This window comes from Bacteroides fragilis (assembly GCF_019583405.1).
In the GTDB taxonomy this organism is placed as follows: Bacteria; Bacteroidota; Bacteroidia; order Bacteroidales; family Bacteroidaceae; genus Bacteroides; species Bacteroides fragilis_B.
Genome location: NZ_SZUU01000002.1, coordinates 634384 through 691802, shown reverse-complemented (window position 1 = coordinate 691802; position 57419 = coordinate 634384). Strand labels below are relative to the sequence as shown.

The following is a 57419-nucleotide window of genomic DNA, read 5'->3' as shown; positions in this document are numbered from 1 at the left end:
CCTCTTCCCATTCCGAACAGAGAAGTTAAGCCTGATCACGCCGATGGTACTGCGTAACAGTGGGAGAGTAGGTAGTCGCCGTTTTCAGAGAGTTCATCCCCTTGGGTCGAAAGACACGAGGGGATGACTTGTTTTTGGGAGATTCATTTATTTTATCTATATTTGCAAATGAGTATTTATATAAATGTTTAAAGCAAATATTTAAAGTATGAAGACAAAATTCTTTTTAGCTGCTGCAATGGTGGCATTCTCTTTTGCGATGATTTCTTGTGGTGGTAATAAAACAGCTAATTCGGAAGCTGCTACAGACTCTACGTCAGTTGCTGTAGAAGCAGTGGAATCTGCTGCAACTTGTTGCAAAGGTGACTCTGCTGTTTGTGACTCTACCAAGGCTTGTTGCAAAGATAAAGCTGCATGCGACCAGAAAACAGAATGCCCTCAGAATGCAAATTGTGAAAAGAAAGCTTGTGATAAGAAGTAATCAGCAGGTATTAAAGCTATAATTGAGTGGGAATAAGGTATCTAACAGTACTTTATTCCCATTTTTTGTAGGCAGATATATGAACTTTGATTGTGATATATTTGTTATTATATAGTAGTTCTTCTTATGAAATGATATTTTTATGAATAAAAAAGTAACGTTTTATTTGGAGGCTAAGAAATAATCTATACCTTTGCATCGTCAAACAATAAAAGAGACAATAAACATGAATCAATCATTTATACATATTCTACTGTGTGGTATTATTATTCTGCTGGCAAAGGTCGGGGGAAGTGAGTGTCGCGCGTAAATGTGTATAATGAAAATATACGAAAGCCTTTCTCACTTCCTTGTGTGAAAGGCTTTTTTGATGGTGTATAATCAGATTAAAAAAATAGAATATGAGCGACAGATTATTTATTTTCGATACCACCCTTCGCGATGGTGAACAAGTACCGGGATGCCAGTTGAATACAGTGGAAAAAATTCAGGTGGCAAAGGCATTGGAAGTTTTAGGTGTAGATGTAATTGAGGCAGGCTTTCCTATTTCCAGCCCGGGTGATTTTAACTCGGTGATTGAAATATCAAAGGCTGTGACCTGGCCGACGATTTGTGCATTGACGCGTGCGGTACAAAAAGATATCGATGTGGCAGTGGATGCCCTGAAGTTTGCTAAACATAAGCGTATTCATACGGGAATCGGTACTTCAGATTCACATATTAAATATAAATTCAATTCTAATCGGGAAGAGATTATCGAACGTGCTGTGGCGGCAGTGAAATATGCCCGTCGTTTTGTGGATGATGTAGAGTTTTATGCAGAGGATGCAGGACGTACGGATAATGAATATCTGGCTCGTGTGATTGAAGCGGTTATTAAGGCTGGTGCTACGGTAGTAAATATTCCGGATACAACAGGTTACTGCCTGCCTTCCGAGTATGGCGCGAAAATCAAATATCTGGTAGATCATGTAGCAGGTATTGAGAATGCAATCATTTCTACCCACTGTCATAATGATTTGGGAATGGCTACTGCCAACACGATGGCAGGTATTCTGAATGGTGCCCGCCAGGTAGAGGTTACCATCAACGGTATCGGTGAACGTGCGGGAAATACGGCCCTTGAAGAGATAGCAATGATTATTAAAAGCCATCACGAGATTGATATTGAGACGAATATCAATACTCAGAAGATTTATCCTACCAGCCGTATGGTATCGAGCCTGATGAATATGCCGGTACAGGCTAATAAGGCCATTGTTGGACGCAATGCATTTGCGCATTCTTCGGGTATCCACCAGGATGGCGTACTTAAGAATGTGCAGACTTATGAAATAATTGATCCGCACGATGTGGGTATCGACGATAACTCTATCGTATTGACAGCCCGTAGCGGACGTGCTGCCTTGAAAAATCGCCTTTCCATTCTGGGTGTGACACTGGATCAGGAAAAACTGGATAAAGTATATGAAGAATTCCTGAAACTTGCCGACCGCAAGAAAGATATTCATGATGATGATATTCTGGTATTGGCGGGTGCAGACAGAAGTGGTAACCATCGCATTAAATTGGAATATCTTCAGGTGACCAGTGGAGTAGGAGTCCGTTCTGTTGCCAGCCTCGGATTGAATATTGCCGGAGAGAAATTTGAAGCGGCTGCCAGTGGTAATGGTCCGGTGGATGCTGCTATCAAGGCTCTGAAGCGTATTATTGACCGTCATATGACTTTGAAGGAATTCACGATTCAAGCCATTAGCAAAGGAAGTGATGATGTGGGTAAGGTACACATGCAGGTTGAATATGATAACCAGATGTATTACGGATTTGGTGCAAATACAGATATTATAGCTGCATCGGTAGAAGCCTATATCGACTGTATCAACAAGTTTACTAAGTGATGTGACTCTAAACGTAATTTGTAAATCGTAAAATAATAAATAAAAAGATGAATACATTATTTGATAAAATATGGGATGCGCACGTAGTGACTACGGTGGAAGATGGCCCTACACAACTCTATATCGACAGATTATATTGTCACGAAGTGACCAGTCCTCAAGCTTTTGCCGGTTTACGCGCACGCGGTATTAAAGTACTCCGTCCGGAGAAGGTATATTGCATGCCGGACCATAATACACCGACTCACGATCAGGATAAGCCTATTGAAGATCCTATCTCAAAAACTCAGGTGGATACATTGACTAAGAATGCAGCCGATTTTGGGCTGACGCATTATGGGATGATGGATAAAAGAAATGGTATTATTCATGTGGTAGGTCCCGAACGGGGACTCACTTTACCCGGAATGACGATTGTCTGTGGCGATTCACATACTTCTACTCACGGTGCGATGGGAGCGGTTGCTTTTGGTATCGGTACAAGTGAGGTTGAAATGGTACTTGCTTCACAATGTATTTTGCAGTCACGTCCCAAGACTATGCGTATCACGGTAGATGGCGAATTGGGTAAGGGAGTTACAGCCAAGGACATTGCTCTTTATATGATGTCGAAAATGACGACCAGCGGTGCAACCGGTTATTTTGTAGAATACGCCGGTGAGGCAATTCGCAGTCTGACAATGGAAGGCCGGTTGACACTCTGTAATCTTTCTATTGAGATGGGAGCCCGTGGCGGTATGGTTGCTCCCGATGAAGTGACTTTTGAATACATCAAAGGGCGTGAAAATGCTCCTCAGGGCGAAGAGTGGGATAAAGCAATGGCGTATTGGAAAACTTTGAAGAGTGAAGAAGATGCGGTTTTTGATAAAGAAGTCCATTTTGATGCAGCTGATATCGAGCCGATGATCACTTATGGAACTAATCCGGGTATGGGTATGGGCATCACGCAGCATATTCCTACAACCGAGGGTATGAATGAAACAACGAAAACTTCATTCTTGAAATCTCTGGACTATATGGGATTTCAGCCGGGTGAATCATTGTTGGGTAAAAAGATTGATTATGTATTTCTGGGTGCTTGTACTAATGGGCGTATCGAAGACTTCCGCGCATTCGCTTCCATAGTGAAAGGGCGTCAGAAAGCCGAACATGTGATTGCATGGTTAGTGCCGGGTTCTTGGATGGTTGATGCCCAGATCCGTGAAGAAGGATTGGATGAGATTCTGGAAGATGCCGGTTTTGCTATTCGTCAGCCGGGATGTTCGGCTTGTCTGGCCATGAACGATGATAAGATTCCTGCCGGTAAATATTCAGTTTCCACCAGTAACCGTAATTTTGAAGGACGTCAGGGACCGGGAGCCCGTACGTTATTGGCCAGTCCGCTTGTGGCGGCCGCTGCTGCCGTGACGGGAGTGATTACCGATCCGAGAGAACTGATGTAATAGAGCTATAGGACGATCGGGGATTTACTGCTCGAGGAGTTTGTGAACGGAGATTGTCCGCCTGCACTGTAAATCGCAATTATTTAAATCGAAAATAAAAAGATGAAAGCAAAATTCAATATACTTACAAGTACTTGTGTACCCCTTCCATTAGAGAATGTGGATACAGACCAGATTATTCCCGCGCGTTTTCTGAAAGCTACAACCAAGGAGGGGTTTGGAGAGAACTTGTTCAGGGACTGGCGTTATGATAAACAAGGGAATAAAATAGAATCATTCGTGTTGAATGACCCTACATATGGAGGACAAATTTTGGTAGCCGGAAAAAATTTTGGTTCGGGATCCAGCCGTGAGCATGCTGCCTGGGCCATTGCCGATTATGGTTTCCGTGTAGTGGTGAGTAGTTTCTTTGCAGATATTCATAAAAACAATGAATTGAATAACTTCGTTCTTCCGGTTGTGGTAACCGAGGAATTTCTTGCAGAATTGTTCGATTCCATCTTTAAGAATCCGAAGATGGAAGTGGAAGTCAACCTGCCGGAACAAACCATCACTAACAAAGCTACCGGAAAGAGTGAACATTTTGAAATCAATGCCTACAAGAAGCACTGTCTGATGAATGGACTTGACGACATCGACTTTTTATTGACTAATAAAGATAAAATAGAACAATGGGAAAAGGCGTCAAAATAGAAATCATGGACACGACTCTCCGCGACGGTGAACAGACCAGTGGAGTATCGTTTGTGCCCCATGAAAAACTAATGATAGCCCGACTTCTGCTGGAAGAGTTGAAAGTAGATCGTGTGGAGGTAGCTTCGGCACGTGTGTCCGATGGAGAGTTTGATGCGGTGAAAATGATATGTGACTGGGCTGCCCGAAGGAATCTGCTGCAAAAAGTAGAGGTATTGGGGTTCGTCGACGGACATACTTCATTGGATTGGATTCATGCTACCGGATGTCGTGTCATCAATCTGCTGTGCAAAGGTTCGCTGAAACATTGTACCTGCCAGTTGAATAAAACGCCCGAAGAACATATCGAAGACATTCTTGCCGTAGTGGATTATGCCAATGAACTCGATATTGAGGTTAATGTATATCTGGAGGATTGGAGTAATGGTATGAAGGACTCTCCCGAATATGTGTTCCGGATTGTGGATGCATTGAAGGAGACGACTATCAAACGGTTTATGCTTCCCGACACATTGGGTATCCTGAACCCGCTTCAGGTGATTGAGTTTATGCGGAAGATGAAAAAGCGTTATCCTGACACACATTTCGACTTTCACGCACACAATGATTATGATCTGGCTGTAAGTAATGTGCTTGCTGCCGTGCTGAGTGGGGTAAAAGGGCTCCATACCACTATCAACGGTTTGGGTGAACGTGCCGGAAATGCTCCTTTGGCGAGTGTACAGGCCATCTTGAAAGACCATTTCAATGCCATAACCAATATCGATGAGAGTCGGCTGAATGATGTGAGTCGTGTGGTCGAATCGTATTCGGGCATTGTGATACCCGCCAACAAACCGATTGTAGGTGAGAATGTATTTACTCAGGTGGCCGGCGTACATGCCGATGGAGACAATAAAAGTAATCTTTATTGTAATGATCTGCTTCCCGAGCGTTTCGGGCGTATACGCGAGTATGCTTTGGGGAAAACTTCCGGTAAGGCCAATATCCGCAAGAATCTTGAAAGTCTGGGACTGGAACTGGATGAAGAGTCCATGAAGAAGGTTACGGAGCGAATTATTGAGTTGGGTGATAAGAAAGAGTTGGTTACTCAGGAAGACTTGCCCTATATTATTTCTGATGTGTTGAAGCACGATGGCATGAGCAATAAAGTAAAATTGAAAAGCTACTTTGTCACTTTAGCACACGGATTGAAGCCGATGGCAACACTGAGTATCGAAATCGACGGTCAGGTTTACGAAGAAAGTTCTTCTGGTGATGGACAGTACGATGCCTTCGTACGCGCTTTGCGTAAAGTATATAAGGTGACTTTGGGGCGTAAGTTCCCGATGCTGATCAATTATGCCGTAAGTATCCCTCCCGGAGGTCGTACCGATGCCTTCGTACAGACAGTCATCACCTGGAGTTTTGGTGAAAAGGTGTTCCGTACCCGTGGATTGGATGCCGACCAGACAGAGGCTGCCATCAAAGCTACTATTAAAATGCTGAATATGATAGAAGAATATTAATTATTGAACAATATGGATTTTAAAATTGCTGTATTAGCCGGTGACGGCATCGGACCGGAAATCTCTGTACAAGGTGTAGAGGTGATGAGTGCCGTCTGTGAGAAGTTTGGACATAAAGTAAACTATGAATATGCCATTTGTGGTGCGGATGCTATTGATAAAGTAGGTGATCCTTTCCCGGAAGAAACCTATCAGGTGTGTAAGAATGCCGATGCAGTTCTTTTTTCGGCTGTAGGTGATCCTAAGTTTGACAATGACCCGACTGCCAAGGTACGTCCGGAACAAGGGCTGCTGGCTATGCGTAAGAAACTCGGTTTGTTTGCCAATATCCGTCCGGTACAAACCTTTAAATGTTTGGTTCATAAGTCGCCTCTTCGTGCAGAGTTAGTAGAGGGAGCCGACTTCCTGTGTATCCGTGAGCTGACAGGTGGTATGTATTTCGGTGAGAAATATCAGGATAATGATAAAGCATATGACACGAATATGTATACACGCCCTGAGATTGAACGTATCCTGAAAGTCGGTTTTGAATACGCAATGAAGCGTCGCAAACACCTTACCGTAGTCGATAAAGCCAATGTACTTGCTTCCAGTCGTTTGTGGAGACAAATTGCACAAGAGATGGCACCGCAGTATCCGGAGGTGACTACTGATTATATGTTTGTGGATAATGCTGCAATGAAGATGATCCAGGAGCCTAAGTTCTTTGACGTAATGGTGACGGAGAATACCTTTGGTGACATTCTGACCGACGAAGGTTCTGTAATTAGCGGTTCTATGGGATTACTTCCGTCTGCTTCTACGGGCGAGAGTACTCCGGTGTTCGAGCCGATTCACGGTTCATGGCCGCAGGCAAAAGGTTTGAATATTGCTAATCCACTGGCACAAATCCTTTCGGTAGCAATGTTGTTCGAATACTTCGATTGCAAAGCCGAAGGCGCTTTGATCCGTAAGGCTGTCGATGCTTCTCTGGATGCAAATGTGCGTACTCCCGAAATTCAGGTAGAAGGTGGTGATAAGTTTGGCACGAAAGAAGTAGGAGCATGGATTGTTGATTACATCCGGAAAGCCTGATTTCGTTTTTATATTTATAAAACAACAGACAATGCCGGAGAGGAGTGACATTCTCTCCGGCATTCTTTTTTTGTTTTAAGTCTGTATGAATGTTATAATCCGGTTTTATTTTTTCTTTTTGTGCTATAAAAACATAAATTGGATTTGGTTTGTTGTTTCAATACCCCTGTTTTATTTCTTATTTTTTGTATTTTTGCGGGATATTTACAATGAGGCAATGAATAAAACGATCAATTATCAACTGACTATCGTTGTTCCGGTATACAACGAAGAAGACAATATCTACTCTTTGGAACAGAAATTGGGAGAATTTTTGCCCAACTCTATTTGTACGGCTTGTGTATTGTTCGTGAACGATGGTTCACGCGATAACAGTAAGCAACGTATCATGGAGGTATGCGCGCGCAATAAAGATTTCTTTTATATGGATCTGGCGAAAAATTCGGGATTGAGTGCCGCCATGAAAGCGGGTATCGATTACGCTGAGTCGATATATGTGGGATACATGGATGCCGATCTTCAGACTACTCCCGAGGATTTCAACCTGTTATTGAAGGATATTGCCGACTATCAGTTGGTGATGGGTATCCGTGCCAATCGTAAAGACTCCTTCTTTAAGAATCTCCAGTCTAAGATTGCCAATGGTTTCCGGCGGATGATGACCCATGATGGTGTTCAGGATACAGGTTGCCCTCTTAAAGTGTTGCATACGGCCTATGCCAAACGTATTCCGTTCTTTACGGGTATGCACCGTTTTCTTCCTGCGTTGATTTTATTGCAGGATGCTAAGATCAAACAGATTCCTGTCCGTCATTTCCCGCGTGTAGCAGGTACATCCAAGTATCATTTGTGGAACAGATTGGTTTCTCCTTTCCTCGATTGCTTTGCGTACCGTTGGATGAAGAAGAGATATATTAACTATCGTGTCGGCGACAATAACTTAATGGAGTAGTCTTGTGGGAGGTAACGGCTTTATTTATGTAATCGGTTTTTTGGCGCAGGCTTTTTTTTCTGCGCGCATCATATTCCAGTGGGTACTATCGGAAAAAGCAAAGAAGGTAGTGTCTCCTTCCATATTTTGGGTTCTGAGCATTGCCGGTTCTTACCTGTTGTGTATTTATGGGTGGTTACGTGATGATTTTTCTATTATCTTCGGACAGTTTATTTCTTATTATATCTATTTGTGGAATTTGAACGAGAAAGGTATTTGGAATAAATTGCACGGAGTACTGAAAACTCTGCTGGTAATTACCCCTGTTGTTGCAGCAGCCTTTATGCTGCACGATGCACAACACTTTATTGATAGTTTCTTCCGAAACGAGAAGGTGCCTCTCTGGCTTTTGGTCTTCGGTTCAATGGGACAAGTCATTTTCACTCTTCGTTTTGTATATCAATGGGCTTATTCATTCCATCATAAAGAGTCTTTACTGCCTGCCGGTTTCTGGATTATCAGTCTGGTCGGTTCATCGGTTATTGTGGCATACGGTGTATTCCGTCTCGATCCGGTTCTGATTTTGGGTCAGTCTGTCGGTTTCGTAGCCTATTTTCGCAATCTGATGATTGGGCGTAAAAGCTCCCAGCAATCAGTTGCCTATGAAAAGTAAATTTCTTCCGTTTTTATTATTGCTGGCAGTATTGCCGGTGCTGATTTTCCGGGATTATACTCCCTCCAATGAGTTACGCTATCTGAGTATTGTCGACGAGGCACTGCGCAATGGTGATATTTTTACGTTCACCAATCACGGTGTGCAATATGCCGATAAGCCTCCTTTGTATTTCTGGATTCTGATGCTGGGCAAATGGTTGCTGGGCAGTCATGCCATGTGGTTTGCGTCACTTTTCTCTTTCATTCCTGCTCTGGTGATTATGCTGGTAATGGATCGATGGGTAGAACGTGAAACATCTGCGGCCAATCGTCTTTCGGCACAGCTAATGTTGATGAGTTGCGGCTTGTTTTTAGGGTTGGCAGTTGTTTTGCGTATGGATATGCTGATGTGTATGTTCATCGTTCTTGCCCTCCGTACTTTCTACCGGATGTTGAAAGGACAGGGCAGCAAGAACCGGAATGCCTTTCTGTTTCCCTTCTATATTTTTATGGCTGTTTTCTCCAAAGGTCCGGTCGGTATATTGGTACCCTTGCTGTCTACTTTTGTTTTTCTGCTTATTACCGGGCGTGTGAAAACCTTCGGACGCTATTGGGGATGGAAGACATTTGCCGTGCTACTGTTAGGATGTTTCATCTGGTTTGGTGGTGTCTGTTGGGAAGAGGGAGGTTTGAACTATCTGCATGATCTGCTATTCCGCCAGACTGTAGGACGGGCTGTCAATGCTTTCGACCATAGTGCACCCTTTTATTATTATTTTATTTCCGTTTGGTATTCGTTGGCTCCTTGGGCGTTATTGCTGATAGGGGTGATTGTGGCCGGGGCATGTCGTCGGTTGATCCGTTCAGATCTGGAGCGTTTCTTTATGGTAATCATCCTCAGTACTTTGCTGATGTTGTCTTGTTTCAGTGGTAAACTTGCCGTCTATTTGGCGCCGACTTTCCCATTTTTCGTCTATCTGGCCGTACTTTTACTATCACATTTCCGATGGAATCAATGGCTGGCGTTGACGTTGGTTCTTCCTGCCGTTGTTTTTGTGGCAGGTCTGCCAGCTCTTATCGTGTTGGGACGAATGCCGGGTACCGAATTTCTGGGACAGAAGCTTTTTTACGTGGCCGGTGGAGTGTTGACAGTTAGTGGTTGTGCGGCTCTGTATTTCCTCTATCGGAAGAAATCGTTGAACAAGACTATCAATACGCTTGCCTTCGGATTGTTTTGTGCTATCTTTGTGGGCGGTTGGGATGTACCTGCCATTAACAGTGAGTTAGGGTATTCCGAATTATGCCGGAAAGCAGTGGAACTTTCCAAAGAGAAAGGCACTTCCGGTTATTGTGTCCTGAATGTACGTCGTCCTGAGAATATGGATGTCTATCTGCACGAAGGTGTGAAAGAAGTGACCGAAGAAGAAGTTTTGGATAATAAATATCAGAATACCATCCTGATGATTTCGAACAAGAAAATACGTTCGAACAAGGAACTGCAGAAATTTGTTGACGGTAAGGAACATTATGTTATAGGCCGTTTTTCCGTAATGGTACTCTAAATAAGATTGAATCATGAAAGTATTAGTGACAGGAGCTGCCGGTTTTATCGGCTCTTATACAGTAAAAGCATTGATAGCACAGGGTTGCGAAGTTGTAGGGTTGGATATAATCAATTCTTATTATGATGTGCAGTTGAAGTACGACCGCCTTGCTGATACTGGTATAGCAAAAGACTCAATAGAAGATGGTATATTGTTGCCAAGTACTAAATACCCTTCTTATCGTTTTATTAAGATCGATTTGACTGATCGTGACGGACTGAACCATTTGTTTGAATCCGAACATTTTGATGTTGTGGTTAATCTGGCAGCCCAGGCGGGTGTGCGCTATTCGATTGAAAATCCTTATGCGTACATCGAATCGAATGTTGTAGGCTTCCTGAATTTGCTGGAGTGTTGCCGTCATTACCCGGTGAACCATCTGGTATATGCCAGCTCAAGCAGCATTTATGGCCTGAATGACAAGGTGCCTTACGCTGAGACGGATAAGGCCGATACACCGGTGAGTTTATACGCAGCGACGAAAAAGTCGAATGAACTGATGGCCCATGCTTATAGCAAACTGTACGGTATACCGACTACCGGTGTGCGTTTCTTTACAGTGTACGGTCCGTGGGGACGTCCGGATATGGCTCCATGCCTGTTTATGAAAGCAATCCTGAACGGAGATCCCATTAAAGTATTCAATAATGGGCAGATGCGTCGTGACTTCACTTATATAGACGATATCATCGCAGGGTTGATGAAGATCATCGCCCATCCTTCTGCCGATCCTATTCCTTTCTATATTTATAATATCGGTAATTCCGCTCCTGTGGAACTGATGAATTTCATTTCTGTGATTGAGAAAACAGCGGGTAAGACGGCAGTTAAGCAGATGATGGGGATGCAGCCGGGAGACGTGGTATGTACTTATGCCGATACAAGCCGGTTGGAAAATGATTTTGGCTATAAGCCTTCTACTTCCATAGAAGAAGGAATCCGAAAATTCTATGACTGGTATATAAAGTACTTCAATAAGTAACTTTTTTGTTGAGTAAATAAGATTTCATTTCATCCGAAGTCCTAAAGCATAGAAAGAAAAACTACTTGAGAAGGTAAGCAAACTTCGTCTCTGCGGGCAAGATGTGTATCTTTGCGGCTAAGATATTCATCTTGCCTGCGGAGATGGATATCTTGCCTGCAAAGATGAGGAAAGTTAGACGAAGGAAGTAAGCACTCAGATAATAAATTGGATAATCTCGTATATGTGATTATTTTTATAATATATCTATTGGTTTCTCACTTTTTTAGTCAAAGATCGTGTGCCAATTTTTATCATAATATGCATCAAAACATAGTCTGACTTGATCTGCATTGTTCTTCTCCTCTGCCAGTGGAGGTAGTTCGTCTAATCCGAAATATTTACTTTTAACGGTTTCCGGATTGTCAGTGAACTCACCTCCCACGACTTTGCATAATACAAAAGCCTTGGTAACTCCATAGGCATATTCGGGCAGGTTGTGTAGTTTTCTATCTTGTACAGCAATTAGTTTTATTGGAATTACATCCAGTCCTGCTTCTTCTTTCACTTCTTTGACAGTGTTTGTTTTAATAGATTCGTATACATCGACCCATCCTCCGGGTAAAGACCACGTACCATTTTTTTCTTTGACAAGCAGAATTTTATCCTTTTGGAATATAGCGGCTCTTGTGTCCAGTTTAGGGGTTTGGAACCCTGTTTCATTGCAAAAGACAGATTTCACATGACTCAATGAATATCCGCTACCTAAACTGATCATTTCAGCTGAAATCTCCCGTATTCTTCCAAATCGTTCTATATCGAATGGATCTTTTGAGTAGCATAGCCCTCCCTGTGCTAAAAATTGCAGTTCTGTTGCCAATTTTACCCAGGGCATTCTGTCACGTTTATTCTTGTCGATGGATAAAAGATAAAGAATATCAGTGGGATGATTAAAGTAATAATCTGTGTGGATATGGTTTACACAGTGGCATCCCCACAATGCTAAACCGAAAGCTACGCCCGCACTTGACGCACATTGCATGTCGTAAAATGTGTCTCCAATATAAATGGTTTCCTCTTTCTTTGTTTTCGACTGTTCGAGATATTTCAGCATGGGGGCAGGAGAAGGCTTAGGCTTATCACTGTCTCCGGCACAAATTACGGTATCAAAATACCCGTCCAGGCCGAAGGGAGAAAAATCAGTTTTGTATTCTTCCCTGTTTTTGGATGTTATCACACCTAATTTGTAACCCCGGTTTCTGAGCTCTTTCAGAACATCTGCTACGCAGTCAAATAGTCTGATCGTATGAGAATAATTGGCAAGGCAGGTATTCCAGACGATATTACTATTTTGTGTATCTGATATTCCCAACTGCTTCAATGCTTCCTCCCCGGGTATCCCCAAAGCGAAAGTTAGGTCGGACAGCTCCACTTTTTCGTTTTTTAATTCCCATATTGTATCACGCAGAGAATTTAATACGGCATACTCCGTGTCGAGTAAGGTGCCGTCTATGTCAAATATTACCGATTTAATCATATTCCTATATGTTTTTGTTGTTGAAATAAAGACATTGTTGTTTGAGGCAAAAGTAGGAAGGATAAACCGGAAAAAATTTGTGATAGATTAAAATAGTGTGTTGCTAATACTCTGCCCGTATTTTACTTAGTGTGGGTAAGGTAATGCCGAGGTAAGAGGATATATAGCCTAAATTAACCCTGTTGTGTAAGTCGGGGAAATCTTTTAGCAACTTTTCATAACGTTCTTTGGCCGTAAGCGTAAGTCTTTCAATACGCAGATTTTGTAATAGTAGGAATGCTTCCTGATGGGCGATACGGGCCCAATTTGCTAATTCGGCATTTGTTTGGAATAAATTGTTAAGTGTATCTATCGGTATGGAATATGCCACCGTTTCTTCAAGAGTCTGCACATATTCAAAGCCTACCTTATTTTTTAGGAAATCCAACGAACCGTAAGTCCAGTCTCCTTCTTTCGAAAACCAGGTGGTGGTTTCCTTGCCATCAGTCAAAACATAGGATCTTGTAAGTCCCGATTCAATGAAAAACACATTCCTATCCGGCTTATTTGCGCTTATTATATGAGTTTTGGTGGGGAATAGGTGTTTCTTGAATCCGGAAGTCAATAGTTCTATTGAATCGTTCGATACAGGATATTTTTTCTTTATGGATTCTATGATCTTATTCATATGTCGGGACCGTTAGGCCATGATGAAAGCGTAAATCAGAATTCCCAACGTGGTCAGCAAACCGGCATAGATCGTGATTTCCGTATGTTTCACTTTGCCGAAGGAGGTGCCTTTGGCTATTTTCTTCAACAGATAGCACATCAGTGCAGCTCCGCAGCATCCTATGACAGCTCCTACAATCAGGTCGCCCGGATAGTGTACTCCCAGATAGATGCGTGTATAACAGTTCAGTGTGGCCCATAGGAGAATGAAAAGGCTCAGCCACCGTTTGCGGAACAGGAAAACCAGGAAGAAGGCAAGTCCGAAAGAGTTGGAGGCATGACAGGATGGAAACCCGTAGCGTCCGCCCCGGTAGTTGTTTACTACGTGAACGAGGTCGGAGATCGGATTCTCCGGGTTTGCCGGGCGCAAGCGCTCTACGACGGGACGTATCAGGCCGGCACAAACCTGATCGGCAAAAGTAATGGTCAGTGCGATGGCAGCCAGACAGCACAAAGTTATTTTCCAGTTGAAATTCTTTAGCAGTACATACAAGATGCTGGCATACATCGGCACCCAGATCCATTTCCCGGTGAAGGTACTCATGAAATAGTCGGCAAAGGTGTTATGAAAACCGTTGAGGTATAGCAGCAGGTTCTGGTCTACGTTGGCCAGTGACTGGATAAGGTCGTTAGTCATATCGTTGTTGGGTTATGGGGTGATTATCTTTTAGCGAGGTCGTCGTACAGCTTTTGCAAGTATGCTTTAGCTTTGGGTAAATTCTCTCCTTTATGTTCTCCTTCGTCCGAAACGACAGAGTTCGATTCACAGTTGAATACGACTTCATTTTCCGGTGTCATCATTCCGAAAGCGTTCGGGAAAGTGAAGAATCCGAAGTGAGGAGAGGCCGGGTTAAGCATATTTTTACTGAAAGCGAACTCTTCGTGCGGAAGTCCCAGTTGCCCCAGCAGTGTGGCGGCAATGTCGATCTGTGAACCGTAAGTATCGATATGTTTCGGTTCTTTCACCGCTCCTCCTATGAAAATCAACGGAATCCGGTAACGGTCTACGGTCAGGTTGTCTATATCCTGCGGATAGGCTCCCAGATGATCGGGTACAAGAATGATGACCGTATTCTTCCATAAAGGAGTCTCTTTGAACCGGTGTACAAAGTCGCCGGCACAACTGTCCGCATAAGCAAAAGCATTCAGTCTCGGATTGTCCAGCCGTTGAAACGGAACTTCGAAAGGTTCGTGACTGCTCGAAGTCTGTACTATTTTCATAAAAGGTTCTTTGGGAGGATTCTGTTCCAGGTCGTTCAGCAGTCGGTTGAATACCACGTGGTCGTGTGCTCCCCATTTGCTGAGACGTTCGGAAAGAGGAAAATCCTTATCGGAAACGATGTTGTCAATTCCTGCCTGAATCAGGTAAGAACGCATATTGGTGAAGTCGGCATCTCCTCCGTAATAATATTGCAGGTCGTATCCTGCCTTTCTCAGGCTGCCGGGGATCGAAGGCAAGTGTTGCGTCTTCTTCGGGTACTTCATGATGCTGGTAGTCGGTTGTGCCGGATAACCACTGATGATGGCTGCCAGTCCGCGGTCGGTACGGAAACTGTTGGCGAAGAAGTGGGTAAACAAGACCCCTTCACGTCCGAACTGATCCATGTTGATAGCTACGTTGGGTTCTCCTCCAAGGGTTTCCATCAGTTTGGACGAGAAGCTTTCAAGTATGATTAATATCACGTTCGGGCGTTCGGTAGTGAAAAGCTGAGGAACACTGTCGGCCGGGGTAACCGGTTTATCCTTGAGTTCCGCGAAGAGTTTGTCGGCCTCCTCAGCCGTCATGAACCGGTATTGTTTGTCGAAATTATCCTGTCGCGACAATGACTCCATCAGGCTGAAACAAGGATTGATGGCCGCATGGTTCAGTCGCTGGTTGCTGCTGAAGTAAGCTTTGCTCAGGTTCATGGTCGACACCGTGAAGCCTCCCCGTATCGGGATGAACAGGAGTCCGGTGACGAGCAGCAGAACTCCGGATACGCTTAACCGGTGAAAAGGTATTTTCAGAGGTTGCTTCTGATAAATCAGCACCCGATAGAATATCCGGTAAAGCAGGGTTGCATAAACGGCGATTGCGGCCAGTCCGGCTATTACGACCCAAATGCTGACACTGGCCAATGCGTCTTTGGGAGAAGAGAAGAGGTAAAAAAGCGGGGTGGCATCCATACGGAACCCCCAGTATTCATATAACCCTAAGTCGCCGATAAAGATACAGGATAGCAGGATGGCTATGATCATGAAGTATACCCGGCGTATCTGGCGGATAATGGAAGGTTGTATCCAGACCGAAGCGATCAGCAGTAGTCCGGGAATAGCGGTCAGATAACCGGCAAGCGAAAGGTCCAACGGAAGCCCGTGCCCTATCACGGAGAAATAATCAGTCCATGACACCTTATTATATAAGGTATGGTAGTAACCCATGAAAATTGGTTTCTGGAGGACGAATATGAGGACAAAAAGAAAATAAGTCGTGACGAATTGGATAAGTCTTCTCTTCATAAACTCTATACTTAAAAAGATTGAACGGTCACAAAGGTACGATTCTTTTCTTTATCTTTGCGCATTAACTGTGGTAAAACAGAGAGCTATATGGCAAAAATCGCAAAGAAACTTACCGAACTGATAGGCCATACTCCATTGATGGAGTTGTCCGGTTATAGTCGTAAATACGGCCTGCAAGAGAATATTATCGCTAAACTGGAGTCATTTAACCCTGCCGGAAGCGTAAAGGACCGGGTGGCACTTTCGATGATCGAGGATGCCGAGAAGAGAGGAGTTCTGAAGCCCGGTGCCACGATCATCGAGCCGACCAGCGGAAATACCGGTGTGGGACTGGCCATGGTGGCCACCATTAAAGGGTATCGGTTGATACTGACCATGCCCGAAACGATGAGTCTGGAACGTCGCAATCTGTTGAAAGCACTGGGAGCACAAATTGTATTGACTGACGGGGTAGCAGGAATGGCCGGTTCCATAGCCAAAGCTAAGGAACTGAAAGATTCGATCCCCGGTTCGGTCATTCTGCAACAGTTTGAGAATCCTTCGAATGCGGAGGTGCACACACGCTTCACCGGTGAAGAGATCTGGCAGGACACTGACGGACAGGTGGCTGTGTTTGTAGCGGGAGTAGGAACGGGCGGAACCGTTTGCGGGGTGGCCCGTGCACTGAAAAAGCATAATCCGGATGTATATATAGTAGCTGTGGAACCGGCGTCGTCTCCCGTACTTGAAGGCGGGAAGGCCGCTCCCCACCGTATACAAGGGATTGGGGCGAATTTTGTTCCCGGTATTTACGATGCTTCGGTTGTAGACGAAATCATGCCTGTGCCTGACGATGAGGCGATCCGTGGTGGGCGTGAATTGGCTTCTACGGAAGGACTGTTGGCGGGGATCTCTTCCGGAGCCGTTGTTTATGCAGCCCGCAAGCTGGCCGAACGTCCGGAGTTTAAAGGAAAGAGGATCGTGGCTTTATTGCCCGACACCGGCGAGCGTTATCTCTCTACCGAGTTATTTGCGTTTGACGCTTATCCTCTGGATTAAAAAGCACACTCGTGCTTGTCTGACATTTTAATATATATGAACCGGAGATCGGCCTCTGACCGATCTGTGGAGAAAGAAACTGTATGCTCAGCGTATACTCCCCATTACCGGTTCGTTTTTAATAGATTATTTATGAATCGAAAAACTATCATTGTTCCCTTTCCTTTGGGAGAGGGGATAGGGAGGAAGTATCTTTTTCTCCTTCTTTTCTCCATCTTTTCCATATCCCTTTCCGCCCAGACCTATCAGGAACTTTCTGAAAAGGCCGTCGAGTGTGTTGGAAAAGACAGTCTGGCGCAAGCCGAAGATCTTTTGAAGCAGGCATTGAGACTGGAACCGAAGAACCCCCATAATGCTCTGTTGTTTTCTAATCTCGGCTTGGTGCAGCGCAAGCTGGGACGTTATAATGATGCTGTCGAGTCGTATACTTATGCACTCAACATTGCGCCGCTCGCCGTGCCCATTTTGCTGAACCGTGCCGCCATCTATCTGGAGCAGGGCATGCAGGACAAGGCTTATGTGGATTATTGCCAGGTGATGGATGTGGACAAGAAGAATACGGAAGCCTTGCTGATGCGGGCGTATATTTATATGTTGCGGCGGGATTATAAAGGGGCTCGTCTGGACTACCAGCGTTTGCTGGAAATTGATCCGAAGAATTATAACGGACGCCTCGGCTTGGCAACTTTGGAACAGAAAGAGGGCAAATTTCGTGAATCGCTCGATCTCCTGAACCAATTGTTGGTGGAATTTCCCGAAGATGCCGTTTTGTATGTGGCCCGTGCCGATGTAGAGCGGGATATGAAACATGAAGATCTGGCACTGGTGGATTTGGACGAAGCCATCCGCCTGGCACCTAACTCCGTCGATGCCTATTTGCTGAGGGGGGATATCTATCTGGACCAGAAAAAGAAGTCGCAGGCGAAGGCAGATTTCGAGAAAGCTATTTCGCTGGGAGTGCCCCCTGCCGATGTTCACGAACAGATGCAACAATGCAAATAATTTCGGAAAATAATAGTCCGGAAGCTTGACTTTTGCTGTTGATTATCGTATCTTTGTAAGCGTAATCATAAACTATATTCAGATTAAAATACGATAGAAGGGAGAAGTTGAAAGCTTTTCCCTTTTTTTATGCCTCTTCTGCTTTTCGGCATGGAACGCCAGTGTATGTGGGGAGAAGTCCGGCTTTCGGATGATAAAAGCTCGGCTTTTCAACCCAAACAGACGGTTGCTCTGATTCGAACAGACACTATCTTCCGTCCCAAATGAAGCTTTGTTCCGGTGCATTACAATATGTGTTATGAAAATATCTCTTATTGTTATCGGCCGGCGCTCTGCCCGGTTAATAAAACATAAAACAGCTCTTGACAAAATCCGGTTGCGGTTTCTCTTCCGGTCATATAAACTGGCGGATCAGCGCGACAAATTCTTTTCCATATTTTTTCTTTTTATATTCGCCAATCCCATTGATGTTGCCGAATGCTTCGACGGTTGTGGGACGCGACAGGCAGAGCAGGTGCAGCACTTTGTCCGATAACACGATGTATGCCGGGAGTGCTTCCTGGTCGGCCAGTTGCTTGCGCAACGCGCGCAAGGCCTCGAAGAGGTCTTCTTCCTTGCTTCTGCTTTCTCCGTCCCATGCCTGTGCATGGACGTTTACGGTCTTTCTTCTCTTTCTGGCGGTAGCAGGCTCTTCTCTCCGGATGACAACCAGCATTGCCCTCTCACGGCCAAAAAGGACGTCACTTCCGCTCTTTGTTATTTTCAGGTGATTGTTCTCGTTATAGGCTATCTCAAAGTATCCCATTTGCAGCATTTGCAACAAATAGTCCTGCCAGTCGCGCGCCGGGATTTCTCTTCCGGCTCCAAACGTTTTCAGCCCCGTATAAGCTTTTTCGGTGATTTCAGCAGTCGGGTTCCCTCTCAGGATATCTATCAGGAGGGTTATGCCTGCCTGTTGGTTGGTCCGAGCTATGGCGCTTAAGGCTTTTTGAACGATGACAGTTCCGTCGAAGCGCTCGGGTGGATTGCGGCATACATCGCAGTTGCCGCAATCTTCAGCAGTCGTTTCGCCGAAATAGCTCAATAAGATACGTCGCCGGCAGATGTCGGCTTCGGCGTATTGCTGCATCCGGTTTAATTTTTCCAGATTGATATTCTGCTGGTTGCTTTCTGTTGCAAACTTTGTCAGCAAAATCAGATCGCCCAATGAATAGAATAAAATCGTATCGCTGGGCATACCGTCACGTCCCGCGCGGCCGATTTCCTGGTAAAAACTTTCGATGCTTTTCGGCAGGTTATAATGTATCACCCACCTGACATTCGATTTGTCGATGCCCATCCCAAAAGCGATGGTGGCACATACCACTTCGATCCGGTCGTTGATAAAGTCGTCTTGTGCCTCGTCCCGTTGGCGGGCAGACAATCCGGCATGGTAAACGCCACAACGGATGCCATGCTTTTGCAACATCTGTGCCACTGTTTCAGTTTTACTACGGCTCATGCAGTAAATGATTCCGCTTTCACCCCGGTGGCGGGCGATGAAGTCTACGATGGTTTTGCTCTTCTCCTTGGGTTGGTAGCCTCTTTTTACAGACAGGCTCAGGTTGGGGCGGTCGAATGATGAAATGAATATTTCCGGCTGATTCAGTTGCAGTTGGCGGACAATGTCTTCCCTTGTGATCTTATCTGCCGTAGCGGTCAGTGCAATCATGGGGACATCGGGGAATTGAGTACGTAAGAATCCCATTCGGGCATATTCCGGGCGGAAATCGTGTCCCCATTGCGAAATACAGTGTGCTTCGTCTACTGCAAACAGTGAGATGGTCATGTCCCTTAACAGATAGTCGGCTTCGGAGAGCAGTTTCTCCGGTGATATGTAGAGCAGCTTGAGCCTGCCTGAGATACAGGCCCTGCGTAAGTTGGCATTTTCGGATTCGTCGTTGCTGCTGTTCAGTGCACCCGCCGGTATTCCATTGGCACAGAGAGATTCTACCTGATCCTTCATCAGTGAAATAAGAGGTGAAATAACAATTGCAGTGCCTTCCATCAGCAAGGCCGGAAGCTGATAACAGATTGATTTGCCTCCCCCCGTGGGCATCAGAACCAATGCGTCTCTTTTGCTTATCAGGTTGTGGATGATTTCTTCCTGCAAAGGACGGAAGCTATCATAACCGAAATAAGTTTTGAGGGTTTGTATCATTTGATATTTTTCGTTCATCTTTTGGGCAAAGGTACGCTTTATTTTCGGGTTACTAAAAGTTAAAAATCCTTATTAACGTCCCTTTTTACCTACTTTTCGATGATTTTGATTGTTTTTATATCAAAAATATATACGAAAAAGTTGTGTATATCAAAATAATGTATGAAATTTGTGACATCTAAAGTTACAAATTAATAGTGATATTTAAAAACAAACCCTAACCAGTTAATTCAATGAGTGATTTAGAAAACAAAACCCAGGAAGAAACTCCTAAAAAACGCCCTTACAATCTAAGGGAGAAAAAAGAAAAGAAAGCTGCTTATCGGTCTTTAATCAGACCGGAATTGGCGGATGAGTTGTACGACAGGATCTTGAATATTATTGTTGTACAGAAGAAGTACAGAGACCCTGACTATTCGGCTAAAGATTTGGCAAAGGAACTGAAAACCAATACCCGTTATCTTTCGGCTGTAGTTAATTCTCGCTTTGGTATGAACTATTCTTGCCTGCTGAACGAGTACAGAGTAAAAGATGCTTTGCACTTGTTGACGGATAAAAGATATGCCGACAAGAATGTAGAGGAAATCAGTGCGATGGTTGGTTTCGCTAACCGTCAGTCTTTTTACGCTGCATTTTATAAAAACGTAGGTGAAACACCCAACGGATATCGTAAAAAACACGCAGAAAAAAAGAAATAATTGCATTTCTTGAAACGGAATAAAAAGGAATTATCTCAGGCTATGTCTTTGAGATATTTCCTTTTTTGTTTTATAACCACAATGTCTAAAGTATGAAGAAACATTTAATTTCGATGGCTGCAGCCGTAATCTTGTTGACATCTTGCGGCGGAGCTAAAAAAACAAACACTGCTGAGGCAGATAATTTTAAATATACAGTGGAACAATTTGCAGACTTACAGATATTACGCTATCGCGTACCCGGATTTGAGAATTTAACTCTCAAGCAGAAAGAGTTGGTATATTATCTGACTCAGGCTGCGTTGGAAGGAAGAGATATTCTGTTTGATCAGAACGGAAAGTACAATCTTACCATCCGTCGGGCGCTTGAGACGATCTATACGGATTATGCCGGTGACAGAAACAGCCCGGACTTCATGAATCTGACCACCTATCTGAAACGCGTATGGTTCTCAAACGGTATTCATCACCATTATGGTTCGGAGAAATTTGTTCCGGGCTTTACGCCGGAGTTTCTGAAACAAGCATTGCTCAGTGTAGATGCTTCCGGGCTTCCGTTGGCTCAAGGACAGACGGTAGAACAACTGTTTGAGGAGCTGTCACCCGTTATTTTTGATCCGAAGGTGATGCCTAAGCGAGTGAATCAGGCGGACGGCGAAGACTTGGTGCTGACTTCGGCCAGCAATTACTATGACGGGGTCACCCAGCAGGAAGCTGAGGATTTCTATAATGCGATGAAGGACCCCAAAGATGAAACCCCTGTCTCTTACGGACTGAACAGCCGCCTGGTTAAAGAGAACGGAAAGATCGTCGAGAAGGTATGGAAAGTAGGAGGACTTTATACACAGGCCATCGAAAAGATTGTGTATTGGCTGAAGAAAGCTGAAGGGGTGGCAGAAGACGAAGCCCAGAAGGCTGCTATCGGTAAGCTGATTGAATACTACGAGACCGGTGACTTGAAGACGTTTGACGAATATGCCATCCTTTGGGTGAAAGATCTGAATTCACGTATTGACTTTACAAACGGATTTACTGAAACTTACGGCGATCCGCTCGGGATGAAGGCCAGCTGGGAGTCCATCGTGAACTTTAAAGACCTGGAGGCTACGCGCCGTACTGAACTGATAAGCGGCAATGCCCAATGGTTCGAAGATCATTCTCCAGTGGACAAGCAATTTAAGAAAGAAAGGGTGAAAGGGGTGACTGCCAAAGTGATTACTGCTGCCATTCTTGGCGGAGACTTATATCCGGCGACGGCCATCGGAATCAACTTGCCTAACTCTAACTGGATTCGCAGCCATCACGGTTCCAAGTCGGTCACTATCGGGAATATCACCGACGCTTATAACAAAGCGGCTCATGGAAACGGATTCAACGAAGAGTTTGTGTACAGTGATACAGAAAAGCAATTGATCGATAAATATGGTGATCTGACAGGAGAATTGCATACCGACTTGCACGAATGCCTGGGTCACGGTTCCGGAAAATTACTTCCGGGAGTTGATCCGGATGCCTTGAAAGCCTATGGTTCTACAATAGAGGAGGCACGTGCCGATCTGTTCGGACTTTACTATGTAGCCGATCCTAAATTGCTGGAATTGGGCTTGGTGCCGGCTGAAGAGGCTTACAAGGCCGAATACTATACCTATCTGATGAATGGCCTGATGACCCAGTTGGTGCGTATCGAACCGGGCAACAGTGTTGAAGAGGCTCACATGCGCAACCGCCAGATCATTGCCCGTTGGGTGTTTGAGAAGGGTAAGGCCGATAAGGTGGTGGAGATGGTGCAGAAAGATGGTAAGACTTACGTCGTGGTGAACGACTATCAGAAACTTCGTCATCTCTTTGGCGAATTGCTGGCCGAGATACAGCGCATCAAGTCGACCGGAGACTTTGCAGCAGCCCGTTCGCTGGTAGAAACCTATGCCGTAAAAGTAGACCCCGAACTTCACTCCGAAGTATTGGCCCGCTATAAGAAACTGAATCTGGCGCCTTATAAAGGATTCGTGAATCCAAGATACGATGCGGTAACCGACGAGAAAGGAAATATAATTGATGTAAAAGTAACCTATGATGAAGGCTATGCCGAACAGATGCTGCGTTATAGCAAGGACTATTCGCCGCTGCCTTCTGTAAACGATTAACCCATGGATGTAAAAGAACAATTGAAAGATATTAAAACACAGCTCCGTCTCTCTATGAACGGAGTTGTGTCACAAAGCATGCGTGAGAAGGGGCTGGACTATAAACTGAACTTTGGTGTTGAGTTGCCCCGTATCAAGAGCATCGCCGCTGCTTATGAGAAGAACCATGACTTGGCACAAGCCTTGTGGAAAGAGAATATCCGCGAGTGTAAGATTCTGGCAGGTTTATTGCAGCCGATAGATACCTTCTTTTCCGAGATAGCTGATATCTGGGTAGAGGATATCCGCAATATTGAGATAGCAGAACTTACGTGTATGAATCTGTTTCAAAACCTGCCTTATGCCCCGGCGAAAACTTTCCAGTGGATTGCGGACGAGGCGGAATATACACAAGTTTGTGGCTTCCTTACCATAGCCCGTCTGTTGATGAAAAAGGGAGATATGGCCGAACGCCCTGCGGGTGAATTGCTCGATCAGGCGATTTGTGCCGTACAATCGGGAAGTTATCATGTCCGTAATGCGGCAATGCTTGCTATCCGTAAGTATATGCAGCATAGTGAAGAACATGCTTTCCAGGTATGTCGCCTGGTAGAAGGCATGGCCAACTCTGATAAAGAAGCGGAACAGATGCTGTATACGATGGTGAGAGAGGAAATTAGCGATTAACGATAAGGTTGTGTCGAAACTTCACCACAGAGGGCACAGAGTAACACAGAGTTTTTTTTTTATTGATAATCAGGGATATTCCTAAAATAAGAAAATTTAAGGCAACTAATTCATTGCGAGTTAGTTGCCTTTTTTGTATCTTTAAGCATTCCCCCTAAAAAACGGTTTGACGGCCAAAACGGGGGTAATCTAAAATAAAAACACATGGTAAAGATACAAAAAATATCAGAAATCGAACCTTGTTTAGGTTTTAGTGAGTTCGATATGCTTAAAAAATATCGTCAAAGTTTTGCAACGAGTGAATTAGGTCGCCTCCATTCTTTATTCCCTTTCTCGGAACTGGCCCGACAAATGCATTTGAAGTCCTCTGCTTTGGGGCGTAAAAGTTATTTTTCTCCCGAAGGTAAAATAGCCTTGATGGTCTTGAAGTCTTATACCAACTTTTCCGATTCACAACTGATTGACCATTTAAACGGTAATATTCATTACCAGTTATTTTGTGGTGTTCAGATCGATCCGCTTCATCCGCTAACCAATCCTAAAATCGTTAGTGCGATTCGTCAGGAACTAGCGGCTCGCCTTGATATTGAGTCCCTCCAGCTTATTTTGGCAGAGCATTGGAAACCTTATCTTGAGAACCTTCATGTCTGTATGACCGATGCCACCTGTTATGAAAGTCATCTGCGCTTTCCTACTGATGTCAAACTCTTATGGGAAGGTATTGTATGGCTTCATCGTCATCTGTGCAAACATTGCCGGACATTGCACATGCAACGTCCCCGTAACAAGTATCTTGATGTAAGCCGTGCCTACCTTGCTTCTAGCAAACTGCGTAAACGCAGGAAATCACAGACCCGTATGATTAAACGCAGACTACTTCAGTTATTGGAAAAGTTACTGGACCAGCTGGAGCAGCTTCATTTATCCTACAGGCACAGGCTTACACTATCCTCTGATTACCAAAGACGTTTCTCGGTCATACGGACGGTCCTTGAGCAAGGGAAGAATTTATTTGCAGGCAAAAAAGTGCCCAACCGTATTGTGAGTATCGACCGGCATTACCTTCGCCCCATTATCAGAGGCAAGGAAACCAAATCCGTTGAATTCGGAGCCAAAGTCAACAATATACAGATAGATGGAATCTCCTTTATTGAACATATCTCCTTTAAGGCTTTTAACGAAGGAGTACATTTGAAAGACTGTATTCATCTGCAACAACAACTGACCGGGGTTAGGGTTAAGGCGCTTGCAGCGGATTCAATCTATGCTAATAATGCCAACCGGAAATTTTGTACTAAATATCATATAAGTACTTCCTTTAAGCGTAAGGGCAGAGCGTCCAAAGATGAGCCACTTCGGAAGATCTTACGGTCGGAACTCAGCCGTGAAAGAGCGACCCGCCTGGAAGGAAGTTTTGGAACGCAGAAACAACATTACTCACTGGCCAGAATTAAAGCTAGAAACAGGAAAACGGAAATGCTTTGGATTTTCTTTGGAATACATACGGCCAATGCAGTATGCATGATAGAAAAGGTTGAAAAGAAAAAAAGAGCGGCTGCATAATCAGACTAAAATAACAAAAGGAAAACAGGAGAGGTTTTTAACTTCCCCTAAAAAGACATATACATAATGTACCGTTGGGGAGAAAATATAAGAATATGTAAATAATATTCTATAAAAAAGATAGAAGACTGGAGACTTTACAGGAAAAAATTAAGAGAAAAGCTCACGTAAAGTAAAACTGTTCTCTTAATTTATAAGAAATACGGACATTTACTGAATATCCCGACTTAAAACTTACTCAGTGTCACTCTGTGCCCTCTGCGGTGAAGTCTCGACACCCTTTCATCGTCCGTCTTTATCGTTCGTCGACTATTGTCACATTGCTGATAAATACGCTATCATATCTTTTGTGCCCTTTTGCCCAGCGATTGTTGTCATAACAATCGATAAAGCGAAGACTTAAATCCTTTCGGATGGAATCCGGAATCAGTTGTTCCGCCGGTTTCTGTGAGATCAGAACAAACGGCAGGGCTTTTGTAATCTCTTCTTTATTGGTTAAATCCATGTCTCCGATCTTCTTGTGTGCTTCGTATACCAACTCGATGCGTAGCACTTCGTCTTTGCTGTGATAGAATGGCAGAGCTTTTAGCTCCGGGTTTTCTTGGGTAGCGCTGATGCTTTTGGGATCTGAGTTACTCACAAAACTTCCGATATAAGGCATTACAAACAACTCGGCAACAGCAAATAGCGCTACGACTCCCATCAGGAAAGAGAAAGGCCGGAGCTTGAGCGCAGAGCTGAATAGCCAAACTGCTACTGTCAGGAATAATACAGTCAACCATATGAACATCCCTGTACCTATCCGTCCTTCCCGGTACATGAAGAGGTAGAGAGCAACGGGAAGGGCCAATGTAGTCACTACAATCAAATAAGCATTTATCCGGTAAATCACTCTGTCTTTCAGGTGCGGCATTTTCTGTTTAGCCTGTTGAATCCAATATACAAATAAGTATCCCATGGTCAGTGCGGCCGGTAATAAGATAGGAAGCAGATAGCGTGTCTTCTTTTCCGGGAGCAACGACAGGAAGAAAAGGATCAGTAACATCCAGCTCAGGCAGAACATGTACTCTTTGGATGCTTCGACCCGCTTTTTCCAGAAGGGCACTATCAGTGCTGTCAGTGTCAGCAGCGACCATACTCCTGTTTCCAGGAAAAACTGCCAGTAATAATACCAGGAACGTACGTTGTGGTTACTCCAGGAAGAAGACTCTTTGTGGAATACATAGGATGCCATCTCCTGGTGGCAGATGTATGTGTAGGCATACCACCATGTGCTGAGCACGATGCAAATAAAGATCATGGTGAAGAGTGCGGCCCATTTTCCTTTCATTCTTGTTTCCCTGCGATAGAATAAGAGGTAGGCACAAATGAACGGGAGAAGCAGGGCATAGAAAGATACGGGCCCTTTGCCAAGGAAAGATAATCCCATAAAAACGCCTGCGGCAATGAAAAGAGGCCACTTGCAGGCAGTTTGCCGCAAAGCAAGATAAAGATAATAAATAGCTCCCATCATGAATGCGTGGCAATAAATGTCCCAGGTAGCTGTACGTCCCATCAGAATGATATTATAAGAGGTGCACAAGATCAGGGAAGATACCAGGGCATAGGTTCGGTTGCCGGTCAGCTTCGTAGCAAACTTATAGAAAAAGAGTACTAACATGACGGCCGCAAGTCCGGCCATGGCTCGTTGCAAGGGAAGATTATCCGGCGAAATCACTTCTACCACGGCAGCAATCCATGTGGGAAGTGGAGGCTTCTCCAGTCGCAGCTCTCCGTTCATGGTAGGCACCAGCCAGTTATGGTCGTATACCATTTCGCGTGCAGTGACAATGTTTCTTGATTCCATGATGTCTGCAAAGATTGCGCCATTGTTTATAAAGAAAGAACAGCAGAACACAAGAAGTAATAGAGGCAAGTGCCAGCGATAATTTTGCGTGAAGGGGACTCTTGTCATAAAACATTTTTTTAGTGATTGGGTGCAAATTTACAGATATATTTTTGCTTTCCGCAAAAAACAATTAACTTTGTTGGCGCTAAAATAGCGCCGATATGGAAACTCAAAATGTGAAAGATACGGTACGGCAGATATTCACCGAATATCTAAATGCGAATGGACATCGCAAGACTCCTGAACGTTATGCGATACTGGATACCATATACTCCATTGACGGGCATTTCGATATCGATATGCTTTATTCGCAGATGATGAACCAGGAAAATTTCCGGGTGAGTAGGGCTACACTGTATAATACCATCATCTTACTTATCAATGCACGTCTGGTGATAAAACATCAGTTCGGCACTTCCTCCCAATACGAAAAATCATATAATCGCGAGACACACCATCACCAGATATGTACGCAGTGCGGTAGGGTCACAGAGTTTCAGAATGAAGCTTTACAGAACGCGATTGAAAATACCAAACTAAGTAAGTTTCAACTTTCGCATTATTCCTTATATATATACGGTATATGTAGCAAATGCGACAGGGCCAACAAGAGAAAAAGAGTAAATAATAACAATAAAAAAGAAAAATGAAAGTAGATGTTCTATTAGGATTGCAATGGGGCGACGAAGGTAAAGGAAAAGTAGTCGACGTCTTAACTCCGAGATATGATGTAGTTGCACGTTTCCAGGGTGGACCGAATGCCGGTCATACACTTGAGTTCGAAGGACAGAAGTACGTGCTTCGCTCTATCCCTTCGGGTATTTTCCAGGGAGATAAAGTAAATATCATCGGTAACGGTGTAGTGCTCGATCCGGCTTTGTTCAAAGCGGAAGCAGAAGCGCTGGAAGCATCGGGACACAACTTGAAGGAGAGACTGCACATTTCGAAGAAAGCGCACCTCATTTTGCCTACGCACCGTATACTGGATGCTGCCTATGAAGCTGCCAAAGGTGATGCTAAGGTCGGAACTACCGGAAAAGGTATCGGTCCGACTTATACGGATAAAGTAAGCCGTAACGGTGTCCGTGTGGGGGATATCCTGCATAACTTCGAACAAAAATATGCTGCAGCGAAGGCTCGCCACGAACAAATCCTGAAAGGTCTGAATTATGAATACGACCTGACTGAACTTGAAAAAGCCTGGTTTGAAGGTATCGAATACCTGAAACAGTTCCAGTTGGTAGACAGCGAACATGAAATAAACGGTTTGCTCGATGCCGGAAAATTCGTGCTTTGTGAAGGTGCTCAGGGAACTATGCTGGATATTGACTTTGGTTCGTATCCGTTCGTGACTTCTTCGAATACCGTATGTGCAGGTGCATGCACCGGTTTGGGCGTTGCTCCGAATAAGATCGGCGATGTATATGGTATTTTTAAAGCTTATTGTACACGTGTAGGTTCGGGTCCGTTCCCCACAGAGTTGTTCGATAAAACTGGCGATCAGATCTGTACGCTTGGTCACGAATTTGGCTCGGTGACGGGACGTAAACGCCGTTGCGGATGGGTGGATCTTGTTGCACTGAAATATTCAATCATGATCAATGGTGTCACCAAACTGATTATGATGAAGAGTGATGTACTCGATACTTTCGAGACGATCAAAGCTTGTGTGGCCTATAAGATGAATGGTGAAGAGATCGATTACTTCCCTTATGACATTACCGACGAAGTGGAACCAATCTACATGGAACTTCCGGGATGGCAGACAGACATGACAAAGATGCAGAGCGAAGATGAATTTCCTGAAGAGTTCAATGCTTATCTCTCCTTCCTTGAAGAACAGTTGGGCGTACAAATCAAAATTGTTTCTGTAGGTCCCGACCGCGAGCAGACTATTGAAAGATATACTGAAGAATAAGAAGCCTCACCTGTACCCTTCTTTTTTAAAAGGAGGAAGAAGTAGACTTTTATAGAAGAATTAATTCAAAACGAGGCCTTTCTTCTTCCCTCTCTAAAGTAGAGAGGGGCGAGGTGAGGCCTTTATTATAATACTTATGAAGAAGCATTTTATTACTTTTCTCTTGCTATTGGGAATGACTGCTTCCCTGACAGCGCAACAAAATTACCAACCGACAGAGGCTAACCTGAAAGCCCGGAGTGAATTTCAGGACAATAAGTTCGGAATCTTCCTTCACTGGGGGCTTTATGCCATGCTTGCTACCGGCGAGTGGACGATGACGAACCATAATCTGAATTATAAAGAGTATGCCAAACTGGCCGGAGGATTCTATCCCTCTAAATTTGATGCAGATAAATGGGTGGCGGCTATCAAAGCCTCCGGTGCCAAGTATATCTGTTTCACTACCCGTCACCATGAAGGTTTCTCGATGTTCGATACCAAGTATTCCGATTATAATATTGTAAAAGCCACTCCTTTTAAACGTGATGTGGTAAAGGAACTGGCTGATGCATGTGCCAAACATGGCATCAAACTGCATTTCTACTATTCACATATAGATTGGTATCGTGAAGACGCTCCTCAGGGAAGAACCGGACGCGGAACCGGACGTCCCGATCCGAAAGGAGACTGGAAGAGCTATTATCAGTTTATGAATAATCAGTTGACAGAGTTGTTGACCAATTATGGTCCGATCGGTGCCATTTGGTTCGATGGTTGGTGGGATCAGGATATCAATCCCGATTTCGACTGGGAACTTCCGGAACAATATGCATTGATCCATCGTTTGCAGCCGTCTTGTCTGGTTGGTAATAATCATCATCAGGTACCTTTTGCAGGGGAGGATATTCAGATATTCGAACGTGACCTTCCGGGAGAGAATACCGCAGGACTTTCCGGACAGAGTGTCAGCCATCTGCCTCTTGAAACATGTGAGACGATGAATGGCATGTGGGGATATAAGATTACAGACCAGAACTATAAATCAACTAAAACTTTGATTCATTATCTGGTGAAGGCTGCCGGTAAGGACGCCAATCTGTTGATGAATATAGGCCCGCAGCCCGATGGAGAACTTCCGGAAGTGGCTGTTCAGCGTTTGAAAGAGGTGGGAGACTGGATGTCAAAGTATGGTGAGACCATTTATGGAACGAGAGGTGGTCTGGTAGCTCCTCACGATTGGGGAGTAACGACTCAGAAAGGCAATAAACTCTATGTGCATATTCTTAATTTGCAGGACAAGGCTTTATTCTTGCCTATCGTTGATAAGAAAGTGAAAAAGGCAGTGGTCTTTGCTGACAAAACGCCGGTACGCTTCACAAAGAATAAAGAAGGAATTGTACTGGAACTCGCAAAAGTTCCGACGGATGTAGATTACGTGGTGGAACTTACAATTGACTAATTTTTAGCTAATTCTTCATAAAAGCGATGTATGGGAAATCTCCTCTCCGTCGCTTTTGTTTATTTTTGGCAAGCTATTTGTATATTAGCTATTATAACAATTTAATTAAGAAAGAATATGGTAATAGGAATTCAATGGATTATTTTTATTGGCATCGCTCTCGTTAGCTGGCTGGTGCAGATGAACCTGCAAAACAAGTTCAAGAAATACTCCAAGATACCCACAGGAAACGGAATGACAGGACGCGACGTAGCTATTAAAATGTTGCATGACAACGGTATTTACGATGTTCAGGTGACTCACACTCCCGGACAGTTGACCGATCATTATAATCCTGCCAATAAGACAGTGAACCTGAGTGAAGGAGTTTATGAAAGTAATAGCATCATGGCTGCTGCCGTGGCTGCTCACGAATGCGGACACGCTGTTCAGCATGCACGGGCTTATGCGCCGTTGACGCTCCGCAGTAAGCTGGTGCCGGTGGTTTCGTTCGCTTCACAGTGGATGACGTGGTTATTGCTTGCCGGTATTTTGTTACTGAATTCGTTTCCGCAGTTATTGCTTGCCGGCATTATCCTGTTTGCTTTGACCACCTTATTCAGCTTTATCACACTTCCGGTAGAGATTGATGCGAGCAAACGTGCATTGGTATGGCTCAGTGCATCGGGAATTACTAACTCGTATAATCATGCCAAAGCGGAAGACGCTCTCCGTTCGGCTGCATACACTTATGTTGTTGCTGCGTTGGGCTCGTTGGCTACGCTGATTTACTACATTATGATATTTATGGGACGTCGGGATTAATCTCTCCTTCCCGTACGGAATAAAAAGAAAGGCTCGGTAGAGGAATCTATTGAGCTTTTTGTGTATAGGAAGGTATTTTTTATGTTTTAAGTGCTGATGGTGCTTTTTTTATATATCTTTGAAGAAATAAGAACAATGTTTATGAAAAAAGTATTAATATCAATCAATATGGTCCCTATCTTATAAGTCTGAGAGGACAAAACGTTTTTGCATATCGCGTGGTAACAGAAACATTCTGTTTTGGAGTTGGAGTGATAAACTGTACATCAGGTATAAGCGAAAGTTGGGTTCCGGTAAATTGAAAAGTATGAGAATTAGAACAGCCTTTTTTATATTTTGCATTTCTTTATTGTCGGGAGCCTGTAGGCAAGTTGCGACAGAGTCTCGAGTGCAGTCGGTTTCTTTTGAAGACGGTTCTTCTATGATAGCTGATACGATTTTCTTAGATAGCTTATCTCTTTTTATGCCCGAAACAAACGGAGAAGCTTTAATAAACAACATTGATAGAGTCTGCGAATTTGATGGACGATATTTTATTTTGGATAAACGGATGAAGCAGGTGCTTTGTTATACTCTTTCCGGGAAACATTTATTCACGATACATGCTGTGGGGAATGGGAAGGGAGAGTATGTGGATCTGTTCGATATTGCGATTGATGAAATAGAAAATAAATTGTTGCTTTTAGTCTATCCTTCGCAGATTCTTTACTATGATTTGGAAGGTACATACCTGTCTTCTTATCCATTGGACGATATGTATTTATCGTTCGCAGTGGATAATGGATGTATCTATTTGCGGAATGATACTTATGCTAACGGAGTGGTGTCAGATCATTCTCTGACAGTGATTAATAAGGAAACGGGTAAGCGAACTTCTTTATTAGAACCTTTATACGAAACGGCACCGTTTTGTTCTTCTGGTAATTACCAAATTACGAATACTGCCTCAGTGCTGTTTACCCGTAAGTTTGACAATCATATATATCGGATAACGGGAGAATCAATTGAACCACTTTATATGGTAGATTGGAAAAGCAAGTCTTTTCCGGAAAGTGATAAGCAGCGTCAGTTCCAATGTAATGATTTGAATCAGTTCTGTTATCAAGGGAAATATATATATACTATGACTGATTTATGTGATACTCCTTCCTGTTTGTTGTTTAGAACCAATCAACCGGGCGTGTGTCTGCTTTCAAAAGCTATCGGTATAGTGAACAATTATCAGGTAATTATCAATACGGATTATCAGTTACCTTTACCCAATTATATGCCGGTAGATGGGAAACAAAGTCGGATTTTCTTTATCTATTCATCCGAAGTATTATGCGAGCAAAAGAGATTGTCTGCTGAAGAAGGTATTAATGAAAAAATGCGCTGCTTACTGGATCGGATAAAGGAGGGAGATAATCCGGTTATTTTTACATATCATGTAAAGTAAGTCGTTTAAAGATTACCCCAAACATCATAGATTCTATAAATGGCGTTTTAGAGTTGATGTTGTCTATGACGCTTGGGGATAATATTGTTTGGTCTTGTAGGCTTATTCTTGATAAGGTGATTGCCAGAAGTAAGAGTCATTATGTGAGTCGTAGGCGGTGGCACCGGGCTTTCCATTGCTACTGTATCCTTCCGGAACTAACGAGATATACATCGGCCACTTTTTGCCCGGATAGTTTGTTTCTGCGTTATATTCGCTTTGCAGAGGGCAAGTTACGTAATACAGGTTCTTGGCCATATAGTAATCCAGATAATACTCTTTGGTCTGTTTATTTTTATTGTTCCAGTTTGCGTCTTCGTTTAGTACAACGGGTTGATTGTTGCGGAGGCGTTCGCGCACTTCACCAATGCCCAGAAGGTTTCCTTTTTCATCTGTTACATAAGCGTTGAATGTCGGGTCCATCCATAACCATTTGTCGAGGGTGTTGGAGTAGACCGCATTGATGACGTGGCAATCGTTGATCATCACTTTGGGCATGCAGGTGATGAAACGGGATTTGAATCCCATAGCCAAATAGCACTCGTTCAGCATTTGTGCCATCATCCGGCAGTTTACGCCCCGGTTCTCCTTTTTGCAAAGTTCTACCATGGCTATTGTGTTCCGCTCTTCCGGATTACGTGAATCGCCATCATGTGGAACTATGTTGTGAACCCAGTAGAGAAGGTTTTTGATTTTGGAGATCTCGTCTCCGCTTCCGGCGATACTATCCAGGTTGAAATGTTTCCGTAACTGTACCAGATTACTGTCGTTAGGATTCATGTAGGTGAAGCGGGGTAGAGTGTCAGTTACTGATTCATTATAACATATCGGTTTTGTTTCAGCTCTATTGTATCCTTCGGCTTGTTGCAGAATGTACAGATAGTCACTGTCCAGACGCATTTTAGCCATTATTTCCAGATACTTCTTCTCTTTACGTAAATTGTCGATGTCACTGTCACCTTTAGCATGGTTGTAATCATTCCATCCGGAGTTGAAAGCTTTCTCAAAGTTTTTCAGGGCTGCCTTTTTCTTTCCCTGAAGTGCCTGATAGCAAGCAAGGTCGTAATAAACCAGTCCTGTTATATTTTTTGCATTTTCCTGAAGTTGTTGAGGCAATCCTTGATACAACTTCAGTTTCTCCCAATTTAATTTCTCGGCCTTTTTGTAATCTTTCTGTTTGCGGGCGTTTGCTACTTCCTGAGTGAGTGCGCTGTACTTTCTCTCAAATTCTTTTTTTTTGTTGTTTTGTGCCATTCCCGATAGTCCAAGGCATAACATTGCAATGATCAAAAAAACTGTTTTCATATGATTCCTGTTAGATAATGTGATTTCTTTGTCTTTCAGAAAGCAAATGGTATACCAAATTAATAAATATCTCTTATTGAGCAGAATGGCATTAAAAAGTATTGTCCGAAAATGAACAGTCTTAACGGAACCGGACACCGGATACATTTGCTTACAGATTCACAGAAAGTCTGTGGTTTCTGTTTTAATAATCAATTATTTCATCTAACTTTGCAACTCAATTCAATAAAACAGTTAAAACAATGGCAGCAAAACCAGGTATACCAAAGGGAACCCGTGATTTTTCGCCCGTAGAGATGGCGAAACGTAACTACATATTCAATACAATTCGTGACGTATATCATCTGTATGGTTTCCAGCAGATTGAGACTCCTTCGATGGAGATGCTTTCTACCCTGATGGGAAAATACGGTGAAGAGGGTGATAAATTACTTTTTAAAATACAGAATTCAGGTGATTACTTTTCGGGTATTACAGACGAAGAGCTATTAAGCCGTAATGCCGCTAAACTGGCCAGTAAATTTTGTGAAAAAGGGTTGCGTTATGACCTTACCGTACCCTTTGCCCGTTACGTGGTAATGCACCGTGATGAAATAACTTTTCCCTTCAAGCGTTATCAGATTCAACCAGTCTGGCGTGCTGACCGTCCGCAGAAAGGACGTTATCGTGAATTTTACCAATGCGATGCCGATGTGGTCGGTAGTGATTCACTGCTGAACGAGGTAGAGTTGATGCAGATAGTAGATACGGTGTTTACCCGTTTCGGTATCCGTGTCTGCATAAAAATCAATAATCGCAAGATACTGACCGGTATTGCCGAGATCATCGGAGAGGCGGATAAGATTGTGGATATAACTGTAGCTATCGACAAACTGGATAAAATCGGTTTGGAAAATGTGAATAAAGAATTGGCTGAGAAAGGGATTAGTGATGAGGCTATTGCCAAACTGCAACCTATCATTCTTCTGAGTGGAACTAATGCTGAGAAGTTGGCTACACTGAAGACTGTACTTTCCGGTAGCGAAACAGGTTTGAAGGGAGTGGAAGAGAGTGAGTTTATTTTGAATACCCTTCAAACGATGGGACTGAAAAACGAAATAGAGCTTGACTTGACATTGGCACGTGGATTGAATTACTATACAGGTGCTATTTTTGAGGTGAAGGCGCTTGATGTGCAGATTGGCAGTATCACCGGTGGAGGTCGTTACGATAACCTGACTGGTGTATTCGGTATGGCAGGAGTATCGGGCGTAGGTATTTCGTTTGGTGCCGACCGCATCTTCGATGTGCTTAATCAGTTGGAACTGTATCCGAAGGAGGCTGTCAACGGAACTCAACTTCTGTTTATTAACTTCGGCGAGAAAGAAGCTGCTTTCTCTATGGGTATTCTGGCTAAGGCCCGTGCAGCCGGTATTCGCGCCGAAATCTTTCCGGATGCTGCGAAGATGAAGAAACAGATGAGTTATGCGAATGTTAAGAATATTCCTTTCGTAGCCATCGTAGGTGAAAATGAAATGAACGAAGGAAAAGTTATGCTGAAAAATATGGAGAACGGTGAGCAGCAGCTGGTCACTTCCGAAGAGTTGATTGCCGCTTTAACGAAATAAGGAAATCGCTTCTACCTTTTCAACTAAAGCTCTTTTGGGGTGAAAAAATAGACAGCTTTGGTTTAAAAGAAACGGGGCCTTGGTTTTGAACCAATGACCCCGTTCTTTTTTATAAGCTTTTTATAATACCCATACTGCACTGCCTCAGTGGCGAGATATATTCTACAAGTGGCGTTCCGGATACATATCCTCCCACCATTGGGGATTATCTTGTAACCAGCGGGCAAACCATGCCATGATGCTGTTGTGCCATTGCACACGTTTCGGATAATCGGAGATGAAGTGGTTCTCTCCATCAACAGTGATAAACTCTACTGTTTTACCCAATATCTTCAAGGCGTTGAATAGCTGAATGCTTTCACCGATGGGAACATTGGTATCTACCGTTCCGTGCAACAACAGAAGCGGAGTGTTTATTTTATCGGCATTGAAGAGTGAACCTTGTTTGGTGAATAACTCCGGATTGTTCCAGGGATAACTGTCGGCTGCTGCTATGGCATTGTAGCCGTATCCCCAGTAACCTTCGCCCCAATAACTGGTCACGTTGCTGATACCGGCGTGTGAAACGGCGGCGGCGAAAATATCCGTCTGAGTCTGGAGGTATTGTGTCATGAATCCACCGTAAGATGCACCGAGACAACCGATTTTCTTATCATTCACGAACGGGTGTTCTTTACAGAACTGTTTGGTACCTTCAATGATGTCGTCGGCAGTACGTTTTCCCCAGGCATTGACATGGCGTGCTGAAAACTCCTGTCCGAATCCGATTGTTCCGCTCGGCTGGATAACATATACCACGTAGTCACGTGAAGCAAACAGTTGTGCGCAGTACGGATTGCTGATGCCTCGTTCTGTCGGGGTCGTTCCTCCATAGTAATACACAATCAGCGGATACTTTTTATTAGGATCGAATGAAGGCGGCAAACACATCATACCTTTAATCTCAGTGCCATCTGAAGCAGTGAAATTCCATGGTTCCATTTTACCCAGTTCTATTTTTTCGAGGGTAGGTTTCATCGGGTCGGCTATCAGTCGAGAGGTTTTCTTTTTCAGGTCGTATACATAAGCGACTCCTGCATTGTAGCATCCTTGTCCGATGTAGGCTGCCAGCGACGGATTGTTTTCCGACATGGCAAATGCACTGGTGACATCAGTCTCCAGGTTCAGCTTTTCAAACTTACGGTCTTTGGGAGAGTAACGATAGATGTTCCGGCAATCTTCGTCATTGGTGCTAAAATAGATGCACTCGTCACCTTTGTTCCATTGCAGGAAGTTGACAGACGGATTGAACTCTTTAGTGATCGGATCGATTTTACGGGTAGCTAAGTCCATGATGAATGCCTGAGAGTCGAAATCATTGGCGATCGGATGATTACCACAATTCTTGCCGATACCGTCAAAAGCTTCCGGGCTGGCGGTGAGCAGTAATTGTCTGCCGTCCGGTGAGTAGCTGGCTCCTCCGAGGAAGCGGTCTTCAAAGAACAGAGTATCGACAGCCAATGTTTCAAGGTTCACTTGGAACAGTGAACTCAACGAGAAAGGACGTTGCGTGATATTTTCCTTCGAACTGCTGTAAAGCAGATATTTACCATCTGGTGAGATGTCCTGCATATAAGTGCTGTGATTACCGTAAGTGAGCCGTTCCGATGTTCCGCTGGCAATGTCATATCTGGCCAGAAAACTACGTCCGCGTGTATTCGGAATGCGGTCTGCCGGGCTGACAATGCGTTTCAACGGCCCATCATCTTTCACGCCTTCTTCACGAGGATAGTATATCAGGAAGTCTTCGTTGGGCGACCAGCTGAAACCCTGTTCGGGAATGCCCTGCAGGAGAACTTCTTCCTTCAGCGTGATGGGATCGAGAGTGATGACGTCATTTCCTTCGGATGCCACTACCGTATAATACAGTTTATTACTTTTCGGCATCCATCTCATGCCGTCCCTCAGATTGGTGAGGAGCACTTTTCCTGTTTTCAGTTCGGTCAGTTCACAATAAGTGCGCGAACGTTTCAGCGAGTGGTTATCCCAATAACGGGTCAGCAAGTATTTTCCGTCCGGTGATACGGAAACAGCTATGGTGCGGTTACCGTATACTGTGTTATCGAGTGAGAAACGATGTTTCTGTTCAGGATTGGTGCTGCATGCTACTTCTTTGAATTTGTCATCTTTTACCAGTTCGCATTTCAGTGAAGGTACGGTTTTGTCGTCCGGAGTCGAAAGCAGTTTGATGGCGATTTCATAATCCATTTCGGGCTCGAGACGTAAAGCGACCTCTTTGGTTGCTGCTTTAGAGATACTGTCTTCTGCGGCATCCTTTACCATCTTCGATTCACCATTAATGAAAAGCTCCCATCTGACCGGGGAGGTCACTTTCAGTTTACCTTTCATGAAACGTTCGGCCCGTAGCTGAGTCTTCAACAGATAAAGCAGATTGTCTTTATCGGCTTTCGCAAAAGTGACCAAGCCTGCTGTATCGGCAGACAGCATTTGTGTCGGTGCATTGGCAAGGTCAAGCATTACCGGCGTTTGCAGCAGTGCTTTGGCGGTGTGTTTTTCTCCTTTGGGGTTGATACTGTCGTTCATGATCGGAGTGCGTACAGTAATGGCATTTCTTACCTGATACTGCGTCAGCCTCTCTTGTGCTTGTGTGGCAAGTCCTGTTGTCATCAACAACGCCATCATCAGTAACTTTTTGTCCATTGTTTCTTTGAGTTTATAATTGGTTATTTCATTTTATATACCAGCGTACCACCCTTCACGATGTCTTCGTGGGAGATATAGTTTTTAGTATAAAGTTCACCATTCAGTGTGATGCTGTCGATGTACTTATGTTCTTTCGACAGATTTTCGGCAATGACTGTGAACGTTTTTTCATCCGGCAGGTGAAGTACTATTTTCGGCATCTGCGGAGCACCGAATATATAATGCCCGCTCACCGGATCGACCGGATAGAATCCCATTGCATTGAACATATACCAGGCTGACATCTGTCCGCAGTCGTCGTTTCCACAGAGACCATCGGGCTTGTTTTTGTATTGGGTATCAAAGATTTCACGTATCAGCTCCTGAGTGCGTTCCGGCTTGCCGGCCAAAGCATACAGGAAGGTGACATGGTGGCTTGGTTCGTTGCCGTGGGCATATTGTCCGATCAGTCCGGTAACGTCTGCCAGTCCGCTTCCTTCCAGTTTGATAGTGAACAATGAATCCAGTTTGTTGAGGAAAGGCCCTTTACCACCGAATAATTCGATCAATCCCGGTACATCGTGCTGAACATGCCAGGTGTATTGCCAGGCATTTCCTTCAGTATAATCGCCTCCGCGGCTTTCGGCATGTGCCAGATCGCTGGGATTGAAAGGAGTTTTCCAACGTCCGTCGGCATAGCGCGGGCGCATAAACTGTGTTTCCTTATCGAACAGGTTCTTATAGAATTGCGAACGTTTACTGAAGTATTCCGCATCTTCCTTTTTACCCATTAACTCCGCCATTGTAGCTGCGGCGTAGTCATCGTAAACCGATTCAAGTGTACGTGAAACCGATTCGGCATCTACCTTGTCTGTCGGATAATAACCATATTTCATATAAGTTTCCCAGTCCGATTTCGGATGCGAAACAGTCAGTGTCTGTTTGATGGCATCGAATGCTTTCTCGGCATCAAAGCCACGGAACCCTTTCTTATAAGCTTCGGCAATAACCGAAACAGAGTGGTTGCCGATCATAGTATTCGTTTCTTTACCCCACAAGGTCCAGATAGGTAAGTAGCCTTGTGCCTGATTTTGTTCGATCATCGAATTGATGAAACCGTCTACTCGTTCGGGTACGGCCAATGTATAGAAGGGGTGGGCAGCGCGGTAGGTATCCCAGATCGAGAAGGTAGAGTAATAGACTCCCGATGCTGATTTTACTACCGAGTCTTTGGCGTTACGGTATCTTCCGTCTACATCGGCAATATTATTAGGCTGTATCAGTGCATGATAGAAGCTGGTATAAAAATTCTCCAGTTCGTCCGGAGTACCTGTCACTTCGATACGGCTCAAGTAACTGTTCCAGATGTCCTTGGCTTTCTGTCTTGTACCGTCGAAATCCCAGTCTGCCAACTCTTGATCCATATTCTTATGGGCACCGTCTACACCGACTGTAGAAATGGCTACTTTCATCAGCAGTTGTTCGTCCGGCTTCATGTCGAAACTCATTAACAGACGTTTTCCTTTTTCAGTTTCTTCCATTGGCAGGGAGATGGAATCGGTCACCGGCTTGCTGAACTTCATTACAAAGTATAAATCCTGATTCACCCATACGCTGCTGCGCACGTGTCCTGTCAGTGTTTGAGCATCTTCCCAATTGATTTCGCAAGCTTTTACGTGCGATTTATATTGTTGGGGATTCCATACCAATCCGTGTTGAAGGTCGAGTAACAGTGAGGCTGAATCGGCATTCTGATAAGTGTAACGATGCAGTGCTACATGATCTGTTGCGGTCAGTTCTGCTTTTACTTTATATTTATCGAGTTCTACAGTGTAGTATCCCGGTGTTGCGCTTTCTGTCTTTTTAGAGAAACCGCTTTTGTAGTCATCCCGTACTCTTTGTCCGGTGACAGGCATTACAAGGAGGTCGCCCAGATCCATACATCCTGTGCCATTGAGGTGAGTTTGAGAGAAGCCCCAGATCAGTGAATCCTGATAATTGTATCCTGAGCAATACTGCCATCCGATGGCATTGGTTTCCGGGCTTGCCTGTATCAGTCCGAAGGGCAGGCAGGCACCCGGGAAGGTATGACCGTTGTCGGCTGCTCCGATAAAGGTGTTTACGTATTGAGTGTAGTCTTGGGGTGCTGTCGGAGTTTCGGGAGTGCAGGATGTGCAAAGACCGATCCCCAGACATGCAGTCATAAAGGTTGATTTGAACTTCATAGCAATGACCTTGATAAATTATTTTTGTGACAAAGATAGGAAATAAAATTGAGACTTAAGGCAGAACGCAGTAATAAGACTGATGAATAGCGGTTTAGGTAATAAAAAGGAAAGAGCAGCAAGCCATCCGAAACCAACAAAAAGCCAAGTAAGGACAGAGTTACATTACTATCTCGTTATTTTCTTTTGGCTGGTAGATGATTTTAAGATGGTTTTCAAAGAGCTGATTTACATGGATTTCAGACACTATTTACTTGCAAATGTAACCGAATTTTCGGAAAATGGCAGTGATAGCATGAAAAAAGAAGCAAATCCGATTCTTTTGCACTGATTGGTAGTGCTTTGCGTATCAAGAAACAACTCTACAGGTAATAATTTTGCAATCAAAAAAATGTAGAGTATGAGATCAACATTCAAAGTCTTATTTTATCTAAAGCGCAATGCTCCCAAGAAGAACGGGCTTGTGCCGGTCATGTGCCGTATGACCGTGAACGGCAAAGTATCTCAATTCAGTTGCAAGCTGGATGTAGAGGAAAAATCGTGGAATGTCAAATTGGGTAGATTATCCGGCAGAAGTCTCATTGTACAGGAAGGCAACCGAATGCTGGATAAAATCCGTGTGGGCATCAACAAGGCTTATCAAGAGATATGCGACAGGGATAACTATGTAACTGCCGAGAAAGTCCGTAATGCTTTCTTAGGCATAGGAATGAAACACGAAACCCTGCTTGCAGTCTTTGCCCGGCACAATGAGGATTACGCCAAACAAGTAGGGAAAACCAAGAGCGAGCGCAGCTATTGGAAATACCGCACCGTGTATAACTAGAGGCGGAAAGTCTGCTTAAATCCGCTTTTTCCTGTATTTTCGTTACCCGGCATCCAAAGATACTAAAAGACATACATTTCTATTAACCAGTTAATTACATTGCTTTTCTCCCTTTCTCCTTTTACACTCCTTGTTTTTTGGGTAACTCAAAAGGCAGCGGGTAACTCGCCACTCCTAGCCCTTGCAGGGGGCAATCACCCACCGAAGCCAGGTGATTTTTTATTATGAATGATAATAATGGCTTCTTGCCATCATCGGGCTATTATGAAAAATGGTCATCACCTAATGTCATAAAGGTATATATCAAAATACCATAATACAAGTATGATTGAAAGGATAAATAAGCAAATTAATTAGCCTATTATTTAAATGTCAAGCCACCATTGGTGTTATCTTTATCACCAATATATTGCTTGTAAATTGTAAAACACCTATATTTGCAACAAAACCATCTATAGAAAAGCGGATATAGGCGGTATAAATACGATATAAGAATGAAGCAGGAAGAGAAAAAAACTCGAAACAGACGAACCAATGAACAATTAGACAGGGATGTAATGTCCGAACTCGAAAAACTTGTGGCGGAACAGGGCTTCGGCAATGTCAATCTAAGCACCTTGACGAAAGCCGCAGGAATGGAAGCCAACGTATTCTACAGAAGATACGGTTCGATGGATAATCTCTATGACAAACTTGCCAAGCAATATGACTTCTGGATGAACAATGCCATTGATATTTCCAACTTGAATGTATTGGGACCTAAAAAGTTCTTCGCTGAAACATTCAAGATACTCTTCAGGAACTTATCAGATAATCCTGTTATGCAAAAGCTGTTGCTTTACGAAATGTCAGTGGTCAATGATACCACAAAAAGAACGGCAGAAACGCGAGACATCATGAACCTTAATTTGATTACATATTACGAAACGCTGTTTAAACCTGCAAAAGTCAATATTAAAAGCATCGCCGCAATCCTAATCGGAGGAATTTACTATTTGATACTTCATAAGGAGTGTGCCAAAATCTGTAAGATAGACTTTAATACCCCGGAAGGAGAAAAAGCCTTTTCAGAGGGAATAGACTTCTTGACTGATACCATTTTCAATAGATTGGAAGCGTATGAAAGAGACAGAAACGTAGTCCGGCAAATGCTGGCTGACGGCATAAGCGAGCTAAAGATATGCAAATACATGGGCATTAGTAAGAATGACTTGAAAATGTTGCTCTCAAAATAACCACGGTACAACTTTTTATATAGCCATGTTTGATATGGCTATATTCCTTTTCCGTACAATGCGATTGGAATAATCGTGTTTCCATTTTCAAAAGGATTCAGATGGAATAATATTCAACTATAAATCAATAGATTGATAGTTGTTTAGTTATGTAACCATCTGAAATACAGGCAAATTTATTTAGCTAAAATATTATAATAATTAAAATATATATAATACTTATAAGCAAAATGTATTTCTTATAATTTATTTATGCTACTTTTGTCGGTGAAGTATTAGCCCGTCATAGCAACCAAGAATGCAGCAATAATCAAAATAACGTTTGCGGGTTGTCCGGACGGGCAAAAGGACTGTACACTAATTAAATGAAAATCAAGTAATACAGCAAAAAAGCATGAAGAAAATTATGTTACTACTCCTTTTCGGAGTAATGGTACTCACGAGTACGGCACAGGAAAAAGTTTACCAAATAGAAGAAATCACCGTTATCAACTATGGGGATGGTCGGATGCTCTTTCGCTTGAACAATGAAGAAAAGACCCCGCTCAACGGCTCTCACCGTCTGATTGACGGTTACCACTCGGAGTACATTCTCGCTGACTTTAAGGATGGCATGTATCATGGCAATTACCGACATTTCAAAGAGAACAAACTACTTGAAGAGTGCCGTTACAAAGAGGGAAACAGGGATGGGTTATACAAGCGCTATTATGGTGACGGACAGACCGTGCAAAGTGAGCGAACGTTTATAGGCGGAAAAGTGGATGGCGTGAGCAGGACATATCACTCGAACGGCAAAGTTGAAACAGAAAAAGTATATAAGTTAGGGATTGAAGATGGTTATGACCGCCGATACAATAGCGACGGCACTCTGACGCTCGACGAATGTTATAAAGACGGTAAACGCGATGGCAAATGGACTGAACATTTGTCGGGCAACGTAGGTGATGTGACTCGCATCAGTTTCTATAAGAACGGTTTGCCCGATGGTCAGTGGAGCGAAATGTGGAAAGACGGCAAGCCCCGTAGCAAAAGTAGCTATAAAGACGGCAAAAAAGAGGGAGTCTGGATTAGATATGGTAAAGGCGGCAAGCCCGAAAAGTCCACCACTTACAGAAACGATGAAAAGAATGGAGAAGAGATTATTTATTTCACTGACGGCACTCCTGAAAAGTCGTCAAACTACCTCAATGGCAAATTAAACGGAATAACAAAGGAATTTTATTTTGGGTCAGGTCAATGTAAATCGGAATATACTTTCAAGAACGGTAAGCGTGAAGGAGTATATAAACGTTACTTTGATACCGGAAAGTTGCAGGAAGAGGGCCGTTGTGAAGCTGATAGTGAGGTCTATCGCAAGGAGTATTACGCTAACGGCAAGCTCAAATCGGTTGCCGAGCGCAAGGGCGGAGGCTGGAATACCATTGAAAGATATGATTCGGATGGTAATAAAGAGTAAAAAAGGGAAATTGAAAAAAATACATGAAACCAGAAATAGCATACAAGTTGGTAGAAAGATTTACTCTTACCAATACAACAATCATGACTATATTTTTTGCTATTCATTCTGATTCTCTTTGGACTGCATTCTGTATCATTGTTACTGTACCAGTAATCGGTATTGCTATGATGGCCATGTATGAATCTTCCGCCAATGGCTACACCGAACTGATGAAAAATCTGACAGAAAAGGATAAAAAGGCAATGAGCGATGTCCCTTGGGATAAGGTAATCAAAGAAGCACGTAATAGATATTTAATGGGGTTAATCGGTATCATGTTTTGCAATATTTTATTTTCTGGGTTAATAATATTTTTCCTATGGATAATAATATATGAAGGAAGAACAGTTGTTTTTAGATTATAAAAATCAATTATAATGGAAAGATGGGAATAAAACGACGAAAACAACGAGAGGCATTTTGATAATCATTTATATGATAGTATCTATAGTACTATATATAATAGTGTCAGATTATAATTAAGGATATAATAATTGGAAATGGGAATTTCAATTAAGTGCAAACATTATCAGGGAGATGAATATTAATACGGAATTTTAATTTGACATATCAGTTATGAGACTAAAGACAGTTATAATCACGGGAGTAACAAGTTTTTTCGGCTTGGTTGGTTGCACAAAGGCACGGGTAGGGAAACCGGTTTTCAACTTAGACAATCCGGACTACGGCCTAAACGTAGCCGCTATGATGTCTTCCCTCTTAGAGTGTGTGGTATATCCTTTCTTCACCTAACTAATATCATGTTTGAAAGCGATACAATTGCGAAACTTGATTGGTTAGGATTTTACAATGTATCGACAAAACAAAAAGAATGGGAAGAATGCCAGTTCAATAGAGAGAATGAAGAAGCTCCGGTTATATTATCATGATTATGATAAACAATATGTATTTGTACCGTTTGGTAAAATAGAGTAGATAACGGTTTAAATCCAAATATAGTAACGAATAAAAACACACAATATGAATCATTTTATATCCAACGAAGCGATAAGAAAAGTTTTCAAAGTAATTGTACTCTATGGTGCAACACTGGCAGTTCATCCCATATTATTCCTTATCATAATGATATTAATGAGTCCGTCGCTTGGCGGTCCCGGAAAGGGAGCTTCGCCCGAAGGACCGTTCTTACTGAGTAGTGCCATCGTATGCCTTATCAATATACTGTTCTACCGCAGCATGTTCGGTAGAGGAAAGGTAATTAAATCCATATTACTGAGCGTGTTGGTCATTGCTTTCTGCATGATATTGGGAAAGTTGGATGTATGGATATTCCCAGCCTATTATTCGTTATAACAGGAATACTTTATTCTCTAAATCAAATTCAATAACTGTATGATTATGAAACTATTCAAAACAACTTTAACTGTTATCTTGATGTGCCTTATCAGCCTCACATGCGCTTCGGCCAATCGAGACGGAGATACTTTCCGAATCTTCATTGACTTTTTGAAGCAAGAAATTCTTTACCACAAAGATGCTGTTTATTATCCCTTTCCCTTCAAGGATATCACCATCAACCATGAAATGCCCTGGATTGAAACCAATCGCGAACGCATCGAGCAACTCCTTTGTGACGGAATCAGCTACAACGAACGCGATTCCTGTGTCAAGTACCTCCCTCTATTGGAGATGTCCCACCGTAAGAACGAAAGGAAAACGAAAAAGGAATTGAGGGATAGTGGGATATCTTTGGAGAAATCAATTTAGAACGAAATAGTAAATATTGAATTATGGATATTAAGACACTTTTGATTATGGGATTACTAAGTTTTGGGCTTGCCGGATGCGCTAATGCGCAAAATAAGCAAGGGAACTCGAATGTTAAGGAACTTACTAAAGAACAAAAAGAGAAGTTGAAAGAAATGTATGAGATGTACCAGTATTTTCAAATAAAACCGGGCATTTCCGAAAATGTGACTGTAAAAGAAAGAATCGAACCTTTGCCGTGGGTGGAAACGGAGAGGGAGTTTGATCCATTTTATGTGAAGGAGTGGCTTAGCAATGCCCAACTAGGGTTTGGAGAATTTTATATGGTAGACGGTAGATTGTCGCTGCATGGTACATATGGAGCATGCAAAGACCAGAGGGAGACAAAAGAATACCCGCAAGTGACACCCTCCGATAATCCTTATGAGAATAAACTTGCTAACATAAACATGCTTGGAAACATGAGAATCAACCTCATATCTCGCTTGCGAAGTACGGATGGAGATACACTGAAATTATCCGCTTTCTCTCGGTTGGATATTTCCGACGACAAAAAGGAACTTTCTATGTTGTTCCGCCCCATCTATGGAGACGCTGCCGACTTCGAGGGAGGCATCGAGGTAGAACTTCTTCCCCCTTTGCGCTGGAAGCATGTACGCATCTCTCTTTTACCCGAAGATGAAGGCAAGGAATATGAATTTGACGGTATAAGATTCAAAGTGTTCAAATCCAATCCCGGTGATGTGATACTTGAATATGACGAGAGGTATGCTGAACAAATGGATAACTGTAAACTTATTCTGATCAAGGGGCAAAAGTTAATAGACTGTGACAATCAAATGATGAGTGGCGGCAAGAAAATATTGCAACTTTACAAACATCCTGACATGGGGTTTGGAGGGTGGTGTATCACCTTCATGGAAGTAAACTGTAAGGCGCTCGGAACAACACCGGAAGCGTTGAAACTTGCAACAGAAAACCACTACCAGCCGACACCGGAAGAACTCCGTCACTTTCATGAAACGTCAGGTGAGATTGTGGGGTGTCAGCTAACGGATATACTAAACGATATTAATCCAAAAAACTATAAGGAGTTTTATCAACAATGGGTAGAAAAAGGCTATGAGACTGCAATAGAGTTCAAGGGGAATTACGATGATGCAATGGGATGTTTCTATGAGCGTTATGGAAATGACAGTGAACCGTATATTGCTTTTTTACGTGGTGTAGACATCGGTTGTTCGTATGTGAAAGCTAACCTGAAACCGGATTGGGATATTATAAACAGTTGTTCTATTGATTTTCTAAATAAATACAACAGTGCCGACGAGGATTCATTATACAGTATTGTTGCAAAGCATAGAGAGGAATATATAGAATCTATCGTATCACGAAGAGAAACATTATCATTCTTGACTGATAAAGATATAGAATATCTTTCAAAAGATATAGTTGAAGATGAAAGTCCAATCATGTATTGCTGGTATAAAACCAATACAGATGCAGATGCCATGTATATTTATAAACCGGACGAAACGACAAATAAACCTCTTATTAAAGTTCGTTATCATCTGGGTGGAGATAAGCCGGAAATTATTTATCCTGAATAACTATCGGTTATATTTCAAAATATATATGAAAGGTGAACTATTGCACGTGAATACAGAACTTTAAATCAAAGTAGTATGAAACTTAAAAAATATCGTTACGGGGATATCCGTAATCATTGTTGGAAGTATTGGACTCTTTTATTCCAACGTATTGCAACCTCCGTTTATCCACATAACTAAGGGTAAATATTTGGACCGAAGAGACAGTACCTATGACTATACCGAGAAGATATTGGTGGCACATCCTCCTAAGGATACTTTGGAGCGCATGAAGATGATGATAAACTATTATGATACAGCAGGCGTGTCTTTAGCTGATTTAAAGAAGCAAGGAGATATTTGTATTGTCCGCATGGAAGAAAGTCCTGATAAATGGAAGATTGGGATATTGTATAATCTGGGGACAGAACCCGATGCCGATTATATCGGGTGTAAAACAAAGAATTACATTTTATATGATGAAAGAGATTCTAATTTTTATGAGAATCATAAGGATGATGAAATCGTACGATATTACCATGAGTTGCAGAAACGGAAACGACATACAAAGAGCGAGCCAAAGGGTGAACAGGAGATTTCGATGTAACAATTTAACCTAAGAATATGAACAAGATTATAATGATCGCAGCCTTATCGGCAGTTTGTGCGTTTACGGGATGTAACAATGCGTCCAAACAAAGAACCGGGAATACCAGTTCGGAAACCAACTTGCCTTCATGTCAGAAGACATCACAAGACAAACCGAACATGATAGAGATTGTCGGTACACCGTATCTTGCACTGAATAAGTTACTGGTATTACCGGATGATGCGAAGAGCGTGGCAATACCCTTGCCTGTTTCATTCTACAGCTATTATAAATATGGACAAGAAAATCCAGGATATCAACCTGCCGATAGTTTGATTTCTTTCTTAAAAACACTCGGATTCGAGGGTGCGGAATTTCATATGTGCCATACGCTTCCGTTCAGAAATAAGAATATTCTTCCGGTATTGCTTTGTCTATCCTTAGGGGACAACGACAGCTATCTGATCGTGACCGTTGATGCCGAACTATGTAAAATAATTGACCATTTAGAGGTAGGCGAATCAACCGATAACGGTATAATTTCATTCCGTATAGATAAAGAGTTCAATATTGCGAAATTCAGCGCAGAAATAGTATACAATGAAACGGACAATACTTATGAAGAGGTCTATAAAGAGAAATTAGGTAGCTATCAAATCGGATCTGACGGCAAAATATGTGATAAATAATGAACAAGACGTTTTATTAAAACAATAATAGTATGAAACTTAAAACATTTATCATTATTAGCCTGATAGGCTTTTTTAGTCTATTGGAGAACAGTGCCCATGCGCAATTGGGCAAACAAGTGATCGACCTGGACAATCCGGACTACAACCTCAATGTCGCGCACTATTTTTCGGAATCGATCGATGTAGACAACCCTAAGCAAGGAATTTAGAAGACGGACGGATCAGAGGAAGTGGGAACCCGTTATCTCCTGAAGAAGAACACTCTCGTCATACTTCCGTCAAACAATTGTAATACGTAAGCTGTTTCTTTGCAAACAGATAATGGAATACAATGATAGGTCTTTTTAATGATTGTTTCCCTCCGATCATGGATGGGGTATCACTTACTACACAGAACTATGCCTACTGGCTGCATAGGAAGGCGGGGAATGTTTGTGTGGTGACTCCTAAGTCACCTGATGCGAGAGATGCGGAAGAATATCCGGTTTACCGCTATTCATCTGTTCCCATTCCTATGAGAAAGCCTTACAGACTGGGCTTTCCGCGCATCGATTGGCCTTTTCACGAGCGTATCAGCCGGCTTTCATTCGAGCTGGTACATGCCCATTGCCCCTTTTCTTCGGGAGCATTGGCCATGCAGATTGCCAGAGAACAGCATGTTCCGATTGTAGCTACGTTTCACTCTAAGTACCGGGCGGATTTTGAGAGGGCCATTCCTTCCCGTCTGTTGGTGAACTATCTGATAAGAAAGGTGATTCGTTTTTACGAAGCTGCGGATGAAGTGTGGATTCCCCAGGCAGCTGTCGAAGAGACGTTGCGGGAGTATGGGTATAAGGGCAGGATAGAAGTGGTGGATAACGGAAATGATTTTGCAGGTACGCCTTCTCTCCAATCTGTCCGGCAGGAGGCTCGGAGGACTTTAGGTATCCGTTCCGGGGAGTTTATGTTTCTTTTTGTCGGTCAACATATTTGGGAGAAAAATCTCGGTTTTTTGCTCGATTCGCTTGTCTGTTTGTCTGATGTACCTTTTCGGATGTACTTTGTCGGTTCAGGCTATGCAAGCCATGAATTGAAACAAAAGGTGGTGGAACTGGGATTGGCTTCCAAAGTGTCTTTTGTAGGTAGTATTGTGGAACGCGAGATCTTGAAACGCTATTATGTTGCTGCCGATCTGTTTCTGTTTCCTTCTTTGTACGATAACGCTCCGCTGGTGATACGTGAAGCGGCTGCATTGGGCACGCCTTCGGTATTGATCAGGGATTCTACCGCTTCGGAAATAATCTCCGATTCGGTAAATGGTTTTCTGAGTCCCAATAGCACAGAGGCTTATTCCAATCGCATACGTGAAATATTATGCAGTACTGCCATAATAAAGCAGGTGGGAGAGGAGGCATCACGAACCATTGCCCGGTCATGGGAAGACGTGGCCGGTGAAGTGTACGATCGTTATAACCGGTTGATAAAGCGAAACGGAAATAAATAAGATTATCATTGAAACTCTCTTCCTCCATTATGTCAGATTCTATTAAAACCTTTAAAACCGGATACATCCTACTTCCGGTCCTGATTGGGTTGTCAGTGGTAGGGTGGCTGTTCTACCGGGAGTTTAATCCAGAACTTTTTAGTGGTATTCGTTTTTCCTGCCGTTTGGTGGGAGGACTGTTGCTTGCGATGTTCTTTATGTTCGGGCGTGACGGTGGACTGATGTGGCGTTTCCGTTTTATCACCGATCGTGAACTGACATGGAAGCAAGCATTCCGGGTAAATATGCTTTGTGAATTTACATCGGCAGTGACTCCTTCGGCAGTGGGAGGGAGTAGCCTGATTGTGTTATTTTTGAATAGAGAAGGCATTAATGCCGGACGCAGTACAGCTTTGACTATCTCCTGCCTGTTTCTGGATGAGCTATTTCTTGTATTGGCTTGTCCGCTTGCTTTACTTCTATTTTCATTCGACGATCTGTTTGGTAATGTGGCGATTCTATCTTCGGGAATAGAGGTACTGTTTTTTCTGGTCTATGGGGGCGTTACGATCTGGACTTTCCTGTTGTATCTTGCTTTGTTCCGACGTCCGGAATGGGTAAAACGTTTATTACTCACTATTTTCCGCTTGCCACTGCTTCGTCGTTGGCACAAGGCGATCGAAGCACTTACGGACAATCTGGTATTAAGTTCCAGAGAGATGAGTCAGAAGTCTTTTACCTTTTGGTTGAAAGCTTTTGGGATTACTTGCTTGGCTTGGACTTCACGTTATCTGGTAGTCAATGCTTTGCTGATAGCCTTTACCACTTCGGGCAGCCAACTGTTGGCTTTTGTGCGTCAACTGATTCTATGGGTAGTTATGACTATCAGCCCTACTCCCGGTGGAAGCGGAGTAAGCGAATATATGTTTCGTGAATATTATGCCGATTTTTTTGATGTGGCAGGCATGGCTTTGGTTGTTGCTTTCGTTTGGCGGATTATTACCTATTATATGTATTTGCTGATAGGTGCTATCATTATTCCCGGTTGGGTGAAGAAGTTGAGAGATTAAACAATGTTGTCACAAGCCTGTAAAAAGAACGTAAATTCTTGCCGCTATCTTTGTCCTGTCAAAATTAAAAGAGAAAAGCCTTATGAGTAGAGAAGAATTACAGCAGAAAAGTCGTTTCGCCATGATAGGAACATTGATGACCATTGTCAGTCTGGTGTTTTTGTTTTATGTAGGCAGTTCGCTGCTCAATACAACCAAGAAATATAAAGAACAAGCCATTGAGATAGCTTGTATGGACAGATAGTTAGTTACTTAGTATCCGGTGACTACTTGATCAGTTCTTAGGCTGATGAGATTTTTTGGACCTCCTTTTCTACATGCGGATTATTAATAAAACAACTCGATTTTGTGCTGCTTATAATGCATTGCAAATAAGAATATTACTGTTCTTTTCGATGTCTTTATCTTAGCCCGGGTACGAGGTCCCATGAGCCTGAGTAGCTGGGCTAATGGGACCTCGTACCCGGGCTCATGGGTTTGTGTACCCGAGACAGGATAATACTCAAACCATTTTTGCTTAATATACTAAGGAGAATAAAATGCTTTATATGATATAAAGAGATAAGTAATTAATGTCATTTTCTTGTTTATTAGGACTTTATAACGAATAAATCCTCTTAAATGAAGGGTGGAAGATGGAAGATCGAAATGCATTTTCTGGGTTCTTCTTCAAATTAGGTGGTAAGTTTTCTTTTACTCATGGAATCTAATTCCGTTTTCGGAAGTGTAAGTCCTCGTTTATAGTTGATAAAAAAGCAAGTATCCCGGCTTTCCCCCGAAGAGTCCATCCATGAGGTGAAGAAGCAAATTTTAAAATAAACCATCTGAAAATCAATATCTTTAAAAAGTAAGATTTCTATCCTCAAAAGCTTTGTTTTAACACAGAGTTAAAGCTTGTTCTTTGGATGTGAATAACAAGTTCTTTAAATGCAAAAGCCTTATTATTTGCGCATAAGAACCTGACAAACTGCAAAAGGCGTTAACAATGTTAATTGAAGAAAGGTATAAGGATGAAGATACCGGTTCGGACGGCGCAAATTCACTTCCGAAACTTGAGTTATCTTATTCAGCCGGTATCTATTTTTTCTTATTAAAGCAAGCAAAAAGGACAATTATCAACTTGAAAATAAAGAAATAAAGAATTTACCACCAAATTTGAAGAAGAACCATTTTCTGTATGAGAGGAAGCAGGTAATGTATCTTAATTTATTTCTCTTTTCTCTGAAACTATTTCCTTCTTTTGCCGACTAATGGATTAAAAGAGACAAGAAACATGGAAATAGAAAAGGATTTTATAAACCTGTTGACTTTACACAAAGCTCTTATATATAAAGTTTGTTTTATGTATACTTCCAATCAGGAAGATTTGAACGACCTCTATCAGGAAGTAGTAGTAAACTTATGGTGCTCTTATCCGGGATTCAGGAATGAAAGCAAGTTGTCTACGTGGATATATCGTGTAGCTTTGAATACTTGTATTTCGGATTTACGAAAAAAGAAAGCATTGGATTATGTGCCGTTGAGTATGGAACTCGGAGTGTATGATGATTGTTTGCGCTATGAGTCGTTGAAGGAAATGTATCGGTTAATACGTCAACTGGATAAATATGAACGAATGTTTGTCTTATTGTGGCTGGATGAAAATAGTTATGAAGAAATAGCAGCCATCACCGGAAGTAACCGGAATACTGTGGCTGTAAGGTTACACCGGATCAAAGAGAAATTAAAGAAGATGTCGAACCAATAAAAAACAAATATGGAACTGGATGAATTAAAACAAAAATGGATGGAACTCTCCGAACAGGTGGAGAAAAATGAATTACTCAACCGCCAGATAATTATAGATATGATACAGTCAAAGAAAGAAACCTATTTGCAGCAACAATTGCGTGTGGAAAAGATCGGTTTCGGTGTCTTAGGTATCTTTCTGGGTGTGGTATGTTATACCTTTTGGAGAAATGTAGCTCCCGACTGGATTTCATGGTATTTGCTGGGAATGGTGATATGGCTTTTGGTTATGCAAAGTCTCATGTTTCGGATTGTATATACCTTAAAGACTGTAACAGAACATGTAGAGCAACAATACAGGAGGTTACAATCTTACAAGGTGTTGATGAATCTGACATATATTTTTGCGTATGTGGCAATCACTCCCGTTATAATTGCCTTTTTCTGTATATGGCATAACCCTCTTTTTAGAACAATATTGTGTGTGATGATACTGGCTGGCTTTTTGGGAGACTATTTTATTTATCATAAGACCGGTGACCGGTTAAAAGGGTTTAGGGAAGCTGTCCGTTCGTTGCAGAATTTAAAGTCAGGAGGTAAAGAATAGAATTTAAGCCTCCTTTGGTTTAATTAGCTAATCGGATGAAACTTTTTTGCCCGATTCTTTGTATCTTTATTACCGGATTATAACAGGTGTCACTGTAAAAGGTTGCACTCTAAAAAGAAAGGATCAGAAATGGATACAAACGAGTTAAAACAAAGACAGCATTTCATTCTAATCAGGACGTTGCTGGTTGTCACAGCTCTTGCCCTGTTGGTCTATATCGCTTTCTCAATGGCCTATTCATCCAGAAGATTTCAGGAAAGTACTTCAATTATCGAATTGGTTAGTGATTAGCTAAATAACGTCCGAAGAAGATAATAAACAGATTGGCGAAATGAAAAAAGAAATCTTGAAAAGGCTGTTGGCTACTCCCGGAGCGGAACATACCGTTTCGGAATTTGATACTCACTTTACAGGCGATTTGACCAAACAGGAAGCCGGGGCACTACTGGCTGAAGATATTGAGAAACTTTCTGCTTTGCAGGGGAAACTGTATGCACAGGACCGATATTCGGTCCTCGTCATTTTTCAGGCAATGGATGCTGCCGGAAAGGACGGAACAATTAAACATGTAATGTCCGGTATCAATCCTCAGGGTTGTCAGGTATACTCTTTCAAACAACCATCAGCCGAAGAACTCGACCATGATTATCTTTGGCGTATCAACAGATGCCTGCCGGAAAGAGGGCGTATCGGCATATTCAATCGTTCGCAGTATGAGGATGTGTTGATTGCCAAGGTACATCCTGAGATTATTTTTTCTAATAAGTTGCCGGGTGTCACCAGTCTGGAAGATGTCACTCCGAAATTCTGGAAAAAGCGCTATCGTCAGATAAATGATTATGAACGCTATCTGACGGAGAATGGTACGATTGTTATCAAATTCTTCCTGAATGTTTCGAAAGATGAACAGAAGAGACGCTTTTTGGCAAGGTTGGAAGATGAGGCAAAGAACTGGAAATTTTCTACTTCCGATTTGAAAGAACGTAGCTATTGGGATGATTATATGAAGGCTTATTCGGATATGCTGACTCATACTTCGACGGAAGATGCACCGTGGTATGTGATTCCGGCTGATAATAAATGGTTCATGCGTTATGCTGTGGGGCGGATTCTTTGTGAACGCATGGGTGAACTTGATTTGCATTATCCGGAAATGCCTGTTGAGGCACGGCATAAGATTGATGATTTCAAAAAAGCTTTGCTGGATGAATGAATAAAAAGCGGATTATCCGTCACAGACAATCCGCTTACTTTTTAACATTAGATTTTTAGAGAACTATGAAATTATTTATGGAAAGTATTTGCTATTTGAGTATATAAATAAGACTGAATCCGAGCTTGGTTAATCCGAAGTAGTTGGAATGGTCTTGTCCAAGGAATAATCCACATTTGGGACGTTCATATTTATCATAATTCATAGATGCATATCCTATTCCGGCGGACACTTCAATGTTCCATCGTTTTTTCCAGATCCATTGGTAGCCATAAGATATCCCGATCCCGTATAAATCTCCCTGATAGCGATATTTACTGAATCCTCCATTGTACTGGCCATAATGGGCATGAAGTCCCATAAAGTGTTTATAGAAAGGGATGCAAAACCAATATTTGATTTCCGGTTGAACTAAGAAACCACCCATTTTACGATTGTCGGATAAAAAAGTCCACCCTTTATACATGATATCTGTTCCTGCAGTTAGCCGAGGTGAGATTTTGAATTCAGCTCCCAGGTTTACAGTGGTGGTTGCCCAGGAGAGGGCATTGGTTCTCAATGCTATTTCTTGTGAAAGTATGGAGGGCAGCGGAATAAGCAATAGCAAAAGTAGGAAGAAGGCTTTCTTTTTCATACATTATTTCTTATCTATATCTAATAAATCCAGTAAATCTAATACGTCTCCATCTTTTAAAGCAATTTCTTTTAAAGACGGTTTTTGGGCGATGGCGTTCCTCAGGTGAGTAACAGCTTCGCCTATGTTGTCCAACCTGTTTGCAGCGATTGCTCTGACATATTCGGTCTCGGGAGAAGTATCTTCTATGCTTTTCAGGATTTCCCAGGCTTTTTGGTTTTGCTTCATGCTCAGCAGTAGGATGACCTGATTGATTCCCCCTTGTTTCTCGAAAGTGGGATAAGCTTCCTGATACTTTCCATCCATGGCGGCAGCAAGTGCTTTCACCATTTCGGTCTCTTTATTATCAGGCAGAAGTCCTGCAAAATGGTTTGCTTTTTTGAAATCCCGCTTTTGTAGATAGGCTACAGTTTGGTTGACCAGTATGGCCGAAGGGGCATCCTGCGTGATAAAGGGTTTCAGTAGAGTTGTATCGGCACGGTTTTGTTTTATTAAGAGTGATGCCAGATTGTTGGCTGCAATCATTAGGTCGGGATGTACCGAGAGGGCTTCTCTGTATAAAGCTTCTCTTTTTTCGTCAGTGATTTCTTTTTGATTCATGATGTAACTCCAGAACTCACTTGCCGTTAATTTTTTGGGGTCTTTCCGATAGAGAGTATTGATTTCATCTCTGTTGAGTGTACGCAGTTCAGAATACTCGTAGAAATATTCGACTCTTCGCAAGCGGGGTAGGTAGCGGTCGCGAATAAGCGGATAAATTTTCATTCGTCTGGCCCCCCAGGATATTTCATTATGGTTTCCCCGGGCGCGTCTGATCAGATCTTTGAGTTGGGTAACTTCTTTGATGCTGTCTTTTTCCATTAGTTCGCAAACCGTATTCCATGATTCTACTATGGCATCATTTTCAACTTTGGCCTTCCGGATTGTTTCTTCGGAAATATTTTCGAATACTTTCTCTGCTGCGTTTTTCATTCTTTTTTTAGCCAGTTTAAGATTGTATTCATACGTTCCTTCGGGAGAAGTGTATCCTGTGATCTGAAAAGTTGTCAGTGTTTTAGTACGATCTTTATCGATATCATCCAGTGCTTTTCTCATTTTCCTGAGTTCTTCAGCGTTTCTTCCTTCATTTTCGTAAATATTCGCATCTTCAGGACGGAACCGAAGATGCATTTCTCCTTTCTCATTGAAGTTGAGAGGGGTTTGTTTGGGTATATAACTGTTGTCCAAATCCATTGCACTCAGATTATAGTTGAAAAAACGCATCGGATAAATAATGCCGTTTGTGATACGGACTGTGTCCCGATATTCGTCTTTACAAAAAGTACTTATCTTGATATGCACTTCTGTTGTGTATAAGTCATTGATGTTATCTACTGTGCATGAATCGGCATAAGTCAATGTCTGATTACAGATCGAGTCAGGGTTTATGACTTGTGCGAAACGGGAATAATATTCTTTTTCTGACGGATCACCACAGATATTTCCACGGCGAAGCAGGATGTCGTAGTTTTTACCGTCGTATACAATGGGGGAAAAGTCTTTTCGGGTTCCCTGACTACTGTTTACCAGAATTGGCTGAATGATAACCCGGGAGTCGTTTTGAAATCGTTTGGAAGGAATCTTATATCGGGTTTTAAGATAGAGCATATCTTTGATTAATTCCAGATCGGACGGAGCGAAAACAAATTTCATACTGTTCTTTAATGTGGATGTAACCATGATTTCGGGCAACAGGCTTTGTGATTCTTTGAGAATGATTTCCAGCCATTTTTCTTTACCGGAGTGAATAGTGACTGTTTCATAACCGATGGAGGAAAAAGTGATGATGGAATTTTGTGGGATCTCCAGTGTGAATTTTCCTTCTTTCCCCGTAGAGGCTTTCCATTTCTGACCA

51 protein-coding genes, 1 rRNA gene and 2 pseudogenes (1 of these 54 running past the window's edge) are annotated in these 57419 nt (G+C 42.8%); 42 read left to right on the top strand and 12 right to left on the bottom strand.

Annotated features, from left to right (window positions below; genetic code table 11):
• From rrf to FDF36_RS07235, 11 genes are all read left to right on the top strand, one after another.
• Positions 1 to 84: ribosomal RNA gene (rrf, locus tag FDF36_RS07285) — 5S ribosomal RNA — on the top strand; the annotation flags it as partial.
• A 124-nt stretch (positions 85 to 208) separates the two neighbouring features.
• Positions 209 to 481, top strand: coding sequence for a hypothetical protein (locus tag FDF36_RS07280; RefSeq protein ID WP_005780897.1), 273 nt, complete (start codon positions 209 to 211; stop codon positions 479 to 481).
• Between the two features lie 401 nt (positions 482 to 882).
• Positions 883 to 2379, top strand: a complete 1497-nt coding sequence (locus tag FDF36_RS07275) for a 2-isopropylmalate synthase (RefSeq protein WP_005780895.1) — start codon at positions 883 to 885, stop codon at positions 2377 to 2379.
• Positions 2380 to 2426: 47 nt separating this feature from the next.
• Positions 2427 to 3821 (top strand): 3-isopropylmalate dehydratase large subunit, encoded by a 1395-nt coding sequence (leuC, locus tag FDF36_RS07270; protein ID WP_220390870.1) that lies wholly within the window; start codon positions 2427 to 2429, stop codon positions 3819 to 3821.
• Between the two features lie 102 nt (positions 3822 to 3923).
• Complete coding sequence (leuD, locus tag FDF36_RS07265) at positions 3924 to 4514, top strand: 3-isopropylmalate dehydratase small subunit (protein ID WP_005780891.1); 591 nt, start codon at positions 3924 to 3926, stop codon at positions 4512 to 4514.
• Positions 4493 to 6022 carry an alpha-isopropylmalate synthase regulatory domain-containing protein gene (locus FDF36_RS07260; protein WP_220390869.1) on the top strand — a complete coding sequence of 510 codons (1530 nt, stop codon included), beginning with the start codon at positions 4493 to 4495 and terminating at the stop codon, positions 6020 to 6022. Before leuD ends, FDF36_RS07260 begins: the two co-directional genes overlap by 22 nt.
• Positions 6023 to 6034: 12 nt before the next feature.
• Entirely contained in the window at positions 6035 to 7096 is a 1062-nt protein-coding gene (leuB, locus tag FDF36_RS07255; RefSeq protein ID WP_005807868.1) for a 3-isopropylmalate dehydrogenase, read from the top strand.
• 217 nt (positions 7097 to 7313) lie between these two features.
• Positions 7314 to 8048, top strand: a complete 735-nt coding sequence (locus FDF36_RS07250) for a glycosyltransferase (protein WP_220390868.1) — start codon at positions 7314 to 7316, stop codon at positions 8046 to 8048.
• 4 nt (positions 8049 to 8052) lie between these two features.
• Positions 8053 to 8700 carry a lipid-A-disaccharide synthase N-terminal domain-containing protein gene (locus FDF36_RS07245; RefSeq protein ID WP_220390867.1) on the top strand — a complete coding sequence of 216 codons (648 nt, stop codon included), beginning with the start codon at positions 8053 to 8055 and terminating at the stop codon, positions 8698 to 8700.
• Positions 8690 to 10243, top strand: a complete 1554-nt coding sequence (locus FDF36_RS07240; RefSeq protein ID WP_032535605.1) for an ArnT family glycosyltransferase — start codon at positions 8690 to 8692, stop codon at positions 10241 to 10243. The genes FDF36_RS07245 and FDF36_RS07240 overlap by 11 nt, the downstream gene beginning before the upstream one ends.
• 13 nt (positions 10244 to 10256) lie before the next feature.
• A complete protein-coding gene (locus FDF36_RS07235; RefSeq protein ID WP_220390866.1) occupies positions 10257 to 11267 on the top strand; it encodes an NAD-dependent epimerase/dehydratase family protein in 1011 nt (336 codons plus the stop codon).
• Between the two features lie 265 nt (positions 11268 to 11532).
• On the opposite strand, the gene FDF36_RS21195 is transcribed toward FDF36_RS07235, so the two are convergent.
• The 5 genes and pseudogenes from FDF36_RS21195 to FDF36_RS07215 form a co-directional block, all read right to left on the bottom strand.
• The gene (locus tag FDF36_RS21195; protein ID WP_259281391.1) at positions 11533 to 12141 is read right to left on the bottom strand and encodes an NUDIX hydrolase N-terminal domain-containing protein; all 609 of its coding nucleotides are present in this window, start codon (positions 12139 to 12141) and stop codon (positions 11533 to 11535) included.
• A gap of 126 nt (positions 12142 to 12267) precedes the next feature.
• Positions 12268 to 12783 (bottom strand): annotated as a pseudogene (locus FDF36_RS21190) (HAD family hydrolase); the annotation flags it as partial.
• A 103-nt stretch (positions 12784 to 12886) separates the two neighbouring features.
• On the bottom strand, positions 12887 to 13450 hold the full coding sequence (locus tag FDF36_RS07225) for a Crp/Fnr family transcriptional regulator (RefSeq protein WP_005821368.1): 564 nt from the start codon (positions 13448 to 13450) through the stop codon (positions 12887 to 12889).
• Between the two features lie 12 nt (positions 13451 to 13462).
• Positions 13463 to 14128 (bottom strand): phosphatase PAP2 family protein, encoded by a 666-nt coding sequence (locus FDF36_RS07220; RefSeq protein ID WP_005821366.1) that lies wholly within the window; start codon positions 14126 to 14128, stop codon positions 13463 to 13465.
• A gap of 23 nt (positions 14129 to 14151) precedes the next feature.
• The gene (locus FDF36_RS07215; RefSeq protein ID WP_220390864.1) at positions 14152 to 15990 is read right to left on the bottom strand and encodes an LTA synthase family protein; all 1839 of its coding nucleotides are present in this window, start codon (positions 15988 to 15990) and stop codon (positions 14152 to 14154) included.
• Between the two features lie 90 nt (positions 15991 to 16080).
• Here FDF36_RS07215 and cysK point away from each other — a divergent pair, with 90 nt between their 5' ends.
• The 3 genes from cysK (at position 16081) to FDF36_RS07200 (ending at position 18300) form a co-directional block, all read left to right on the top strand.
• Positions 16081 to 17031: a cysteine synthase A gene (gene cysK, locus FDF36_RS07210; RefSeq protein WP_220390863.1), complete on the top strand. Its 951-nt coding sequence runs from the start codon at positions 16081 to 16083 to the stop codon at positions 17029 to 17031.
• 132 nt (positions 17032 to 17163) lie between these two features.
• The gene (locus FDF36_RS07205; RefSeq protein ID WP_050550260.1) at positions 17164 to 18033 is read left to right on the top strand and encodes a tetratricopeptide repeat protein; all 870 of its coding nucleotides are present in this window, start codon (positions 17164 to 17166) and stop codon (positions 18031 to 18033) included.
• Positions 18034 to 18162: 129 nt separating this feature from the next.
• The gene (locus tag FDF36_RS07200) at positions 18163 to 18300 is read left to right on the top strand and encodes a hypothetical protein (protein WP_220390862.1); all 138 of its coding nucleotides are present in this window, start codon (positions 18163 to 18165) and stop codon (positions 18298 to 18300) included.
• 127 nt (positions 18301 to 18427) lie between these two features.
• On the opposite strand, the gene recQ is transcribed toward FDF36_RS07200, so the two are convergent.
• Complete coding sequence (gene recQ / locus FDF36_RS07195) at positions 18428 to 20233, bottom strand: DNA helicase RecQ (RefSeq protein ID WP_220390861.1); 1806 nt, start codon at positions 20231 to 20233, stop codon at positions 18428 to 18430.
• 233 nt (positions 20234 to 20466) lie between these two features.
• On the opposite strand from recQ, the gene FDF36_RS07190 reads away from it, so the two are divergent.
• From FDF36_RS07190 to FDF36_RS07175, 4 genes are all read left to right on the top strand, one after another.
• A complete protein-coding gene (locus tag FDF36_RS07190; RefSeq protein ID WP_005789808.1) occupies positions 20467 to 20931 on the top strand; it encodes a helix-turn-helix domain-containing protein in 465 nt (154 codons plus the stop codon).
• Between the two features lie 92 nt (positions 20932 to 21023).
• Complete coding sequence (locus FDF36_RS07185; protein ID WP_220390860.1) at positions 21024 to 23075, top strand: dipeptidyl peptidase 3; 2052 nt, start codon at positions 21024 to 21026, stop codon at positions 23073 to 23075.
• Positions 23076 to 23078: 3 nt separating this feature from the next.
• Entirely contained in the window at positions 23079 to 23741 is a 663-nt protein-coding gene (locus FDF36_RS07180; protein ID WP_220390859.1) for a DNA alkylation repair protein, read from the top strand.
• A gap of 204 nt (positions 23742 to 23945) precedes the next feature.
• The gene (locus tag FDF36_RS07175) at positions 23946 to 25304 is read left to right on the top strand and encodes a transposase (RefSeq protein WP_220390143.1); all 1359 of its coding nucleotides are present in this window, start codon (positions 23946 to 23948) and stop codon (positions 25302 to 25304) included.
• 295 nt (positions 25305 to 25599) lie between these two features.
• Here FDF36_RS07175 and FDF36_RS07170 read toward each other — a convergent pair whose 3' ends face one another.
• Positions 25600 to 27258 (bottom strand): ArnT family glycosyltransferase, encoded by a 1659-nt coding sequence (locus FDF36_RS07170; RefSeq protein ID WP_220390858.1) that lies wholly within the window; start codon positions 27256 to 27258, stop codon positions 25600 to 25602.
• 95 nt (positions 27259 to 27353) lie between these two features.
• On the opposite strand from FDF36_RS07170, the gene FDF36_RS07165 reads away from it, so the two are divergent.
• From FDF36_RS07165 to FDF36_RS07145, 5 genes are all read left to right on the top strand, one after another.
• Positions 27354 to 27842: a Fur family transcriptional regulator gene (locus tag FDF36_RS07165; protein WP_005780845.1), complete on the top strand. Its 489-nt coding sequence runs from the start codon at positions 27354 to 27356 to the stop codon at positions 27840 to 27842.
• Positions 27839 to 29110 carry an adenylosuccinate synthase gene (locus FDF36_RS07160; protein WP_220390857.1) on the top strand — a complete coding sequence of 424 codons (1272 nt, stop codon included), beginning with the start codon at positions 27839 to 27841 and terminating at the stop codon, positions 29108 to 29110. Before FDF36_RS07165 ends, FDF36_RS07160 begins: the two co-directional genes overlap by 4 nt.
• 136 nt (positions 29111 to 29246) lie before the next feature.
• Positions 29247 to 30551: an alpha-L-fucosidase gene (locus FDF36_RS07155; RefSeq protein ID WP_005780841.1), complete on the top strand. Its 1305-nt coding sequence runs from the start codon at positions 29247 to 29249 to the stop codon at positions 30549 to 30551.
• 117 nt (positions 30552 to 30668) lie between these two features.
• Entirely contained in the window at positions 30669 to 31355 is a 687-nt protein-coding gene (locus tag FDF36_RS07150; RefSeq protein ID WP_005780840.1) for a zinc metallopeptidase, read from the top strand.
• 307 nt (positions 31356 to 31662) lie between these two features.
• Positions 31663 to 32793: a 6-bladed beta-propeller gene (locus FDF36_RS07145; RefSeq protein ID WP_220390856.1), complete on the top strand. Its 1131-nt coding sequence runs from the start codon at positions 31663 to 31665 to the stop codon at positions 32791 to 32793.
• Between the two features lie 102 nt (positions 32794 to 32895).
• Here FDF36_RS07145 and FDF36_RS07140 read toward each other — a convergent pair whose 3' ends face one another.
• Complete coding sequence (locus FDF36_RS07140) at positions 32896 to 34284, bottom strand: TPR end-of-group domain-containing protein (RefSeq protein WP_220390855.1); 1389 nt, start codon at positions 34282 to 34284, stop codon at positions 32896 to 32898.
• 95 nt (positions 34285 to 34379) lie between these two features.
• Between FDF36_RS07140 and hisS the strand changes: the two genes are divergently transcribed.
• The gene (gene hisS / locus FDF36_RS07135; RefSeq protein WP_220390854.1) at positions 34380 to 35744 is read left to right on the top strand and encodes a histidine--tRNA ligase; all 1365 of its coding nucleotides are present in this window, start codon (positions 34380 to 34382) and stop codon (positions 35742 to 35744) included.
• A gap of 162 nt (positions 35745 to 35906) precedes the next feature.
• Here the strand turns inward: hisS and FDF36_RS07130 are convergent, their stop codons facing one another.
• On the bottom strand, positions 35907 to 38444 hold the full coding sequence (locus FDF36_RS07130) for a S9 family peptidase (protein WP_220390853.1): 2538 nt from the start codon (positions 38442 to 38444) through the stop codon (positions 35907 to 35909).
• A gap of 23 nt (positions 38445 to 38467) precedes the next feature.
• Complete coding sequence (locus FDF36_RS07125; RefSeq protein ID WP_220390852.1) at positions 38468 to 40651, bottom strand: GH92 family glycosyl hydrolase; 2184 nt, start codon at positions 40649 to 40651, stop codon at positions 38468 to 38470.
• Between the two features lie 82 nt (positions 40652 to 40733).
• Here FDF36_RS07125 and FDF36_RS07120 point away from each other — a divergent pair, with 82 nt between their 5' ends.
• The 18 genes and pseudogenes from FDF36_RS07120 (at position 40734) to FDF36_RS07035 (ending at position 54891) form a co-directional block, all read left to right on the top strand.
• Positions 40734 to 40982, top strand: coding sequence for a hypothetical protein (locus tag FDF36_RS07120; RefSeq protein ID WP_220390851.1), 249 nt, complete (start codon positions 40734 to 40736; stop codon positions 40980 to 40982).
• Between the two features lie 69 nt (positions 40983 to 41051).
• Positions 41052 to 41471 (top strand): annotated as a pseudogene (locus FDF36_RS07115) (Arm DNA-binding domain-containing protein); the annotation flags it as partial.
• Between the two features lie 500 nt (positions 41472 to 41971).
• Complete coding sequence (locus tag FDF36_RS07110) at positions 41972 to 42712, top strand: TetR/AcrR family transcriptional regulator (protein WP_220390850.1); 741 nt, start codon at positions 41972 to 41974, stop codon at positions 42710 to 42712.
• Between the two features lie 394 nt (positions 42713 to 43106).
• Positions 43107 to 44171: a toxin-antitoxin system YwqK family antitoxin gene (locus FDF36_RS07105; protein WP_220390849.1), complete on the top strand. Its 1065-nt coding sequence runs from the start codon at positions 43107 to 43109 to the stop codon at positions 44169 to 44171.
• Between the two features lie 23 nt (positions 44172 to 44194).
• The gene (locus tag FDF36_RS07100; protein ID WP_220390848.1) at positions 44195 to 44578 is read left to right on the top strand and encodes a hypothetical protein; all 384 of its coding nucleotides are present in this window, start codon (positions 44195 to 44197) and stop codon (positions 44576 to 44578) included.
• A 616-nt stretch (positions 44579 to 45194) separates the two neighbouring features.
• Positions 45195 to 45527 carry a hypothetical protein gene (locus FDF36_RS07095; protein WP_220390847.1) on the top strand — a complete coding sequence of 111 codons (333 nt, stop codon included), beginning with the start codon at positions 45195 to 45197 and terminating at the stop codon, positions 45525 to 45527.
• A 45-nt stretch (positions 45528 to 45572) separates the two neighbouring features.
• Positions 45573 to 45941 (top strand): hypothetical protein, encoded by a 369-nt coding sequence (locus FDF36_RS07090; protein ID WP_220390846.1) that lies wholly within the window; start codon positions 45573 to 45575, stop codon positions 45939 to 45941.
• A gap of 23 nt (positions 45942 to 45964) precedes the next feature.
• The gene (locus FDF36_RS07085; protein WP_220390898.1) at positions 45965 to 47551 is read left to right on the top strand and encodes a hypothetical protein; all 1587 of its coding nucleotides are present in this window, start codon (positions 45965 to 45967) and stop codon (positions 47549 to 47551) included.
• A gap of 190 nt (positions 47552 to 47741) precedes the next feature.
• Positions 47742 to 48137 carry a hypothetical protein gene (locus FDF36_RS07080; RefSeq protein WP_259281387.1) on the top strand — a complete coding sequence of 132 codons (396 nt, stop codon included), beginning with the start codon at positions 47742 to 47744 and terminating at the stop codon, positions 48135 to 48137.
• 17 nt (positions 48138 to 48154) lie between these two features.
• Positions 48155 to 48808 (top strand): hypothetical protein, encoded by a 654-nt coding sequence (locus FDF36_RS07075; protein ID WP_259281386.1) that lies wholly within the window; start codon positions 48155 to 48157, stop codon positions 48806 to 48808.
• Between the two features lie 32 nt (positions 48809 to 48840).
• On the top strand, positions 48841 to 49020 hold the full coding sequence (locus tag FDF36_RS07070; protein ID WP_220390845.1) for a hypothetical protein: 180 nt from the start codon (positions 48841 to 48843) through the stop codon (positions 49018 to 49020).
• 122 nt (positions 49021 to 49142) lie between these two features.
• A complete protein-coding gene (locus tag FDF36_RS07065) occupies positions 49143 to 50294 on the top strand; it encodes a glycosyltransferase family 4 protein (RefSeq protein ID WP_220390844.1) in 1152 nt (383 codons plus the stop codon).
• Between the two features lie 29 nt (positions 50295 to 50323).
• The gene (locus tag FDF36_RS07060) at positions 50324 to 51343 is read left to right on the top strand and encodes a lysylphosphatidylglycerol synthase transmembrane domain-containing protein (RefSeq protein ID WP_195317573.1); all 1020 of its coding nucleotides are present in this window, start codon (positions 50324 to 50326) and stop codon (positions 51341 to 51343) included.
• An 82-nt stretch (positions 51344 to 51425) separates the two neighbouring features.
• Complete coding sequence (locus tag FDF36_RS07055; RefSeq protein WP_005780825.1) at positions 51426 to 51587, top strand: hypothetical protein; 162 nt, start codon at positions 51426 to 51428, stop codon at positions 51585 to 51587.
• A 1029-nt stretch (positions 51588 to 52616) separates the two neighbouring features.
• Positions 52617 to 53090: a sigma-70 family RNA polymerase sigma factor gene (locus tag FDF36_RS07050; RefSeq protein WP_005780820.1), complete on the top strand. Its 474-nt coding sequence runs from the start codon at positions 52617 to 52619 to the stop codon at positions 53088 to 53090.
• 9 nt (positions 53091 to 53099) lie between these two features.
• Positions 53100 to 53678 carry a hypothetical protein gene (locus FDF36_RS07045; RefSeq protein WP_195317575.1) on the top strand — a complete coding sequence of 193 codons (579 nt, stop codon included), beginning with the start codon at positions 53100 to 53102 and terminating at the stop codon, positions 53676 to 53678.
• Between the two features lie 129 nt (positions 53679 to 53807).
• A complete protein-coding gene (locus tag FDF36_RS07040) occupies positions 53808 to 53969 on the top strand; it encodes a hypothetical protein (protein ID WP_005780817.1) in 162 nt (53 codons plus the stop codon).
• Positions 53970 to 54009: 40 nt separating this feature from the next.
• Positions 54010 to 54891 carry a polyphosphate kinase 2 family protein gene (locus FDF36_RS07035; RefSeq protein ID WP_220390843.1) on the top strand — a complete coding sequence of 294 codons (882 nt, stop codon included), beginning with the start codon at positions 54010 to 54012 and terminating at the stop codon, positions 54889 to 54891.
• A gap of 91 nt (positions 54892 to 54982) precedes the next feature.
• Here FDF36_RS07035 and FDF36_RS07030 read toward each other — a convergent pair whose 3' ends face one another.
• On the bottom strand, positions 54983 to 55525 hold the full coding sequence (locus tag FDF36_RS07030) for a DUF3575 domain-containing protein (RefSeq protein WP_005780814.1): 543 nt from the start codon (positions 55523 to 55525) through the stop codon (positions 54983 to 54985).
• Between the two features lie 3 nt (positions 55526 to 55528).
• A protein-coding gene (locus FDF36_RS07025; RefSeq protein WP_220390842.1) for a tetratricopeptide repeat protein crosses the window boundary here: on the bottom strand, positions 55529 to 57419 show its 3' portion. Its footprint extends 146 nt past the window's final position; only the last 1891 of its 2037 coding nucleotides appear in the window; its start codon lies beyond the right edge, outside the window; the stop codon is at positions 55529 to 55531.

What these genes read in the sequence shown, in the direction of transcription:
- FDF36_RS07125 (WP_220390852.1), bottom strand. Translation starts at nt 40,651, where the DNA reads ATGAAGTTCAAATCAACCTTTATGACTGCATGTCTGGGGATCGGTCTT.
- FDF36_RS07050 (WP_005780820.1), top strand. Translation starts at nt 52,617, where the DNA reads ATGGAAATAGAAAAGGATTTTATAAACCTGTTGACTTTACACAAAGCT.
- FDF36_RS21195 (WP_259281391.1), bottom strand. Translation starts at nt 12,141, where the DNA reads ATGCCCTGGGTAAAATTGGCAACAGAACTGCAATTTTTAGCACAGGGA.
- hisS (WP_220390854.1), top strand. Translation starts at nt 34,380, where the DNA reads ATGGCAGCAAAACCAGGTATACCAAAGGGAACCCGTGATTTTTCGCCC.
- recQ (WP_220390861.1), bottom strand. Translation starts at nt 20,233, where the DNA reads ATGATACAAACCCTCAAAACTTATTTCGGTTATGATAGCTTCCGTCCT.
- FDF36_RS07065 (WP_220390844.1), top strand. Translation starts at nt 49,143, where the DNA reads ATGATAGGTCTTTTTAATGATTGTTTCCCTCCGATCATGGATGGGGTA.
- FDF36_RS07040 (WP_005780817.1), top strand. Translation starts at nt 53,808, where the DNA reads ATGGATACAAACGAGTTAAAACAAAGACAGCATTTCATTCTAATCAGG.
- FDF36_RS07275 (WP_005780895.1), top strand. Translation starts at nt 883, where the DNA reads ATGAGCGACAGATTATTTATTTTCGATACCACCCTTCGCGATGGTGAA.
- FDF36_RS07035 (WP_220390843.1), top strand. Translation starts at nt 54,010, where the DNA reads ATGAAAAAAGAAATCTTGAAAAGGCTGTTGGCTACTCCCGGAGCGGAA.
- cysK (WP_220390863.1), top strand. Translation starts at nt 16,081, where the DNA reads ATGGCAAAAATCGCAAAGAAACTTACCGAACTGATAGGCCATACTCCA.
- leuB (WP_005807868.1), top strand. Translation starts at nt 6,035, where the DNA reads ATGGATTTTAAAATTGCTGTATTAGCCGGTGACGGCATCGGACCGGAA.
- FDF36_RS07250 (WP_220390868.1), top strand. Translation starts at nt 7,314, where the DNA reads ATGAATAAAACGATCAATTATCAACTGACTATCGTTGTTCCGGTATAC.
- FDF36_RS07280 (WP_005780897.1), top strand. Translation starts at nt 209, where the DNA reads ATGAAGACAAAATTCTTTTTAGCTGCTGCAATGGTGGCATTCTCTTTT.
- FDF36_RS07225 (WP_005821368.1), bottom strand. Translation starts at nt 13,450, where the DNA reads ATGAATAAGATCATAGAATCCATAAAGAAAAAATATCCTGTATCGAAC.
- FDF36_RS07150 (WP_005780840.1), top strand. Translation starts at nt 30,669, where the DNA reads ATGGTAATAGGAATTCAATGGATTATTTTTATTGGCATCGCTCTCGTT.
- FDF36_RS07215 (WP_220390864.1), bottom strand. Translation starts at nt 15,990, where the DNA reads ATGAAGAGAAGACTTATCCAATTCGTCACGACTTATTTTCTTTTTGTC.
- FDF36_RS07140 (WP_220390855.1), bottom strand. Translation starts at nt 34,284, where the DNA reads ATGTATCCGGTGTCCGGTTCCGTTAAGACTGTTCATTTTCGGACAATA.
- FDF36_RS07060 (WP_195317573.1), top strand. Translation starts at nt 50,324, where the DNA reads ATGTCAGATTCTATTAAAACCTTTAAAACCGGATACATCCTACTTCCG.
- FDF36_RS07105 (WP_220390849.1), top strand. Translation starts at nt 43,107, where the DNA reads ATGAAGAAAATTATGTTACTACTCCTTTTCGGAGTAATGGTACTCACG.
- FDF36_RS07240 (WP_032535605.1), top strand. Translation starts at nt 8,690, where the DNA reads ATGAAAAGTAAATTTCTTCCGTTTTTATTATTGCTGGCAGTATTGCCG.
- leuC (WP_220390870.1), top strand. Translation starts at nt 2,427, where the DNA reads ATGAATACATTATTTGATAAAATATGGGATGCGCACGTAGTGACTACG.
- FDF36_RS07190 (WP_005789808.1), top strand. Translation starts at nt 20,467, where the DNA reads ATGAGTGATTTAGAAAACAAAACCCAGGAAGAAACTCCTAAAAAACGC.
- FDF36_RS07220 (WP_005821366.1), bottom strand. Translation starts at nt 14,128, where the DNA reads ATGACTAACGACCTTATCCAGTCACTGGCCAACGTAGACCAGAACCTG.
- FDF36_RS07180 (WP_220390859.1), top strand. Translation starts at nt 23,079, where the DNA reads ATGGATGTAAAAGAACAATTGAAAGATATTAAAACACAGCTCCGTCTC.
- FDF36_RS07165 (WP_005780845.1), top strand. Translation starts at nt 27,354, where the DNA reads ATGGAAACTCAAAATGTGAAAGATACGGTACGGCAGATATTCACCGAA.
- FDF36_RS07100 (WP_220390848.1), top strand. Translation starts at nt 44,195, where the DNA reads ATGAAACCAGAAATAGCATACAAGTTGGTAGAAAGATTTACTCTTACC.
- FDF36_RS07170 (WP_220390858.1), bottom strand. Translation starts at nt 27,258, where the DNA reads ATGACAAGAGTCCCCTTCACGCAAAATTATCGCTGGCACTTGCCTCTA.
- FDF36_RS07030 (WP_005780814.1), bottom strand. Translation starts at nt 55,525, where the DNA reads ATGAAAAAGAAAGCCTTCTTCCTACTTTTGCTATTGCTTATTCCGCTG.
- FDF36_RS07055 (WP_005780825.1), top strand. Translation starts at nt 51,426, where the DNA reads ATGAGTAGAGAAGAATTACAGCAGAAAAGTCGTTTCGCCATGATAGGA.
- FDF36_RS07070 (WP_220390845.1), top strand. Translation starts at nt 48,841, where the DNA reads ATGAAACTTAAAACATTTATCATTATTAGCCTGATAGGCTTTTTTAGT.
- FDF36_RS07160 (WP_220390857.1), top strand. Translation starts at nt 27,839, where the DNA reads ATGAAAGTAGATGTTCTATTAGGATTGCAATGGGGCGACGAAGGTAAA.
- leuD (WP_005780891.1), top strand. Translation starts at nt 3,924, where the DNA reads ATGAAAGCAAAATTCAATATACTTACAAGTACTTGTGTACCCCTTCCA.
- FDF36_RS07090 (WP_220390846.1), top strand. Translation starts at nt 45,573, where the DNA reads ATGAAACTATTCAAAACAACTTTAACTGTTATCTTGATGTGCCTTATC.
- FDF36_RS07145 (WP_220390856.1), top strand. Translation starts at nt 31,663, where the DNA reads ATGAGAATTAGAACAGCCTTTTTTATATTTTGCATTTCTTTATTGTCG.
- FDF36_RS07045 (WP_195317575.1), top strand. Translation starts at nt 53,100, where the DNA reads ATGGAACTGGATGAATTAAAACAAAAATGGATGGAACTCTCCGAACAG.
- FDF36_RS07120 (WP_220390851.1), top strand. Translation starts at nt 40,734, where the DNA reads ATGAATAGCGGTTTAGGTAATAAAAAGGAAAGAGCAGCAAGCCATCCG.
- FDF36_RS07155 (WP_005780841.1), top strand. Translation starts at nt 29,247, where the DNA reads ATGAAGAAGCATTTTATTACTTTTCTCTTGCTATTGGGAATGACTGCT.
- FDF36_RS07130 (WP_220390853.1), bottom strand. Translation starts at nt 38,444, where the DNA reads ATGGACAAAAAGTTACTGATGATGGCGTTGTTGATGACAACAGGACTT.
- FDF36_RS07095 (WP_220390847.1), top strand. Translation starts at nt 45,195, where the DNA reads ATGAATCATTTTATATCCAACGAAGCGATAAGAAAAGTTTTCAAAGTA.
- FDF36_RS07085 (WP_220390898.1), top strand. Translation starts at nt 45,965, where the DNA reads ATGGATATTAAGACACTTTTGATTATGGGATTACTAAGTTTTGGGCTT.
- FDF36_RS07205 (WP_050550260.1), top strand. Translation starts at nt 17,164, where the DNA reads ATGAATCGAAAAACTATCATTGTTCCCTTTCCTTTGGGAGAGGGGATA.
- FDF36_RS07235 (WP_220390866.1), top strand. Translation starts at nt 10,257, where the DNA reads ATGAAAGTATTAGTGACAGGAGCTGCCGGTTTTATCGGCTCTTATACA.
- FDF36_RS07175 (WP_220390143.1), top strand. Translation starts at nt 23,946, where the DNA reads ATGGTAAAGATACAAAAAATATCAGAAATCGAACCTTGTTTAGGTTTT.
- FDF36_RS07200 (WP_220390862.1), top strand. Translation starts at nt 18,163, where the DNA reads ATGCCTCTTCTGCTTTTCGGCATGGAACGCCAGTGTATGTGGGGAGAA.
- FDF36_RS07260 (WP_220390869.1), top strand. Translation starts at nt 4,493, where the DNA reads ATGGGAAAAGGCGTCAAAATAGAAATCATGGACACGACTCTCCGCGAC.
- FDF36_RS07110 (WP_220390850.1), top strand. Translation starts at nt 41,972, where the DNA reads ATGAAGCAGGAAGAGAAAAAAACTCGAAACAGACGAACCAATGAACAA.
- FDF36_RS07075 (WP_259281386.1), top strand. Translation starts at nt 48,155, where the DNA reads ATGAACAAGATTATAATGATCGCAGCCTTATCGGCAGTTTGTGCGTTT.
- FDF36_RS07185 (WP_220390860.1), top strand. Translation starts at nt 21,024, where the DNA reads ATGAAGAAACATTTAATTTCGATGGCTGCAGCCGTAATCTTGTTGACA.